This is a genomic window from Arthrobacter sp. P1_H7, from assembly GCF_056405215.1.
On sequence record NZ_JBFUCO010000011.1, the window covers coordinates 57,288 to 111,664 of the forward strand.

General features: G+C 66.8%; 62 protein-coding genes (2 of these 62 cut by a window edge). 34 read left to right on the forward strand and 28 right to left on the reverse strand.

Going from position 1 to position 54,377, the window contains the following annotated elements; all coding sequences use genetic code 11:
* Window positions 1-807, reverse strand: the 5' portion of a protein-coding gene (locus AC1DXI_RS12455; protein ID WP_476938883.1) for a phosphotriesterase family protein. 204 nt of this gene lie to the left of the window's left edge; only the first 807 of its 1,011 coding nucleotides appear in the window; the start codon lies at window positions 805-807; its stop codon lies beyond the left edge, outside the window.
* Window positions 808-1,122: 315 nt separating this feature from the next.
* On the opposite strand from AC1DXI_RS12455, the gene AC1DXI_RS12460 reads away from it, so the two are divergent.
* The 7 genes from AC1DXI_RS12460 to AC1DXI_RS12490 all read left to right on the forward strand — a co-directional run bounded on the left by AC1DXI_RS12460 (window position 1,123) and on the right by AC1DXI_RS12490 (window position 8,204).
* Window positions 1,123-2,844, forward strand: a complete 1,722-nt coding sequence (locus AC1DXI_RS12460; protein WP_476938884.1) for an MFS transporter — start codon at window positions 1,123-1,125, stop codon at window positions 2,842-2,844.
* A 54-nt stretch (window positions 2,845-2,898) separates the two neighbouring features.
* Entirely contained in the window at window positions 2,899-4,071 is a 1,173-nt protein-coding gene (locus AC1DXI_RS12465) for a cytochrome P450 (protein WP_476938885.1), read from the forward strand.
* Window positions 4,068-4,262: a ferredoxin gene (locus AC1DXI_RS12470; RefSeq protein ID WP_018772872.1), complete on the forward strand. Its 195-nt coding sequence runs from the start codon at window positions 4,068-4,070 to the stop codon at window positions 4,260-4,262. Before AC1DXI_RS12465 ends, AC1DXI_RS12470 begins: the two co-directional genes overlap by 4 nt.
* Window positions 4,259-5,503, forward strand: a complete 1,245-nt coding sequence (locus tag AC1DXI_RS12475) for an NAD(P)/FAD-dependent oxidoreductase (protein ID WP_476938886.1) — start codon at window positions 4,259-4,261, stop codon at window positions 5,501-5,503. Before AC1DXI_RS12470 ends, AC1DXI_RS12475 begins: the two co-directional genes overlap by 4 nt.
* 28 nt (window positions 5,504-5,531) lie before the next feature.
* Entirely contained in the window at window positions 5,532-6,146 is a 615-nt protein-coding gene (locus AC1DXI_RS12480; RefSeq protein WP_018772870.1) for a TetR/AcrR family transcriptional regulator, read from the forward strand.
* A gap of 36 nt (window positions 6,147-6,182) precedes the next feature.
* Window positions 6,183-6,656 carry a MarR family winged helix-turn-helix transcriptional regulator gene (locus AC1DXI_RS12485; protein ID WP_476938887.1) on the forward strand — a complete coding sequence of 158 codons (474 nt, stop codon included), beginning with the start codon at window positions 6,183-6,185 and terminating at the stop codon, window positions 6,654-6,656.
* Between the two features lie 84 nt (window positions 6,657-6,740).
* The gene (locus AC1DXI_RS12490) at window positions 6,741-8,204 is read left to right on the forward strand and encodes an MFS transporter (protein WP_476938888.1); all 1,464 of its coding nucleotides are present in this window, start codon (window positions 6,741-6,743) and stop codon (window positions 8,202-8,204) included.
* Window positions 8,205-8,446: 242 nt separating this feature from the next.
* Here AC1DXI_RS12490 and AC1DXI_RS12495 read toward each other — a convergent pair whose 3' ends face one another.
* From AC1DXI_RS12495 to AC1DXI_RS12510, 4 genes are all read right to left on the reverse strand, one after another.
* Entirely contained in the window at window positions 8,447-9,205 is a 759-nt protein-coding gene (locus AC1DXI_RS12495; RefSeq protein WP_476938889.1) for a maleylpyruvate isomerase family mycothiol-dependent enzyme, read from the reverse strand.
* On the reverse strand, window positions 9,205-10,038 hold the full coding sequence (locus AC1DXI_RS12500; RefSeq protein ID WP_476938890.1) for a fumarylacetoacetate hydrolase family protein: 834 nt from the start codon (window positions 10,036-10,038) through the stop codon (window positions 9,205-9,207). Before AC1DXI_RS12500 ends, AC1DXI_RS12495 begins: the two co-directional genes overlap by 1 nt.
* A complete protein-coding gene (locus AC1DXI_RS12505; protein WP_476938891.1) occupies window positions 10,038-11,168 on the reverse strand; it encodes a cupin domain-containing protein in 1,131 nt (376 codons plus the stop codon). Before AC1DXI_RS12505 ends, AC1DXI_RS12500 begins: the two co-directional genes overlap by 1 nt.
* Window positions 11,169-11,285: 117 nt before the next feature.
* Window positions 11,286-12,107: an IclR family transcriptional regulator gene (locus AC1DXI_RS12510; RefSeq protein ID WP_476938892.1), complete on the reverse strand. Its 822-nt coding sequence runs from the start codon at window positions 12,105-12,107 to the stop codon at window positions 11,286-11,288.
* Between the two features lie 153 nt (window positions 12,108-12,260).
* On the opposite strand from AC1DXI_RS12510, the gene AC1DXI_RS12515 reads away from it, so the two are divergent.
* On the forward strand, window positions 12,261-13,490 hold the full coding sequence (locus tag AC1DXI_RS12515; protein WP_476938893.1) for an MFS transporter: 1,230 nt from the start codon (window positions 12,261-12,263) through the stop codon (window positions 13,488-13,490).
* Window positions 13,483-14,769, forward strand: a complete 1,287-nt coding sequence (locus AC1DXI_RS12520) for an FAD-dependent oxidoreductase (protein ID WP_476938894.1) — start codon at window positions 13,483-13,485, stop codon at window positions 14,767-14,769. The genes AC1DXI_RS12515 and AC1DXI_RS12520 overlap by 8 nt, the downstream gene beginning before the upstream one ends.
* Before the next feature lie 8 nt (window positions 14,770-14,777).
* Here the strand turns inward: AC1DXI_RS12520 and AC1DXI_RS12525 are convergent, their stop codons facing one another.
* Together AC1DXI_RS12525 and AC1DXI_RS12530 are read right to left on the reverse strand one after the other, a co-directional pair.
* On the reverse strand, window positions 14,778-15,440 hold the full coding sequence (locus AC1DXI_RS12525) for a hypothetical protein (RefSeq protein WP_476938895.1): 663 nt from the start codon (window positions 15,438-15,440) through the stop codon (window positions 14,778-14,780).
* A gap of 86 nt (window positions 15,441-15,526) precedes the next feature.
* The gene (locus AC1DXI_RS12530; protein ID WP_476938896.1) at window positions 15,527-15,826 is read right to left on the reverse strand and encodes a dihydrofolate reductase family protein; all 300 of its coding nucleotides are present in this window, start codon (window positions 15,824-15,826) and stop codon (window positions 15,527-15,529) included.
* 848 nt (window positions 15,827-16,674) lie between these two features.
* On the opposite strand from AC1DXI_RS12530, the gene AC1DXI_RS12535 reads away from it, so the two are divergent.
* Window positions 16,675-16,935 carry a hypothetical protein gene (locus AC1DXI_RS12535; protein ID WP_476938897.1) on the forward strand — a complete coding sequence of 87 codons (261 nt, stop codon included), beginning with the start codon at window positions 16,675-16,677 and terminating at the stop codon, window positions 16,933-16,935.
* A gap of 105 nt (window positions 16,936-17,040) precedes the next feature.
* Window positions 17,041-17,259: a hypothetical protein gene (locus AC1DXI_RS12540; protein WP_476938898.1), complete on the forward strand. Its 219-nt coding sequence runs from the start codon at window positions 17,041-17,043 to the stop codon at window positions 17,257-17,259.
* Between the two features lie 446 nt (window positions 17,260-17,705).
* Here AC1DXI_RS12540 and AC1DXI_RS12545 read toward each other — a convergent pair whose 3' ends face one another.
* Both AC1DXI_RS12545 and AC1DXI_RS12550 read right to left on the reverse strand, forming a co-directional pair.
* Window positions 17,706-18,164 (reverse strand): T6SS immunity protein Tdi1 domain-containing protein, encoded by a 459-nt coding sequence (locus tag AC1DXI_RS12545; RefSeq protein ID WP_476938899.1) that lies wholly within the window; start codon window positions 18,162-18,164, stop codon window positions 17,706-17,708.
* A gap of 171 nt (window positions 18,165-18,335) precedes the next feature.
* Window positions 18,336-18,962, reverse strand: coding sequence for a hypothetical protein (locus AC1DXI_RS12550; RefSeq protein WP_476938900.1), 627 nt, complete (start codon window positions 18,960-18,962; stop codon window positions 18,336-18,338).
* Window positions 18,963-19,626: 664 nt separating this feature from the next.
* Between AC1DXI_RS12550 and AC1DXI_RS12555 the strand changes: the two genes are divergently transcribed.
* Both AC1DXI_RS12555 and AC1DXI_RS12560 read left to right on the forward strand, forming a co-directional pair.
* Entirely contained in the window at window positions 19,627-19,779 is a 153-nt protein-coding gene (locus AC1DXI_RS12555; protein WP_476938901.1) for a hypothetical protein, read from the forward strand.
* 99 nt (window positions 19,780-19,878) lie between these two features.
* Window positions 19,879-20,469 (forward strand): dihydrofolate reductase family protein, encoded by a 591-nt coding sequence (locus AC1DXI_RS12560; protein ID WP_476938902.1) that lies wholly within the window; start codon window positions 19,879-19,881, stop codon window positions 20,467-20,469.
* Window positions 20,470-20,584: 115 nt separating this feature from the next.
* Here AC1DXI_RS12560 and AC1DXI_RS12565 read toward each other — a convergent pair whose 3' ends face one another.
* Entirely contained in the window at window positions 20,585-20,776 is a 192-nt protein-coding gene (locus AC1DXI_RS12565; RefSeq protein WP_476938903.1) for a dihydrofolate reductase family protein, read from the reverse strand.
* A gap of 46 nt (window positions 20,777-20,822) precedes the next feature.
* Window positions 20,823-21,266, reverse strand: coding sequence for a hypothetical protein (locus AC1DXI_RS12570; protein WP_476938904.1), 444 nt, complete (start codon window positions 21,264-21,266; stop codon window positions 20,823-20,825).
* 444 nt (window positions 21,267-21,710) lie between these two features.
* Between AC1DXI_RS12570 and AC1DXI_RS12575 the strand changes: the two genes are divergently transcribed.
* The 6 genes from AC1DXI_RS12575 (at window position 21,711) to AC1DXI_RS12600 (ending at window position 26,002) form a co-directional block, all read left to right on the forward strand.
* The gene (locus AC1DXI_RS12575) at window positions 21,711-22,142 is read left to right on the forward strand and encodes a LexA family protein (protein ID WP_476938905.1); all 432 of its coding nucleotides are present in this window, start codon (window positions 21,711-21,713) and stop codon (window positions 22,140-22,142) included.
* Window positions 22,143-22,150: 8 nt separating this feature from the next.
* Window positions 22,151-23,449: a Y-family DNA polymerase gene (locus AC1DXI_RS12580; protein WP_476938906.1), complete on the forward strand. Its 1,299-nt coding sequence runs from the start codon at window positions 22,151-22,153 to the stop codon at window positions 23,447-23,449.
* A 43-nt stretch (window positions 23,450-23,492) separates the two neighbouring features.
* On the forward strand, window positions 23,493-23,813 hold the full coding sequence (locus AC1DXI_RS12585) for a hypothetical protein (RefSeq protein ID WP_476938907.1): 321 nt from the start codon (window positions 23,493-23,495) through the stop codon (window positions 23,811-23,813).
* A gap of 6 nt (window positions 23,814-23,819) precedes the next feature.
* The gene (locus tag AC1DXI_RS12590) at window positions 23,820-24,200 is read left to right on the forward strand and encodes a hypothetical protein (RefSeq protein WP_476938908.1); all 381 of its coding nucleotides are present in this window, start codon (window positions 23,820-23,822) and stop codon (window positions 24,198-24,200) included.
* A 147-nt stretch (window positions 24,201-24,347) separates the two neighbouring features.
* The gene (locus AC1DXI_RS12595; protein ID WP_476938909.1) at window positions 24,348-25,286 is read left to right on the forward strand and encodes an NmrA family NAD(P)-binding protein; all 939 of its coding nucleotides are present in this window, start codon (window positions 24,348-24,350) and stop codon (window positions 25,284-25,286) included.
* 338 nt (window positions 25,287-25,624) lie between these two features.
* Entirely contained in the window at window positions 25,625-26,002 is a 378-nt protein-coding gene (locus AC1DXI_RS12600; protein WP_476938910.1) for a hypothetical protein, read from the forward strand.
* A gap of 30 nt (window positions 26,003-26,032) precedes the next feature.
* On the opposite strand, the gene AC1DXI_RS12605 is transcribed toward AC1DXI_RS12600, so the two are convergent.
* The 14 genes from AC1DXI_RS12605 to AC1DXI_RS12670 all read right to left on the reverse strand — a co-directional run bounded on the left by AC1DXI_RS12605 (window position 26,033) and on the right by AC1DXI_RS12670 (window position 36,854).
* A complete protein-coding gene (locus AC1DXI_RS12605) occupies window positions 26,033-26,992 on the reverse strand; it encodes a methyltransferase family protein (protein ID WP_476939029.1) in 960 nt (319 codons plus the stop codon).
* Window positions 26,993-27,134: 142 nt separating this feature from the next.
* Window positions 27,135-27,971, reverse strand: coding sequence for an ABC transporter permease (locus tag AC1DXI_RS12610; RefSeq protein WP_476938911.1), 837 nt, complete (start codon window positions 27,969-27,971; stop codon window positions 27,135-27,137).
* Window positions 27,968-28,912 carry an ATP-binding cassette domain-containing protein gene (locus AC1DXI_RS12615; RefSeq protein ID WP_476938912.1) on the reverse strand — a complete coding sequence of 315 codons (945 nt, stop codon included), beginning with the start codon at window positions 28,910-28,912 and terminating at the stop codon, window positions 27,968-27,970. The genes AC1DXI_RS12610 and AC1DXI_RS12615 overlap by 4 nt, the downstream gene beginning before the upstream one ends.
* Window positions 28,913-28,944: 32 nt before the next feature.
* Window positions 28,945-29,790: a DUF4097 family beta strand repeat-containing protein gene (locus AC1DXI_RS12620; protein ID WP_476938913.1), complete on the reverse strand. Its 846-nt coding sequence runs from the start codon at window positions 29,788-29,790 to the stop codon at window positions 28,945-28,947.
* A 91-nt stretch (window positions 29,791-29,881) separates the two neighbouring features.
* Window positions 29,882-30,370, reverse strand: a complete 489-nt coding sequence (locus tag AC1DXI_RS12625; RefSeq protein ID WP_018772840.1) for a hypothetical protein — start codon at window positions 30,368-30,370, stop codon at window positions 29,882-29,884.
* A 98-nt stretch (window positions 30,371-30,468) separates the two neighbouring features.
* Window positions 30,469-31,125, reverse strand: a complete 657-nt coding sequence (locus AC1DXI_RS12630) for a DNA alkylation repair protein (protein WP_476939030.1) — start codon at window positions 31,123-31,125, stop codon at window positions 30,469-30,471.
* 152 nt (window positions 31,126-31,277) lie between these two features.
* A complete protein-coding gene (locus tag AC1DXI_RS12635) occupies window positions 31,278-31,856 on the reverse strand; it encodes a histidine phosphatase family protein (protein WP_476938914.1) in 579 nt (192 codons plus the stop codon).
* Window positions 31,857-31,968: 112 nt separating this feature from the next.
* Window positions 31,969-32,721, reverse strand: coding sequence for a lytic transglycosylase domain-containing protein (locus AC1DXI_RS12640; protein WP_476938915.1), 753 nt, complete (start codon window positions 32,719-32,721; stop codon window positions 31,969-31,971).
* 95 nt (window positions 32,722-32,816) lie between these two features.
* Window positions 32,817-33,119: a DUF4193 domain-containing protein gene (locus AC1DXI_RS12645; RefSeq protein ID WP_028276296.1), complete on the reverse strand. Its 303-nt coding sequence runs from the start codon at window positions 33,117-33,119 to the stop codon at window positions 32,817-32,819.
* Between the two features lie 221 nt (window positions 33,120-33,340).
* Window positions 33,341-34,321 carry a TIGR03086 family metal-binding protein gene (locus tag AC1DXI_RS12650; protein WP_476938916.1) on the reverse strand — a complete coding sequence of 327 codons (981 nt, stop codon included), beginning with the start codon at window positions 34,319-34,321 and terminating at the stop codon, window positions 33,341-33,343.
* Window positions 34,318-34,677: an ArsR/SmtB family transcription factor gene (locus AC1DXI_RS12655; protein ID WP_476938917.1), complete on the reverse strand. Its 360-nt coding sequence runs from the start codon at window positions 34,675-34,677 to the stop codon at window positions 34,318-34,320. Before AC1DXI_RS12655 ends, AC1DXI_RS12650 begins: the two co-directional genes overlap by 4 nt.
* Window positions 34,678-34,884: 207 nt before the next feature.
* Window positions 34,885-35,502 (reverse strand): TetR/AcrR family transcriptional regulator, encoded by a 618-nt coding sequence (locus AC1DXI_RS12660; protein WP_476938918.1) that lies wholly within the window; start codon window positions 35,500-35,502, stop codon window positions 34,885-34,887.
* 157 nt (window positions 35,503-35,659) lie between these two features.
* Window positions 35,660-36,337, reverse strand: a complete 678-nt coding sequence (locus AC1DXI_RS12665) for a PAS and ANTAR domain-containing protein (RefSeq protein ID WP_476938919.1) — start codon at window positions 36,335-36,337, stop codon at window positions 35,660-35,662.
* Between the two features lie 52 nt (window positions 36,338-36,389).
* Window positions 36,390-36,854 carry a YegP family protein gene (locus tag AC1DXI_RS12670; protein WP_476938920.1) on the reverse strand — a complete coding sequence of 155 codons (465 nt, stop codon included), beginning with the start codon at window positions 36,852-36,854 and terminating at the stop codon, window positions 36,390-36,392.
* Window positions 36,855-37,204: 350 nt separating this feature from the next.
* Here AC1DXI_RS12670 and AC1DXI_RS12675 point away from each other — a divergent pair, with 350 nt between their 5' ends.
* The 5 genes from AC1DXI_RS12675 (at window position 37,205) to AC1DXI_RS12695 (ending at window position 41,769) form a co-directional block, all read left to right on the forward strand.
* Window positions 37,205-37,567 (forward strand): ArsR/SmtB family transcription factor, encoded by a 363-nt coding sequence (locus tag AC1DXI_RS12675; protein ID WP_476938921.1) that lies wholly within the window; start codon window positions 37,205-37,207, stop codon window positions 37,565-37,567.
* A gap of 256 nt (window positions 37,568-37,823) precedes the next feature.
* Window positions 37,824-38,591: an SDR family NAD(P)-dependent oxidoreductase gene (locus AC1DXI_RS12680; protein ID WP_476938922.1), complete on the forward strand. Its 768-nt coding sequence runs from the start codon at window positions 37,824-37,826 to the stop codon at window positions 38,589-38,591.
* Window positions 38,592-38,802: 211 nt separating this feature from the next.
* The gene (ppk2, locus tag AC1DXI_RS12685; RefSeq protein ID WP_018772827.1) at window positions 38,803-39,738 is read left to right on the forward strand and encodes a polyphosphate kinase 2; all 936 of its coding nucleotides are present in this window, start codon (window positions 38,803-38,805) and stop codon (window positions 39,736-39,738) included.
* 230 nt (window positions 39,739-39,968) lie between these two features.
* Complete coding sequence (locus tag AC1DXI_RS12690; protein WP_476938923.1) at window positions 39,969-40,496, forward strand: DUF427 domain-containing protein; 528 nt, start codon at window positions 39,969-39,971, stop codon at window positions 40,494-40,496.
* 259 nt (window positions 40,497-40,755) lie between these two features.
* A complete protein-coding gene (locus tag AC1DXI_RS12695; RefSeq protein ID WP_476938924.1) occupies window positions 40,756-41,769 on the forward strand; it encodes a patatin-like phospholipase family protein in 1,014 nt (337 codons plus the stop codon).
* A 27-nt stretch (window positions 41,770-41,796) separates the two neighbouring features.
* Here AC1DXI_RS12695 and AC1DXI_RS12700 read toward each other — a convergent pair whose 3' ends face one another.
* A complete protein-coding gene (locus AC1DXI_RS12700; RefSeq protein WP_476938925.1) occupies window positions 41,797-42,795 on the reverse strand; it encodes a hypothetical protein in 999 nt (332 codons plus the stop codon).
* A gap of 162 nt (window positions 42,796-42,957) precedes the next feature.
* Between AC1DXI_RS12700 and AC1DXI_RS12705 the strand changes: the two genes are divergently transcribed.
* Both AC1DXI_RS12705 and AC1DXI_RS12710 read left to right on the forward strand, forming a co-directional pair.
* Window positions 42,958-43,776: an alpha/beta fold hydrolase gene (locus AC1DXI_RS12705; RefSeq protein ID WP_476938926.1), complete on the forward strand. Its 819-nt coding sequence runs from the start codon at window positions 42,958-42,960 to the stop codon at window positions 43,774-43,776.
* Window positions 43,777-43,951: 175 nt separating this feature from the next.
* A complete protein-coding gene (locus AC1DXI_RS12710; RefSeq protein ID WP_026536665.1) occupies window positions 43,952-44,587 on the forward strand; it encodes a LysE family translocator in 636 nt (211 codons plus the stop codon).
* 368 nt (window positions 44,588-44,955) lie between these two features.
* On the opposite strand, the gene AC1DXI_RS12715 is transcribed toward AC1DXI_RS12710, so the two are convergent.
* Together AC1DXI_RS12715 and AC1DXI_RS12720 are read right to left on the reverse strand one after the other, a co-directional pair.
* Window positions 44,956-45,273, reverse strand: a complete 318-nt coding sequence (locus AC1DXI_RS12715; protein WP_018772821.1) for a DUF6457 domain-containing protein — start codon at window positions 45,271-45,273, stop codon at window positions 44,956-44,958.
* 124 nt (window positions 45,274-45,397) lie between these two features.
* Window positions 45,398-46,387, reverse strand: a complete 990-nt coding sequence (locus AC1DXI_RS12720) for a LysR family transcriptional regulator (protein WP_476939031.1) — start codon at window positions 46,385-46,387, stop codon at window positions 45,398-45,400.
* A gap of 131 nt (window positions 46,388-46,518) precedes the next feature.
* Between AC1DXI_RS12720 and AC1DXI_RS12725 the strand changes: the two genes are divergently transcribed.
* The 8 genes in view from AC1DXI_RS12725 to AC1DXI_RS12760 are tightly spaced (at most 5 nt apart) and all read left to right on the forward strand, a layout consistent with a single transcriptional unit that may run on beyond the window.
* Window positions 46,519-47,397 (forward strand): FAD binding domain-containing protein, encoded by an 879-nt coding sequence (locus AC1DXI_RS12725; RefSeq protein WP_476938927.1) that lies wholly within the window; start codon window positions 46,519-46,521, stop codon window positions 47,395-47,397.
* A 5-nt stretch (window positions 47,398-47,402) separates the two neighbouring features.
* Window positions 47,403-47,969, forward strand: coding sequence for a (2Fe-2S)-binding protein (locus AC1DXI_RS12730; protein WP_476938928.1), 567 nt, complete (start codon window positions 47,403-47,405; stop codon window positions 47,967-47,969).
* On the forward strand, window positions 47,966-50,359 hold the full coding sequence (locus AC1DXI_RS12735) for an aerobic carbon-monoxide dehydrogenase large subunit (protein WP_476938929.1): 2,394 nt from the start codon (window positions 47,966-47,968) through the stop codon (window positions 50,357-50,359). Before AC1DXI_RS12730 ends, AC1DXI_RS12735 begins: the two co-directional genes overlap by 4 nt.
* Entirely contained in the window at window positions 50,359-51,300 is a 942-nt protein-coding gene (locus AC1DXI_RS12740) for an XdhC family protein (protein ID WP_476938930.1), read from the forward strand. Before AC1DXI_RS12735 ends, AC1DXI_RS12740 begins: the two co-directional genes overlap by 1 nt.
* Complete coding sequence (locus tag AC1DXI_RS12745) at window positions 51,284-51,934, forward strand: nucleotidyltransferase family protein (RefSeq protein WP_476938931.1); 651 nt, start codon at window positions 51,284-51,286, stop codon at window positions 51,932-51,934. Before AC1DXI_RS12740 ends, AC1DXI_RS12745 begins: the two co-directional genes overlap by 17 nt.
* The gene (locus AC1DXI_RS12750) at window positions 51,931-52,854 is read left to right on the forward strand and encodes an AAA family ATPase (protein ID WP_018772814.1); all 924 of its coding nucleotides are present in this window, start codon (window positions 51,931-51,933) and stop codon (window positions 52,852-52,854) included. Before AC1DXI_RS12745 ends, AC1DXI_RS12750 begins: the two co-directional genes overlap by 4 nt.
* A complete protein-coding gene (locus AC1DXI_RS12755) occupies window positions 52,847-54,130 on the forward strand; it encodes a vWA domain-containing protein (protein ID WP_476938932.1) in 1,284 nt (427 codons plus the stop codon). Before AC1DXI_RS12750 ends, AC1DXI_RS12755 begins: the two co-directional genes overlap by 8 nt.
* A protein-coding gene (locus AC1DXI_RS12760; protein WP_476938933.1) for an SRPBCC family protein crosses the window boundary here: on the forward strand, window positions 54,120-54,377 show its 5' end (the start). Its footprint extends 513 nt past the window's final position; 258 of the gene's 771 nt are visible here — the first part of the coding sequence; the start codon lies at window positions 54,120-54,122; its stop codon lies off the right edge, out of view. Before AC1DXI_RS12755 ends, AC1DXI_RS12760 begins: the two co-directional genes overlap by 11 nt.

Sequence of the window (54,377 nt, forward strand, 5' to 3'; positions counted from 1 at the left end):
GAGCACCAGTTCGGCGCGATCGTGGTCGGTGAGGTAGTCCGGGTGGTCGTTCAGGCCCACGTGGTCGATGCCGACGAAGGCTCCCCGGCCGGCCACCGCGATGGCGGAGCCGGCGGCGTCCTTGCGGTCAAGGTCGCCGACGATCACCCGGTCGGCTCCGATCTGCTCGTCCAGGACGATGTCCAGATCGTGCAGGGCATCGGCGCCGAAGCGGATGGAGACCGGGACGCCGGTGTTCCTGGCGGCGCGGGCGGAGCCGCGGAACAAGCTTTCCTCAGTCGGGGTCATGCCGGCACGGTCGGCAACGGTCGCAACGATGCCGGCGGCGGCGCGGCGCTCGACCCGGGGAACCACCATCCCCTCAGTAACCTCCCTGCCGAAGAGATCGCCGAACTTTTCGGCCGGCCACGGGGTGGGCGGGTTGGTCTGCGGCGTCAGGAAGTATCCGCCGAGTTCTTCCTCCGGGCCCAGGCCCGTGGAGGCGACGATGTGGACGCCGGTGGAGCGGGACAACGCCTCGTAGAGCTTGAGGTCGCGGCCGTGGAACATGCCGGTGCTGTCGACGATCGTCTGGCCGCCGTGCGCGCGGAAGTCCCTGAGCTTGGCCGCCAGGGCCTCGAAGATCTCCGCCCGGTCCATGGAGATGTCCGGTGCGTACTGGGCGCCCGGGACCACCGACAGCAAGGCCTCATGGAGCGCGACAACGCCCAGTTCCGAGGCGGGGACGGGACCCAATACCGTATTGACGGTTTGCCCGGCGGAGGCGTGGAACGCGCCACCGCTATCGACGGGTGTGGTGTGACTCACTTGGCTTCTCCCTTGAAGATCGGGTGCTGAATGCAGGGGCGCCGCGGTGTCTGACCGTGCCGTAGCCCCGTTGCGGTGTAGTCAGCATCACATCATTCTTTACATCGTGTCAAGAAACTAGTCGAGGCGTAAGCACGGCAAGATTCGGAGTGTTCATGAAACCAACGTTTAGTAAATGTTCTTGACATCCTGTAAACCTTGACACCAAACTGTGGGGAGCGCCACATCCACCTCCGCCTGCCGGCTCTTGCTCCGGTAGGGCACTAGCCCTGGCGCTTCACCGGAGAATCGACCGGAAACAAAGGAGTTTCATCGATGAGTCAGACAATTTCGGTACCGAGCCGCAGCTCGGTTCGAGCCACCTTCATAGCCGCTTACAGCGCCGTCACGCTGGCCCAAATCACCAATGCACTGCCGGGCGCCCTCAACGGCACCTTTGCCGTGGAATTCCACACCTCGGGTGCGGGCCTGACCTGGATCGCAGGCATGTTCATGATGGGCATCGTGGTGTTTGAGCTCAGCTGGGGGCTCCTGGGCGACCTGTTCGGACGCAAGAAGCTGCTCTACGCGGGCGCTGTGGTCAGCGTCGTCGGCTCCGTGCTGGCAGCGCTGGCGTCCACCACCGAGATGATGATCGCGGCGCAGGCGGTGGGCGGCATCGGGGCGGGCATACTCTTCCCCATTTCGCTGTCCATGATCGCGGCCATCACCCCGGACCATCGCGCCCGGGCGAAGGTTATCGCCACCTGGGCGGGGTTTCTGTCCCTTGGTGCAGTGATCTCACCAATGCTGGCAGGCCTGACCGCACAAGCCTTCACCGTGGCGGGTCCCGCGGCGGGCGCGCCCAACGCCTTCAGTGGGTGGCGCGTTGCCTATTACATTGCCGCCGCGATCGCCGTCGCCGTCCTCATCGTCGCTGTCCGGGCGCAGGACTCCGCAGCAGCCGACGGACGCAAGTTGGACATCCCGGGCCAGATCACGCTCGCGCTTGGCCTGATCGCTGTCCTCTTCGCCACCGTGCAGGCGGTCGACGCCGGCTTCGGCAGCACCGAGGTGATCGCAAGCTACATCGCGGGCGGCATCCTCCTGGTCGCCTTCGTCATCATCGAAACACGCACCCGGCAGCCACTCATTCACCTGTCGCTGTTCAAGAACAGCGCCTACTCGATCACGGGTGTTGTTGCCGTCACCGGCATGTTCGCTTTCCTCGCGGTCTGCTACAGCACCAGCGTCGCCGTCGGCGGACTTGCCCTCGCCGAAGCCTGGAAGGTCGGCGTGCTGTTCGTCTTCATCCAGGGCCCGGCCTTCGCCTTCATCCCGGTGGTGGGCTGGCTCATCCACCATGTGGCCCCGCGCTGGGTGCTTACCGCGGGCTTCGCATTCATGGCCGTCTCCGCCTACTGGCTCACGACGTTCTCCCTGGGCACGCCGGAAGCCTTCGGCGGAACTCCCTGGACGGCCTTCATTCCGCCGCTCCTGCTGTTGGGCATCGGGTTCGCGCTCACGGTCGGCTCCATCACTGCCGTGGCCATCAACACCGTGCAGCCGCAGCACATCGGCATGGCCTCTGCCACGACCAACCTCCTGCGCGACCTCGGGTTCGCCCTGGGCCCTGTCATCGGCTCAGCCATCGCGTTCGGAGTCGGCGCCACCGTCTTCGCGGGACCCCTCGCAGGGATCCTCGGCGGGGCAGGGCTGCCGGCCGACGCCGTCGCAGGACTCTCGAACGTGCCGCCATTGGGTTACCTCTCAGGCTGGGATGGCGTCATTGCGCAGTTCTCCGGCCAGGCAACGGCCAGCGGCGCACCGGCCCAGGCCGTCGAAGGCATGGTCAAGGCCCTGACTTCCGCGCAGCAGCAGATCCAGGGCGTGGCCGGGACCTCCCTTGGCCAGGGCTTCCAGGCCGTGTACCTCGCCGCGGGCATCGCGGCGACCCTCTCCGCCATTCTTACCCTCTTCATCTCCGCACGTTCCTCGGCACCTACGCCGGACGCCATCGCGGAAACCACTGAAGCCAATGCCGAAGCGATCGTCTAAGCCAGACGGCCTCCGGCCCCGGGCCGACCATCTACCATCCACAAGGAGAACACCGTGACTGCACCCACCGAATCCGGCATCGACATCTGGGACGACGACGTCCTGGTCGACCCCTACCCCACCTACGCCGCGCTCCGCGAGCAGGCCGCAGTGGTCCACCTCCCCAAGAACGACCTCGACGTCCTGACACGCTACGACGTCATCCGCGACGCGCTCGGCGATCCGGAGACCTTCTCGTCCACCAGCATCGGCTTCAACCCCATGGTGAACGAGGCCCTGCAGGGCACCTCCCTCGCCTCCGACCCGCCCATTCACACGCAGCTCCGCGCCACGCTGTCACAGAACCTCACCCCCCGGGCGCTCCGCGGCCTGAAAGTAGTCATCGACGAAAAGGCGGACAAGCTCGTCGCCGAGCTCGCCGCCAGCGGCAGCTTCGAGGCCATCGATTCCCTGGCCCGGGCCTTCCCGATCGAAATCGTTGCCGACCTCATTGGCTTCAGCGGCCACGTCAAGGACAACATGCTGCGCTGGGGCCAGGCCGCGATGCAGGTCATCGGCCCGCTGAACCAGCGCACCCAGGAGAGCTTCCCGATCGCCGGCGAGCTCTACGGCTGGTGCTCGTCGGTCACCGCAGAAGACCTCACACCCGGCTCAATCGGCCGAGGTATTTTCGATGCCGAGACACGCGGCGACATTCCCCAGGGCTCTGCGGGGCACATCATCCACCAATACCTGGGAGCGGGCGTTGATACGACAATCGCGTCAATCGGGAACATCATTGCGCTGTTCGGCCGCCACCCGGAGCAGTTCGAACTGGTCCGGAAGAACCCGGAACTGGTCCCCGCAGCGTTCGCCGAAGTGCTGCGCTACTGGGCCCCGGTCCACATCTGGGGCCGCAAGGCAATGCGCGACGTGGAGATCGAGGGCGTCACGATTCCCGCGGGTGCCCAGGTGGGCATCCTCTTTGGCGCCGGCAACCGCGACCCGCGGCACTACGAGGATCCCGACACCTTCGACGTGATGCGGAACCCGGTGGACCACCTGTCCTTCGGCTACGGACCGCACGGCTGCGCCGGCCAGGGCCTGGCGAAACTGGAAGCGCATGCGATCATTGAGGCGCTTGCCCGCAGGGTGAAAACGCTGACGATCTCCGACGAGGTCCGGGAGCCGAGCAACATCACGCGAAGCCTCGAATCGCTCCAGGTCGCCAAGGTGGTGGCAGCATGAGGATCCACCTCGACCGGCCGCGCTGCGAGGGGCACGGCCTCTGCGAAGAAGCCGCGCCCCGGCTGATGCACCTCGACGATGACGGCGAGCTGGTACTCGACGTCCCGGACGTGGAAGGGGCTGACCTGGACGCCGCGAAGGCGGCGGTAAGGGTCTGCCCGGTTGCCGCACTGCGACTGGCCGCGGCATGACGATGCGAAAAATCGTGGTGGTCGGCAACGGCATCGCCGGACTCACGGCCTGCGACTCGCTGCGCTCGGCCGGCTTCGACGGTGAGCTCACTGTTGTGGGCGCGGAGCGCCACCAGCCCTACAGCCGGCCGGCCCTCTCCAAGGCGCTGCTGCACGCTGTCGAGGAGAACAGCGCCGACGGGAACGGTGACGGCGGACTCCAAGCGCATGTGCTCCCCGAGCCGACCCACGAAGCAACGGAGCTGCTCGGAGTCAGCGCCACGGGCCTGGACGTCGAGGCCCGGATTGTGCGCCTGGACGGGGGAGGGGAGCTGGCGTATGACGGCCTCGTCATCGCTTCGGGTTCCCGGGCAAAGCGACTCGATGCGGGTGCGCGAAAGACGCAAAAGAAGGGATCAGCGCCACCGCAACAGGACGGCCACCTCCGGGAACTCACCCTGCGCACCATCGAGGATGCGATCCTTCTTAAGGAACGCGTCGCGTCGCGCCCCTCGGTTATCGTGATCGGCGGCGGAGCACTGGGCATGGAGGTAGCGTCCGGTTGCGTGCACGTGGGCTGCGAGGTCACCCTCGTCGCCGACGTCAAGCCCCTGGCGCGTCAGCTCGGCGACCATCTGGCGGACATCTTCACCTCGGCCGCCATCCGGCGCGGACTGCGGGTGGTTGGCGGCGGGAAGGCCAGACTTGTCGAACACGGTGCCGGGGTGAAGGTGGTCCTGGCCAACGGCACCGAGCTGGAGGCTGATCTGGTGGTCACCGCCATCGGCGATGAGCCGAACACCGGCTGGCTCGCTGGCTCGAACCTCCTCATCGACGGACAGCTGCGGGTCGATTCGCGCGGCAGGCTCCGGCCGGACATCGTCGCCGCCGGCGACGTGGCGTCCTTCCCGACCCGCCGCGGGGTGGAACGGGTGCCCCTGTGGACCAGCGCCGTCGACCAGGCCAAGATCGCCGGCGTCGGTCTGCTCAGGGGTGACGCGGCGCCCGAGTTCGATTTCCAGCCGTACTTCTGGACGGAGGCATTCGGCCTCTCGCTCAAGTCGGTGGGCTTCGCGCCGGCCCTCGGGGCTCCCGACTACCGCGAGCCCGGCGGGGGTGCGGACTCGATGCTGCTTCGCTGGGACAACGCGGACGGTTCCGGCACCGCCGCGGCGATCAACTACCGGATCCCCGTCCCCAAGCTGCGCCGGTTGGCCGACGCCGGTCCGGCCGCGCTGCGTGCGGCGCACGCTCGCGCCTGACGCCGCGCAACACCGTTAGGATTGATCCATGTCGTCGTTGCGAGAAGCCCAGAAGCAGCTGACCCGCGACGTGATCGTCGAACGGGCGCTGGAACTCTTCACCGAGAAGGGCTACGCCGCTACGACGATCGATGAGATCGCCGCTGCGGCCGGTACCACCCGGGTGACTTTTTACGCCTACTACCCCACGCGCAGCGACCTGATGCGGGACTTCATGGCGCGCGTCAATGCCGTGCTGGACCGCGCGGACGGCCCCGACCGGGGATCGACGGCGGCCGACCTCGTCGACGTCGTCCGCGCAGGCGAGCTGCCGGGCATCCTGGCCTGGCTGGAGTCGCGGGCGGCGCTCTGGCCGGTTTTCCGCCCATACCTCGACGTGCTCGAGGAGGCCGCCGCCGTCGATCGCGAGGTGCGCGCCTTGGTCGAGGGATGGCATGAGGAGGTCATCTCCGACCTCGTGCGCGGAATGGAGCTGGCAGGGCGCTTCTCGGAGGAGACGCACCACATTCGCGGCACCCTTGCCTTCACCTCGCTCGACTACGTGGCCACGCTCTGGACACGACGGAAGTTTGAACCAAACCGCGAACACGCCCTCGAGGTGCTCGCCGACAACTGGTACCACCTGCTCTGCGACGAAGGCTAAGCCCGCCGTCGCAGAACGGACGCCTATGCTTATGGAATGGAAAGTATTGGCGCAGGCGAAGGGCTGGCGAAAGCCGTCGACCACCGGGCCCTGGCCGTCGCGGTGATTGACATTTCCTCCGACGTCCGGCGGAAATCGCACAATGACACCGGCGTCCGGCCGCTGTCCAACGGCGTGCTGGAAATCCTCCGGGTCATCGAAGGCCACCCCGGCATCACCGTCGCGGAAGTCGCCTCCCGTCTGGGCCGGCAGTTCAGCAACGTCAGCGTCCAGCTGCGTGAGCTGGTCGCGGCGGGGCTAGTCACCAGGATCCGCGACGCCGCCGACAAGCGCTTCGTCGCCCTCCATCCCACGGCGGAATCCCAGCGGATCAAGGCGCTCCTCGAGGGCGCGTGGGCGGAGGCGCTGGAGTCGGCCAGTTACCGGCTGCTGCCTGAAGAGCGCGAGCAAATTGCCGCGAGCCTGCCCGCCCTGCAGCGCCTCGCCTCGCTTCTCTCCGAACCCGAGTAGCGCACATCCCCCCTCGCAACGGTCCTGGCTTGCCGTCCTCGATAGTTATACTTTTATAAGTATTACTACTTTGGAGGATGGGACATGGGTATGGCAACACAGTTGGAAGAGGCAGTCGTCAGGCGGGGGAGCAGGCCAAGGAACCGCTGGTGGGCGCTGGTGTTCCTTGCCCTCGCGCAGTTCATGGTGGTGCTGGACGGCACGATCGTCAACCTGGCACTGCCGCGTCTCCAGCTCGAGATGGGCATCAGCGACTCGACGCGGTCCTGGGTGGTCACCGCCTACGCGCTGTCCTTCGGTGCCTTCCTGCTGCTCGGTGGCCGCATTGCAGACTTCTGGGGCCGCAAGCGCACGTTCATCGTGGCCGCCGTCGGCTTCGCCGTCGCGTCCCTGATCGGCGGCATCGCGCAGCAGCCCTGGGAACTGATCGGCGCCCGCGCGCTGCAGGGCGTGTTCGCTGCCCTGCTGGCCCCTGCTGCCTTGGCGCTCCTGACCGTCGCCTTTCCGGGAGGAAAAGACCGCGGCACGGCGTTTGCGATCTTCGGCTCCATCACCGGCGTCGGTGCCGCCGCCGGTGTCCTGCTGGGCGGGTTCCTGACCGAACACGTGAGCTGGCGCTGGTGCTTCTTCGTGAATGTGCCGATCGCCGCCATCGCCCTCTTCGGTGTGTGGTCACTGGTCAGTGAAAGCAAGGCCCAGGGCTCCACCAAGTACGACTGGCCCGGGGTCATTCTGGCAGCCCTCGGCCTGGGATCCCTTGTCTACGGCTTCACCAACGCGGAGCATGGCTGGGATGCACCCGAAGCCTGGGGCTTCATTGCCGCCGGCGTAGTTCTCATGGCACTCTTCGTCCTGGTCGAGACCAAAGTCAGGCACCCGCTCCTGCCGCTGCGCGTGGCCACCGAACGAAACCGCGCGGCCGCCTTCCTGGCGTCGTTCCTTTCCGGCGCTGTCCTCATTGGCGGCATCCTGTTCATCAACTTCTACATCCAGATCGTGCTGGGCTTCGCTCCGTTCCTCGCCGGGCTGGCTTCGCTGCCGATGACGGTCGCGGTCATCATCACGGCAGCGCTCGTCGCGAAGAACCTGCCGAAACTGGGGGCCAAGATCCCGACGGCCGTGGGGCCGGTCTTCATGGCGGCTGCGATGCTGTGGCTCACCCAGGTCAGCGCCGCGGGCAGCTACTTCGTCAACATGCTGCCCGCCGTGCTTCTCCTCGGCCTCGGGCTGGGCATGGTGTTCGTGCCCATGCAGAACCTTGCCCTGTTCGGCGTGGACAAGGATGACTCCGGCGTGGCCAGCGCGTTGGTCAACGCCTCACAGCAGATCGGCGGCGCCCTCGGCATCGCCCTGTTCAGCACCATCGCCGCAGCAGCCTCGGCCGGCGGCGTGACGCTGGCGGCCCTCTCTGCAGGCTATGCCATGGTGTTCCTCTGGGCCGCAGGCGTCGCGATCTTGATTGCCCCGGTTGCCCTGCTGCTCATCACCATCGACCGCAGGAAGTTCACCGGCACCGACGGCGACGCCCCAGTCGTCCACCTGGGCTGAGGCTGCCTTTGGCCTCGGCCCTGGCCGCAGGCCCGGACCGCGGACCGCGGTCCGGGGGCAGGGCTGCGGTCCGGGGGCAGGGCTGCGGTCCGGGGCCACTTTGGCGCGGACACGCCGTCAACCAGGGCTCCGGCGTCGAACATTGCCCGCAAAGGGCCCCCCGGGCGCAGGAAACCACATACGAAAGCGGAAGGCCCCCTCGCCGAGGGGGCCTTCCGCTCTTACGACCGTTTAGCTAGTGCTCAAATCCACTTCGGGGCGGCTGGGACCTTTCCGTCCAGGTCTGCGGTGCCGGGCCCGGTGGCGGTGACGCCGCTGTTGCCGCGGCCGGCGGCCCATTCGACGACGGCGGCCAGGGGGCCGGAGACCACGGTCGGGGTCGCCGACGCCGTGTCCCCGAACTTCAGGCCGCGGTCCGTGACCTTGACCACGAGGTCCTTGTCGGTGCCGCGGGTGTGCCAGACGCCCGTGATGTCCGTCAGCAGCCGTTCCAGCACGGGTGCCGGGATGTCGGCGAAGCTGGCGCCGTTGTCCAGGTCGACGGCGTGGATCCAGACTTCGCGGCTGCGCATCCAGACGGTTTCGGTGGCGGGCACTTCGCGGCCCTGGATGGTGCGGACCGTGTGGTGCCAGGCGTCCTGGGGCAGGTCCCGCCATTCGACGTTCAGGTGCACGGCGGAGTGGTCGAAGAGGTGCCGCAGCGCGATCGGGCTCAGCGTGGCGCCGAAGTCGATCTCGTGGTCCCGGACCGCGGTGGAGGCATACATCGGGGTCTCCACCCCGGTGGCGGCCCACTCGATGAGCCGGGCGATGGCCCGGGCGTTGTAGCCGATGTGCGCGGTGATGTGGCGGCGGGTCCAGCCCGGCAGCAGCGAGTCGCCGTCGAGCTCCGCGTCACTGAGCTCGTTGAGCTTGCGGGCGAAGAGCGCGGTGCCGCGCCGGGCCTGCAGCAGCGCCGCAAGCAGTTCCGGGTCCGTCGCCTGGTCGTGGCGGGCAACCATCAGGCTTCCTTGACCACGCGGTTCTTCAGCTGTCCGAGGCCCTCGATGGTGGTGACCAGGAGCTGGCCCTCCTGCAGGTAGCGCTTCGGGTCCTGCGCGTGGCCCACGCCGCCGGGGGTGCCGGTGGCAATGACGTCGCCCGGGTTCAGCGTGATGATGGTCGAGATGTAGGAGACCAGGAACTCGGGCGTGAAGACGACGTCGTTCGTGGGCGTCTGCTGCTGGATGTCGCCGTCGACCGCGGTGGTCATGAGGCCGCCGCTGAACTCGTCCTTGGTGACCAGGGCCGGGCCGAACGGGGTGGACTTCTCCCAGGTCTTGCCCTGCAGCCACTGGATGGTGCGGAACTGGTAGTCGCGCATGGACACGTCGTTGAGCACGGCGTACCCGGCGATGTGGTCGGCGGCGTCGGCCTCGCTGATCCGGCGGCCCTTCTTGCCGATCACGACGGCGAGTTCGGACTCCCAGTCGACCGTGTCGGATTCCTGCGGCAGGGCCAGGTCATCGTTCGGGCCGATCAGGGATTCCTGGTACTTGGCGAACAGGGTGGGGAACTCGGGGACTTCCCGGCCCATTTCCTTGATGTGGTTGCGGTAGTTGTGGCCCACGCAGATGATCTTGCCGGGGGAGGGGACCACCGGGGCGAGGTCCGCGCCGTCGGCCGGGTGCGTCGCGCCGTTCGCCGCCTTCGCCGTCGCCTCCCAGCCTTCTGAACGGAGGAGTTCTCCGACGTCGGCGAAGCCGTCGATCTCGGTCAGGGTGGTCCCGTCCTGGCGGACCGCCTTGGTGACTGTGTTCTCGCCGGCGGCGAGGCGGAGGGTGAGGAGTCTCATTACTTGTTGCGTCCTTCGCTGTAGGTGCGGTTGAAGTTCAGCTGTTCAAAAATGGGGGCGTCACTGAAGCGGAAGAGGTCAAACCCGGTTTCCGCCTGCAGGGACCACTGGGCCCAGGACGGGACGACGAACAGGTCGCCCTTCTCCAGGGTCCTGGTTTCGCCGTTGAGGACCACGGAGCCGGATCCTTCGAAGACCTGCCAGACGCTGGAGCCGACCTCGCGGAGGACTTGCGTGGTGGCGCCGGCGCGGAGGCGGTGGAATTCGGCCCGGATGGTCGGCATCACGTCCCCGCCCGTCGTCGGGTTGGTGTACCGGACCGCGGCGTGGCCCTGGGATACGGTGGCCGGGTGGCCCTCGTCCTCGAGCAGCAGTTGCTCGGCCAGCGCTCGGTCGGTGTACTCCCAGCGGTAGGCCGCGATCGGGGAGCTCGTCGTGTCATCCAGGCCCGAGAGCGGGCGCAGGCCCGGGTGGGCCCAGAGCCGTTCGGAGCGGGAGATGTCCGGGGTGGCCTCGTCCGTCACGCGTTCGGTGCCGAACTCGAAGAATCCGGCGTCGGCATAGTGCACGAACGGGATGTCCAACCCGTCGATCCAGGCCATCGGCTGATCAGTGTCGTTGTGGTGGCCGTGGAAGTTCCAGCCCGGGGTCAGCAGGAAATCGCCGCGGGACATCCGGACCGGGTCCCCGTTCACCACCGTCCAGACCCCTTCGCCCTCGACGACGAAGCGGAACGCGTTCTGCGAGTGCCGGTGCTCCGGCGCGGTCTCCCGGGCACCGAGGTACTGGATCGCCGCCCACAGCGTGGGCGTCGCATACGGGGTTCCTGCCAGGCCCGGGTTGGCCAGCGCAATCGCCCGGCGTTCCCCGCCCCGGCCCACGGGAACCAGATCCCCGGCACGGGCCGCCAGCGGATACAGGTCACTCCACCGCCAGACATGGGGGACCGCCTTCGGCGAGGGGACCATCGGCATCAGGTCCGCGATCTCGGTCCACAGCGGGATCAGGTTCTCCCGGTCAAAATCCCGGTACAGCTCCTTGAGCTGGGCAGCCTCTTCGGGCGTCGGCTCCGGCAACGCGTGGCTGGCAGCAACGGATTCATGAGTCGTGTTCTCGGCGCTGATGGACACGTGGGCCTCCTCGGTAGGTCAGAACTCTATTGGCGTAGTTCGACTCTACGGATGCCGGCGTGTGATCCCGAGCATATTCTGCTCAACAGAATTCCTCGCGCAGGGCGCCGGGTGCACTCAGTCCGGCTCGGCCGGGTTTGCGGCGATGTCGATCTCCAGCTGCCGACAGGTTTCCCGCAGGGCGGGGACGAGTCCGGCGTCGAACACCCGGCGGAAGCGGGTCGCGGGAGTGGCGACGGTGATCGCGCCGACGACGTGCCCGTGCCGGTTATGCAAGGCCATTCCGAGGGCGCTCACCCCCTCCTCCGTGCCCTCGAAATTGGCCGCGAAGCCGTTGCTGCGGATGGACTCAAGCTCGCGCAGGAATGCCGGGTACTCCGCTGCTGGAATGGTGTCCCCGCCAATTTCGGCATTGTTGCTGCGAAAGAGCTGGTCGATCATGTGCGATTCCAGTTCGGCAAGCATGGCCTTGCCGCCGGACGTCTTATTGGCAGGCATCACCGTTCCCTGCCGGTCACCAACACGCAACACGTTGTTCCCTTCCACAGTGGCCAGGAAGCGCACTTTCGTGCCCACCCGCACCATAAGGTTGACCGTCTCGTTGAGTTGCGCCGAGAGCAGTTCCATGTGCGGCTGCGCGAGGGTGCGGAGCATCCGGGTCCAGCTCAGCCCGGCGGGCCCGACGCCCATGGCCGGGCCGGGGACGTAGCGGCGGGTTTCGTCCTGGACAGCGAAGCCCCGGTAGACCAGCATCGCCAACAGGCGGTGGGCGGTGGAGGGGGCCACGCCCAGCTCGACGGCGGCGTCCTTAAGCCGGAGCGCGCCGCCGTCGCGGAGCAGCTGCAGGAGCTGCAACGCGTTGTCGACCGCCTCGATGGAATAGGTCGGCCGCTTCTGAACGGGCTTGCGGGCGGACTTTGCTGACGGGTTGTTCTGCACATCAGAATTGTATTGTGGTTCACCTGCGGCGGCTAGGACAGTGGTGGCATGAATCACACACCTTCCGCTGCAGCGCCGGAGCGGCCAACCCCGAGTCTTGACGGCTCGACCACCGCTGATGGGCCTGCATCGCGGTTCTCCAAAGGCTCGGCAATGGCCGTCCTCGTCTGCTGGCTCTTGGTGGTCTTCGATGGTTACGACCTGATCGTCTACGGCACGGTCCAGTCGTCCCTGATCTCTGAGACCGGCTGGGGCCTGAACAAGGCCACCGCCGGAACGATCGGCTCAATGGCCTTCGTCGGCATGATGATCGGGGCGATCTTCGCCGGTCGGATGGCTGACTCCTGGGGCCGCCGTCGCACCATCCTGGGGTGTGCCATCGTCTTTTCGATCTTCACGATCCTGTGCGCGTTCGCCCCCAGCGCCCCCGTCTTCGGTGCTCTGCGGCTCCTCGCCGGCATCGGGCTCGGCGGCCTGGTGCCCTCGGCCAATGCGCTCGTGGCTGAACTCGTCATGGCCAAGTGGCGGTCCACCGTCGCCACCCTGATGATGTCCGGCGTCCCGATCGGCGGATCCATCGCCGCCCTCGTCGGCATCCAGCTGATCCCCGCCTTCGGCTGGCAATCCATGTTCCTCGTGGCCGTGCTCGCACTGCTGATCGTGGTGCCACTCGGACTCAAATACCTCCCGGAAACCCTGGCACCTGTCAGCGCCACAGCCATGGCAGCCGGAAAGGACCATGCGGTCACGGAGCCGTCCGGTTTCAAATCCCTGCTCCGCGCCCCGTACCTGGGCGTCAGCGTGCTGTTCGCCCTGGCGACGATAGCCACCCTGTTTGCCTGGTACGGGCTGGGAACCTGGCTGCCTAACCTCATGCAGCTGGCCGGCTACAACCTCGGGTCCGCCCTGACCTTCGCCCTGGCCCTGAACCTGGGCGCGGTGGCCGGCTCAGTCATCACGGCCTGGGCCGGAACCCGCTTCGGTCCGATTCCGACGGCGATCGCCGCGGCCGCCGTCGCCGCCGGCGCGCTCGTGGTGCTGGTTACGGGACCGCCGGTCACCGTCGTCTATCTCATGCTGGTCCTCGCCGGCGTCGGCACCCACGGCACGCAGTGCCTCATCATCGCCGCCGTCGCGAGCCACTATCCCGGCCACCTGCGCGGTACCGCGCTGGGCTGGGCGCTGGGGACGGGCCGCATCGGCGCCGTGGCCGCCCCGCAGGTGGGCGGCCTCCTGCTGGCCGCCGGGCTGGGCGTCAATTCCAATTTCCTCGCCTTCGCCGGTGCAGCCGCCATCGCGGCGGTCCTTCTGGCCGCCGTCGGCCTCAAACTCAAGTCCAAAACCTCAATCCCTCACTCACTTACAGGAGCAAGCAATGTCTGAGCACGCCCCGTCCACCAGTTTCCTGTCCACCGACGGCCCGTCCACCGATGTCCTCGTCATCGGAGGGGGAATGGCCGGACTGGCCGGAGCCCTCGCGCTGCGGGAAAACGGCGCCAACGTCACCCTCGTGGAACGGGCCCCCGAATTCGGCGAGGTCGGCGCGGGGCTGCAGATGGCCCCCAACGCCTCCCGGGTCCTGAAGCGGTGGGGCCTGCTGGAGAAGGCCCTGGAGATTGGCGTCCAGCCCAAGCACCTGGTGTTCCGCGACGCCGTCACCGGCGAGGAGCTCACGCGCCAGAGCCTCGGCGGGGAATTCGAGGAACGCTACGGTGCGCCCTACGTGGTGATCCACCGCAGCGACCTGCACCGGGTCCTGCTCGAAGGCTGTGAAGCGGCGGGCGTGAAACTCGTCAACGATGTCATGGTCGAGAGCGTGGAGACCGTGAACGGCAGGGGAGTGGCCCGCACGGCCGCCGGTGTGGACTACGAGGCCGACGTCGTGATCGGGGCCGACGGGCTCAAGTCCACCCTGCGTCCGCTCGTGGCCGGCGACGAGCCGGTTCCCTCGGCCTACGTCGCCTACCGCGGCACCGTGCCGATCACCGAACACACACCCAAGGCAGACCTCGAGGACGTCATTGTCTACCTCGGACCGGACTGCCACCTCGTGCAGTACCCGCTGCGCAAGGGCGAGCTGCTGAACACCGTAGCCGTTTTCAAGTCCGCATCCTTCGAACGTGGCGAGGAGCAATACGGCGGAGTGGACGAGCTTGAGGCCGCGTACAAGGATTGCGTCCCCGCCGTCCAGGCTGCGCTGAAAAACCTGGGCACCAGCATGCGCTGGCCCATGTACGACCGCGATCCGATCGAAAACTGGGTGGCCGGCCGGATGGTGCTGATGGGCGACGCCGCGCACCCGATGCTGCAGTACCTGGCCCAGGGCGCCTGCCAGGCCCTCGAGGACGCAGCCGTGCTGCAGGACGTCAGCAACGGCACCGTGTTCACCGCAGACGGCGTCAACCCCGGCGCCTGGGACGGCGCGATCAAGGAGTTCAACAACCTCCGTGCCGGCCGCACCGCCAAGGTCCAGCGCACCGCCCGCGTCTGGGGCGAATCCTGGCACGTCTCCGGGCTGGCCCGGACGCTGCGCAACCTGCTCTTCAAGAGCCGGATGGACAACGACTTCCGCTACAACGACTGGCTGTACGGCCAGGACGGCGACGGCGTGCCGGCGGCCCGCGCGGCCCACTCGGGCGTGGCGGACAAGATTTCCGCCTGATCCGGGCGCTAGCGCTGTCCGGGCTCTCCCGGCGCCGGCGGATACGGCGGGTACGGCTGCTGTGCCGTCGGCGCGTGGGGCGGGTACTGACTCTGCGGGGGATACTGCCCCTGCTGGGGCGGGTAGGGCTGTCCCTGGGCGTAGGGGGACGGAGCCGGCCACTGGGGCTGCTGTACCGGGGCGAATTGCGGCTGCATGGGCGTCCGGGCGTAGGCGGCCTCCGCCCGTGACTTTGCCCGGGCCTCGACGGCCCGGGCTGAGAAGAACCGCTGATGCCCGAGATAGACGACCACGAAGAGGCCGACGGCGACGGAGAAGAACGCGACTGCGGTCACCCCGGAGGTCAGGCCCCGCATGAGGCCGTAGATGAGCGTCAGCAGGCCGCCGATTAGGAACCCTCCGGCGAACAGTGGCTTCCTCGATTCAGTCCAGATGCTGGCCCCCAGGATCACGAGAGCCGAGACGAGCGCCGCAATGGTGACGTTGCGGTTGTAGTCGTGCACCGCCGACTGATGGGCGTCGATGGCTGCCTGCCTGGCCGCGGCGTCGAGACCCACCAGCGACGACAGTTCAGGGGCTGGATAGAAGGTGGCGATGCCGAGGCCTACGAAGAGCACGATGATGATGCCCAGGCCGATCGAGTAGAGGACGCGCAAGGATTTTTCGGTCATACCCCTATCATGCGTAGGCAGTCAGGCCGGGGCGGGGAGGCGCGCCTCCCGGCGACAAACGGCGTCGTCCAGGGCGGGCTTTCCGCTTATTTCTTGATCTCGTAGCGCAGCAGTACCACGCCGTTTTCGAACGGCGTGGCCTCGACCAGCACCAGGTCCTGCCGATCCTCGAAAATGCGCGTTCCCTTGCCGCGTGACACCGGGCAGACCCGCATTTGGACTTCGTCGACAACGCCGGCATCCAGCAGGAAGTGCATGAGTTTCATGCTTCCCCACAGCCAGAGGTCCTTGCCCTCTTGCTCCTTGCTGGTCGAGGAGCTCCGCTGAACGACGCTCGGGGCATCGGCATCCCGATGTGAAGGTCCCCTGAATCGGTCGCATGGCACTTAATGGTGATGGGGGAGTAGCCGAGCGTCTCCGCGGTAGTGGCTACGAGCGCGGGTTAGGTGTTCGCGTGGACGGTTCCGAGCCGTGCAGCCCCCGTGTTGAAGACCCTGCCAAGGCGTTGCGTGGGGAACCGTTGGTGATTGTGTCGTCCGGGGAGACACCGGGGAAGTCGGGGATGGTCAGAACGGACCGCCGTTCGGGTCCTAAACCAGTGAATGCCGCCAAGGCGCGGAACAGCCGTAGCGGGAGCTTGCCGCCGGCAGCGTACTCGCCGTCGATGAGACAGTCGATGTGGTCGAAAGCTGCTGCAGCTCTGCCTCAGTGAAAGCGCGGCGCTGGATCGGCAAAGCATTGTCGGTCGGGCGCTCGGCAGTTTTCCACTCGAAGCTGATCTGACTCGGAATGTCCCTGAACGCACGTTCGGAAAACTGACTCAGCAATAGCCAGGATGCTTCAGCCAGGCAAAGAGCATCGTCCCAGCATTGCTGTGGGAACGCCGCGTCGTGATGCTGATCTGCCTTTCACCGGACCGCAATCCGACAGGAATTTCGTCGATGTCCACCGGACGTCATTGCCACAGAGAGTCATCTCATGCGGGAGTTTGGCAGCCACTCCACCTCCGGCTATTCAAGCGCCGATAATCAACATTATGTCAAGTAGAAGTAATTCAAGCGCAGAATCTGCAGATTAGGGCCCGGTGATCCACACTCCCCGGCTTCGACTGCCTGGACGCTGAAGTCCGCGCCGTTACAGGGATCTGATCCTGTTCTGCGGTTCGTCGGGCATCAGGCCGGGCTTGTAAACGGCCGGCACGATCCGGGGACGTGAAAGCCTGGTTCGCCGGTTCGTGGACCACACCGGGCATTTTCCGTGGGACTGGACCGTCGGCGATGCCGAAGAGTTCTTCGCCCACGAGCGCTCGATCCTGAATCTGGCGTTCGCCACCATCCGCGCCTACCAGACCCATCTGAAGGTGTTCTGCGACTTCCTGACCGGTCCGGACTATGACTGGGACCGGGTCTGCCTCCAGGGGTTCGGCCGCTCCCCCGCCCAGATCATCACCGAATTCAACCGAGCCCTGCTTCGATCTGGCCGACCTCGAAGTTGAACGGGTCCTGGCCGCGGGACGTAAGGCAATCGATCGCCGGAACCGGGAGCAGAGTTCGACGAATCTGATTCTCCGCCTGGGGGCGGCCTATCTGCCCCTGCCTATTTGGTCTTCGGGGTCTTCTGGGTCCAGGGGAAGACCTGCCGCGATACGCCGCCGGTCCTCCGGGTGGCCGCCACGCTCCTGCTGCTCTACGCTCAGCCCGTCGTGAACATCGCCGCGATGAAAACCACCGATGTGATCATCACCCCGACGGCCTGCACCTGTTACTCGGAGAAGGCGACCCCGCACCCGTCGCGGAGCCCTTCGCGTCGTTGCTCCTAGAACACGCGGCCTCACGTCCCAATATGCGCACCGGGACCCGGAACACTATTCGGTCTGGTGGTGATGGGAGCTGGAATTTTTATCTTCGCCATTTCACGGACCCTCAATGATCGCGCAGCGAGAATCCGGGCGGAGTGGTTTCAGCCAAGTCTGGACAGGCCGGCATTCAAACGGCGGAACGTCCGAATGGTGCGGCTCATGGCGGGATCGTGGGTCGCGCTCGGCATCGTCTGTGCCGTCGTTGGTCTAGTGTCAGGCCGCTGACCGCGGCGGCACATTGCCTAACTGCTAACCCACTCGACAGAATCGCCCTGCCCTTAGAGCGCCGAAGCGGACTCCGTGGCCGGGCGCAGATTAATTCGCAAACGAATATGCACTGTTACCAGTTAGGCGGTGATTGAAGCATCCGTTGCAATATCACCACCTCCTGAGCCTCCCCCTTCATTTTAGGCCAGGGATATTCCGCCGATCGGTGTTCCGGGCGGAAGAGTTCGGACCTGATTGTGAATCTGGCCAGCAATGTTCAGGGTCACGACGAAATCGCCTAACTCGACGTTGCTAAGTTCGGTCGGACCTCCGAGAACTGGTGGTATGCGAAAACCGTAGATCTCGGCCTCGCCCGGTTGGAGGCCCGCGTTCTCTGCCTGGTGGGCCAAACCGATCATGAGGTAGTCGTCTTGCCCCTCGCGCGAGTTCACTACCGCCCTCAGGTCACCCTCGCTCGACCACAGACGAGTAAGTTCGCCGGCAATGACGTCGAGGAACCAGAATCCGCTCTCCGTCTGAAAGAACACGTCACCGAACGGCGAAGTGAAAAGCGCACGCTTGTCGGCAAGATCGAGGAACGTCCAGGACTCGAGAGCATCGGCATAGAGAGCCGGCGGGAATCGACGAAGAGGTTGCATAACGTGACATTAGCGGAGACACTCGCTGCCCACGTGCGACATTCCCGGAAGTTGGGCGCTATTCGATATCAAATACGCCCGAACTTGATCGCAGTAGTGCCAGTGGGTGCTATTTAAGGACAAGTTAGATTGATGGCAAGTTTGTGAGCCACAAGGGGAAATCCGCTCGATTTAGAGCGCCAACAAGCCCTCCGCGAGTGACTTCCTGACTCGTGCCCGCCCTCCCCCGGCCGTTTCTGCGGGGAAGCCTCCGCTCTCGAACACCAGGTTGAGATACGACACAAAGGGCATTTCGGCCTCCGTGACGAAGACGCCGTCGATGCCACCGTCAGGGAGCCTGAACCCATACGAATCGGCGCCGCTCACGTTTGCCTTGTGTAACCGATCTGGCGCGGCAGGAAGCACGAATGAACCGACCTGCGGGTCATCTGATGCCTCTTCTTCCCACGCCTCGTACTCCGCGGCAAAGAACCCAGCCATGGATTCTTGAGGAAATCTCGTTCCCTCCAACTCGATGACCAACGGGTCCGCGTACGACGACTCGCTCCACTCCGGGTGGGTGCCAACCAGCCACACGTCACCGACGAGGCGGATCCAGGACGAAAGGGCAAGAGGGATAGGGCCGAACTCCGCTTCCAGCCAGGAAACCAGTCGCGGCGCCGCAGGTGTCGCCGGACGGAACGGAACGACCGGGACACGCAGCCCATCGTTGGAATGAAACCTAAATCCCTGCGACGTGAGGCGTTCGACGAGCACCTCAATGTTGGACCGCGCCCTAAGGGCCATCTGATCGCACACAGCCTGCGCCTCATCCCGCACAGCAGGATCACCGACGGCGGGTCCTAGACGTCGCAGTTCGGACCAGACACGCTCCCGGTCGCCTCTTCGGTATCGCTCGACCCAGTTTTCAGACCCCATGAAGAACGATTGTCCACCAACCCCCAACGCTTGCCGCGCATTCGGCAGCAAGACAATACGCCGACCACGAATACGCCGACGCAGCGCTAGAAATGGTCCGAACGCAGAATTTGCAGAATGGGGCTCGATAATATGCCCCGGTTTCGTCACCGAAGCCGGCACCGACGAAAACGTCGCCGCCCCTGTCTACATCGCCGGGTTCGGACCCGACAGGGGCGAACCGGTCAACACCCTGATCGCGGATCCGCCACCCGGCGCGCCGGTCCCCCCGATCCTTCCGCCCCAGGACGGGTTCCTCTTCCTGGACCGCGAGAAATCCGCCGCTTCTTTCGCGGCGGGCGTGCCGCCCGGGCAGGCGGCCTTCATGGCTGACTCGCCGGTCCCTGGGGCGTCGACCCCCTCCAGGGGGCAGTCACCCAGCCATTCTGGCGGGACCTGCCCAGCTGGCACCTGCTCACCATGGAAGACCGGATGATCCCGCCGGCCGCGCAACAAGCGATGTCGACCCGGGACGGTTGATCGGTCACCGAGGCCGCCACAAGCCGTGGCATCACTGATCAAGGACCCGAGTCAGGGCGGCTTCCCGTGGAAACTTGGGCTGGTCGGCGACATCGGTCAGTACGAGCACATCTGGCGCACGGCCTATGGGCGCGGTCCGGAGGGGATCATCGTGTCCTTGGCCGAGCGGATCGGCTGACCTGCCGTCACCCGCGCAAACCGGAGTCTTCCAGACCGGCTAGCATGCCTGCCGCATAGGTCTTGTCGGTGCCCCGCCGAGTGGTGACATGATGGGCGCATGAGCCGAGTCACGTGCGATCTGACCATCTCCCTCGACGGATTCCTCGCCGGTCCGAACCAAAGCATGACGGAACCCCTGGGTGAAGGCGGGGAGCTCCTGCACAGGTGGATGTTCGAGGAAGCCGAGTCCAACGCGGCCGAGCTGGAAGGCATCCTCGCGGCCGGCGCCTACATCATGGGCCGGAACATGTACGCCGGTCCCGGGGCATGGGATGAGCAATGGCGGGGATGGTGGGGAGAGGAACCGCCCTATCACGCACCTGTGTTCGTTCTCACCCATCACCCCCGCGAGCCCCTGGAGATGGAGGGCGGCACAACGTTCAACTTCGTGGCCGATGGGATCGAATCGGCGCTGGCCCAGGCGAGGAAGGCCGCTGGCAGCAAGGACGTGGCCATAGCCGGCGGAGCGCAGACCGCCCGACAATTCCTTTCGGCGGGGCTGATCGACGAGCTGCGGCTCCACATTGCGCCCATAGTCCTGGGCGCGGGCGAACGGCTGCTGGACGGCGTGACGGACCTGAAGCTTGAGCCGACGGACGTGAGCGGTTCCAGCCTCGTCACCCACGTGCGCTATCGGGTAATCCGCTGACAGACTGACCCTGAGTCCTCGGACGTTCACTCGGCGGACGCTGCGGCGCCGTCGCACGGGTAGTGGAGCAAAACGACGCCGTTGCCGAACGACCGCGTCCCCTTCAGCCTAAGGCTCATCCGGACATCCGCGGCCTCGAACAGCGGCCGGCCCTGCCCAGGACCACGGGATGGACGAGGATTGGCAATTCGTCGATCAGGCCGTGCCGCATGAAAGTGGAGGCCAAGTTCGTGCCGCTAAGGGCGATGTCGCCCCCGGGCTGCGCCTTCAGTTCCGCGTTTTGTTCAGGCACGACGTCGGAAATCACCGTCGTATTCCAGCCTGCCTGCGGGAGGGTCCCTCCGGCGATGGCCCTATTTGGAGTTGAGAGCGTAGCCGAAGTCTTTAAGGGTGTAAATTTTCCCGTCTAGATCAACACGCATGTAGCTCGGATGTGGAGCTTTCAGCCCGTTATAGGCCCACCCAAAAACCAGAAGAGCTTCTGTGGCGACTTCCTTCCAGCACCGCTTTTCGACTTCATCATCGAAGGTACGGTTAACCAAATGTTTCGTATTTCTGTGTGCCTTCGGTGCGCTGCCAAACGTTAGGAATCTATAAACGAAGTAGGGCAGCGCGGATTCGGCGTCAATGCCCTCCTCACGCGCCGTGGTGAAGGGGATGCTTCCCCCGGCGTGCACGAGACTGAAAACTTCGGTGAAGTAAGGCCCCCCAGCGACCAGCCACTTTAGGTAGACGTTGGCGTCCCTGTCGATGACACGGTGATCGCGGCCGTCTTTAGTTGCCTCGACTACAAACATGTCTGAATCTCCCCCCAGCTAGCAAATTGCCAGCATTTGAACCCCCGGCCAGAAACGGAGCCACGCTTATCACTGCTAGATATTCTTTCTGCCAGTACTCTAATCGGCAATTCTTGTCCATTCTTGTCCCCCGCAACTCACCCTTCTGGGGCTGAACCATTCCGTGCGCCTTTGTGGTCATAGGAACAACCCTGCCCTCACTCAGTTTCCGCTTCTTCCCTGACGCCTGCATGCTCCTTGCAGGGCGAGGCCCAGGGCAGCAGTCCGCGCCGCTGGGGGCTGACGCCAATCGCTGCGTCGCTTCGAGAGAGTGCCCGGGCGCCGGTTGGACGCCAGGGGCCCGTGTAGGTCCACTGAGTGTCTGCAATTGGGTAGAGTCCATCTTTTGTCGGCCCATCCGGCTACACTGAATGTATCGAACATATATTCGAATAAGGGTGTGTTGTGGGCGTTGTTGTCGGTCCCCGCGTGATAGACGCGGGCATGTCGTTGCTGTCGGTGCTGATCTCGCCGGTCCCCGTTGCGGCCGGGTACCCCTCGCCGGCGCAGGACTACTTTGATGGGCGGATCGATCTGAACGAGCACCTGATCAAGGACATCACCAGCACCTACGTCGTGCGGGTCTCCGGAGACTCGATGGAACGCGCCGGCATCAGCGATGGCGATGAACTGATCGTGAACAGGGCCCTGGAGCCCAAGGACGGGTCCGTAGTCATCGCCGTCCTGGACGGGGAATTGACCATCAAGCGGCTCCGGATCACGGTAGCCGGCGTCGTGCTGCAGGCGGAGAATCCGGCGTACCCGGACATCCGGGTGCCATCCTTGTCGGATCTGGTCATCTGGGGCGTCGCGACCCGCTGCCTGCACCATGTTTGAGGCACACGATGTCTAAGCCCGCCCCGATGCGGCGGATGCCGCAGATCGCGCACGTGGATGTGAACTGCTTCTACGCCTCGGCCGAGCGGGCATTCGACCCGTCCCTCGAAGGCCGGCCCGTCGTCGTCCTGTCCAACAACGACGGCTGCGCCGTCACCCGGTCCCCCGAAGCCAAGGCCCTCGGCATCGCCCTGGGTGAGCCCTGGTTCAAACTCGCCCCGCGGGCCAGGGAGTGGGGACTCGTCGCGCTGTCCAGCAACTACGAGCTCTATGGGGACATCAGCGCCCGGGTGATGGAACTGCTCGGCCGCTACAGCGCCTGGCTGGAGGTCTACAGCATCGACGAGGCCTTCCTCGGCGTCAAAGGCACCCCGACGGACCTGCTGACCCTGGGCCAGACCATGAAGGCAGCCGTGCGGCGCAACGTCGGGGTTCCGGTCTGCGTCGGGATCGCCGGGACCAAGACCCTGGCGAAACTGGCCAACAAATGGGCCAAGCACAACCCCGCCTTCGACGGGGTCTGCCACTGGGACTCCGTTCCCGCCGCCGCCCGGGAGGCGCTGATGCGCCGGCTGTCCGTGATCGAAATCTGGGGCGTCGCGACGCGGCTGACCAAACGCCTCAACGCCTTAGGGCTCCATTCCATCCTTGACCTGTCCCGGGCCGACCCGGTGATGATCCGGGACCGCTTCTCCGTGGTCATGATGCGCACCGTCCTGGAACTGCAGGGCACCCCATGCATCCCGATGGAGGAAGAACGGATCGGCCGGGACCAGCTCATCTTCTCGCGCTCCTTCGCCACCCCCATCACCACCGCCGCCGGCATGCGGCAGGTCATGAGCGTCTACGGCCAGCAGGCCTCGGCACGGCTGGCCAAACACGGCCTCCAGGCCAAGATCCTCACCGCCTTCGCCGGCACCTCGCACTTCAACCCGAACGACACTTCCTACCCGTCGGTGTGCGTGCCGCTGCCGATGCCCACCGCCGATCCCGTCCTGCTCACCAGGGCCGCCCACGCACTCCTCCCCCACATCCAGGAAGGCATCAAGTACGCCCGGGCAGGCATCATGGTCACCGACCTGCGGCCCACCGGCAACCAGGCACCGCTGGCCCTGTTCGAAAACCCGCACGAGGAACACCGCATCGGAACCCTCCTGGAAGACGTGACCCGCCGGTACGGGCGCGGCTCCATCGGACTCGGCCACGCCGGCATACGGGGCGGGCCGGACTGGACCATGAAACGGGACATGCTCTCCCCTCGCTACACCACCCACTGGGACGAACTCCCCCTCGTCAAAGCCGCCTAAGACCAACACACCCCCGCATCACCGCACCACGAAAGACCACCCCATGACCCTCAGCACCGAAACCCCCACACGAACCCTTGACCTTCAGGTCCGGCTCGACCCGGCAGGCAAGCCCCTCGCCATCCGGCACGAGGGTCGGATCTGGATTGTCGATCCCGCCACCGAGTCCCGGCACTGGATCGGCGACGACCCCCGGCAGGGCACCCGATGCACGGCCGCCGATGGCGGCGCCAGCCCGGCCGGCAGAGAATACTGGCGCGTCGAGGCCCGGCTGGGGTCGAATTCGGCGCTGCGCACCTTCACGCTGCGCCGGAATCCTCGCTCCGTCCAGTGGCTCCTGGCCGACATCAGCGACGGCGGCTAGGCAACGGTGGCACTGAACCGTCAGCCGATCAACGACCAGACCTGGGCAGGGATCAGAACAGAATTCACGCTGCCCTCCCTGGAACAGGTCCGCCGCCGGCTCGACCAACTGATGGACGACCCCGAGCCCGTAATGCAGCAGCTCGTCCGCGTCTTCATCGACGACGGCACGTTCTGCCCGGGATTCCAATTCATCGCCGGCGGCCACCTCCACCCGACCGTCGTCGACCTTTTCCAGCGCGCGCTCGAACTGAAGGTTCCGCACAACTACTTCACGGCCTGGATGGTCACCCCCTCGCGGGAACTCGGCGGGTCCCGCCCCGTTGACCTTCTGAAAGGCGACCCCGCTCCCCTGCTTCGCGCGCTGGAATCCCACCGCTGGAGTTAGGGCCGGCTCGCAATTGACGGGCAACGGTTCCGCTGATCATTCAGGCTCGGGGATGTCGTCGAGTCACAACGGGAATCGCAGTTGCCCTGCCGTTGGTAGTCTTTAGCCCACTATCCCTCTCCGCCCGACGTCACTTGAGGTGCCAACATGATTCCGTCGACTCCCACTCCGGGCACCGTCCTTCTTGCCGGCGCCACCGGCGATCTCGGCGGGCGTATCCTGCGGAATTTGGTCGCCCTGGGGGCCACCGTTCGGGTCCTCACACGGCCAGGGACCAGTACGGAGCGGATCGCGCAGCTCCGCGCCCCGGGCGTCGAGGTGATCCAGGCGGGCTACGACGATCCGGCGGGCCTCCGAAGGGCCTGCGCGGATGTTGACTGCGTAGTCTCCGCGATCAACGGTCTGGACAGCGCAATTTTCGACGCCCAATCGCGCTTGCTGGAGGCGGCGGCCGCGGTGGGCGTACCGCGCTTCATCCCTTCCGACTACTCCATCGACTACCGTGGAATCCGCCCCCGAAGCAACCGGAACTTGCAGTTCCGCCGAGACTTCGCACAGCGACTGGACGCCACCGAAATCCGGGCCACGTCCATCCTCAACGGCGCCTTCACCGACATGCTCTCCGGGCAAGCACCCATGATCCTGTTCTCCCGGCGCCGTGTGCTCTACTGGTCCGACCCCGACCAGGTGCTCGACTTCACCACGAAGGACGACACGGCCGCCTACACCGCCGCCGCAGCCCTCGACGAGCGGGCGCCCCGCGTCCTCCAGATCGCCGGAGACCGGGTCACGGCAAGGACCCTGGCAGCCACCATGTCCGAGCTGACCGGAACGCAATTCCGGCTCCTCTACGCGGGCAGCGTCGGTTCCTTGACTGCAATGAGCCGGGCAGTCAAAGCCCTCATGCCGGCCTCCGACGAGCCGTTCCCGCCGTGGCAGGGCATGCAGTACTTCGCCAGCATGTTCAGCGGCGACGCGACCCTGAACTACGTCAGCAACGACCGGTACGGCAGCCGGACGTGGACCACCGCCCGGGACGTCCTGGACCAGCACCAGCAGCAGAGCTCATCGGCCCCGGTCGCCTAGCCGGAGCCGGGGGCTTGTTGCACGGACAGCCCCGAACCCCTAGTGTTCGGATCATGGCCGCGCCCGGGGGACCCGCCCGTAATGGAATACGCACGACGCCGACACTGCTGTCCCTGGTGTGCCTCGCCGTCGTCGCGCTAACCGCGGCCTGCGCGTCTACTCCCCCACTTAGCACGTCGGCCGGCGAACAAACGGTCACCAAGCCGCCCGCCGCCACAGCCGCACCGTCGACGGCCGCCGGACTGTCGCCCGGCATGACCCTCGCCCCGGTTCCGCCAATTCCGCCAGCCCCCGGGCAGGGTATAGATGAATGTCTGCCACAGCGTGCCGATAACGCCGTGGCCAACGGAGCGCTGGAGTGCCAGTACTTCACATCGGGTTCCATGCTGCCCGCTTCTGTGCCCAGTGGTCCGGGCTTGAGCTCTGGCGATTACGCGATACGGTTCGGCAGCGTTGGCGGGGGCACGTTGATGACCGTGCGCATCCCCTGTGCTTCGTATGCGGTCAGGGTCAGCATTGCCGGCGAAACGATCACGCCGGAGCCGGGGACACTGGAAAGCTTTCTGGGCACCTGCAACTTCCCGTGGGACCAGGAACAGGCCCGGATGAAACGATACCTTCAGGCTCCGTTTCAGTTCGCACAGCGGGAGAATGGAATCGTGCTGCACAACCCGGAATGGGGAATCACCCTCTTCCGGACCCCCTACGAGACCTAAGGGAGCGGGGATGACGGACCGGAACCCACATCATCCCGAAGAGCGCTGCACCGTCGACACTTGAGGGATCCAGCAGCGCACCGTGTCGCGGTATTGCTGGAATTCTTCGCCGAACCGTCCCTGGAGGTCAGCCTCCTCGAGCGGCCTGACGGCGTAGTTCCACACCAGCGAGCCCACAACCGCGTAGGCAACGACGAGCCATGACTGCAGGATGAGGCCGATCGCGGCGCCCTGCACAATGCCCGCGACCGCCATCGGATTCCGAATCCAACGGTACGGACCGGCGATGACCAGGCGGTTGGGCATCGCCGACGGCAGCGGCGTGCCATCCCCCAGTGTCGACATCACTACCGCCGACCAGACGCCGAGTGAGCTGGCCAGCCCCAGAAGCGTGACACCGACAGGACCTGCAGCCGGTGGAAACGGGAACCCCACCGCCCAGCGCCGTTCGAGAACCACTATGACCCACGGAACCACCGCCAGGAAGAACCCCCAGAAGAGGACGATTTGGCCGAAGGTTGACGCCACGTGGATTGCAGCGGTCGGGCGGTTGCTGGCGGGGCGGAACGCGAACGGACCGCAGATGATCCACGCCGTCGGTACACGCCCCAGCAATACGAGGCAAAGGGCGATCAGCGAACCTGCGGTGGCTGCGCCCATGATTAGCACGCCCCAGCCGGCTTCCGAATTGATCGTGGCGTATACCGCCAGCGCGACGGTGACGACGCCGGTCCAGCCGGTACTCACCAGCGCGGCAGCCTTGACCCCGAATGCCGCCACGGCTGAGGCCAAGACAAACAGCGGAATGTCCAAGACCGCCACCGCGGCCGGGTCGAGGTTACCGAGGGTCGCCTCGCGCACACCAGGCGACACGAATACAGCGGCCCACCAGAAGAGACCGGCTACCGACTGCACGGCAAAGTGGGCGCGACCCCACCGAACCCAGGGCGTCACCGATTCAACCCAAACATCAGCAGTCCCTGTTGGCATCTCGATGGAAGTCTTCGACACCTACCAGTTCCAGGACTGGAGGCGCAGGTGTCGAAGACAATGTGGGCCTCAGCCTACCGGCACAGGGCGGGCGGCCGCGATGCGCTCGCGACCGCCCGCACGGGCCGGGTGTAGCCTGGGCTCAGCGCACCGACTTGCGTTCGTAGATCGCCATCGACCAGGCGTACCCGGCGACCACGATCACGACACACCACCCGATTGCCAGCACCGGGCTCCAGCCGAGCGGGTTGCCGAGCAGCAGCCCGCGGATGGCCTCGATGAACGGTGTGAACGGCTGGTACTGCGCAAACCACTGCAACCATTCCGGCATCGACTCGGTCGGCACAAAGCCGCTGCTGAGGAAGGGCAGGAAGGTCAGCACGAGGGGCAGGTTGCTGGCGGTCTCGGCAGACTTCGCCTGCATGCCCATGGCCACCCCGAGCCAGCTGATCGCGTACGCGATGAGCACGATCAGACCGGCGGCGGAGATCCATTCGACAAACCCGGCGGTCGGGCGGAAGCCGATCAGGAGGCCGACGCCGAGCACGAGCACGACGGCGATGATCGCCTGGATGGTATTGCCGAGCACGTGCCCGGCAAGCACCGCGGCCCGCGAGATCGCCATCGTCCGGAACCGCGCGGTGATGCCCTCGGTCATGTCCATGGACACGGTCGTCGCGATGCCGCCGGCGCTGCCGGCGATGGTCAACAACAAAATGCCCGGCATGATGTAGGCGACATACGCCTCCCGCCCGCCGGCCGGATCCGCGCCGGGCAGGCCGGCCCCGAGCGTGCCGCCGAACACGAACACGAAAAACAGCAGCAGGACTACCGGCCCCACGATGGTGAAGACCGACAGGCCCGGGTAGCGCAGCATGTGCAGCAGGTTGCGGCGCAGCATCGTGACCGAGTCGGCAAGGACGTGTGATTGCTGGCGTGTGCCCGGGGCCGTCTGGCGCTTGGCGGTGATGGTAGTCATGATTCGGTTCCCTTCGTCTCGACCCGGCCGGTCAGCGCGAAGAACACGTCATCGAGGTCCGGGGTGTGGATGCTGAGGCCGTCGACCTCCAGGTTGGCCGTGTCGAGGCGGTCCAGCACGGTGCGCAGCGCGCCGACACCGCCGTCGCTCGGCACGGTGAGCGAGAGCCCGGCATCGTCGCGGGCGGACTCGCCGAGCAGCCGGGAGGCGGCGTCGAGCCGCGCGGCATCGGCAAACCGGAGCCGGATGTGTCCGCCGGGCACCAGACGCTTGAGCTCGTCTGGCGTCCCCTCGGCGACGAGTCGGCCGCCGTCGAGCACCGCAATGCGGTCCGCGAGTTCGTCCGCCTCGTCCAGGTACTGGGTGGTGAGCAGCACGGTGGTGCCGTCCGCCACCAGGCTGCGGACGATGTCCCACATGGTGTGGCGACTGCGCGGGTCCAGGCCCGTGGTGGGCTCGTCGAGGAAGATGACGCTGGGCGCCGAGACGAGGGTCATGGCGAGGTCGAGGCGGCGCTGCATCCCACCCGAGTAGGTGGCGAGCGGCTTGCGGGCGGCCTCGACGAGGTCGAACTGCTCGAGCAGCTCGGCCACCCGGGTCTTGGAGCGTTTCGCCCCGAGATGGCGCAGCCGGGCCATCAACAGGAGGTTCTCCTCGCCGGTGAGCAGCTTATCGACGGCGGAGAACTGGCCGGTCAGGCCGATCTCGGCGCGGACGCCGTCGGGGTCGCGCACGACGTCGCGCCCGTTCACGAGTGCCGTGCCGCCGTCGGGCCGCACCAGGGTGGACAGGATGTGCACGGTCGTCGTCTTGCCGGCGCCGTTCGGGCCGAGCAGTGCGGTGACGGTGCCCGCGCCCACGGTGAGGTCGACGTCGTCGAGCACGGCCTTTGCGTCGTAGGACTTCCGCAGCCCGCGGACTTCGATTGCTGGCGTGTTCATGTGCTTCGTTCCCTTCTGTTGGTGGCCCGGAGTCAGTGGGCGCGCTGGATGCTGATGTCACCGTGCTGGGTGCGGGCACGCACTGCGACGGTCTGTTCGGACGCGCCGGGAGCACGGTCGCTGTCGAGCTGGTTGCGGACGTGCCCCTCCTTTGAGGACAGGTCGAGCCAGGCGGGAACGCCGGGCCGCACGCCGATGGTGACCTGGCCGAAGCCGCTCTCGACCTGGATGGAACCACTCGAAACCTCTGCGAGCTGGATGCTGCCGTAGGCGGTCTTCGCCGCGACGGAGCCGAGTGCCTTCGTGATCTCGAGGTCGCCGTAGGAGAGCTTCGCTTCAAGGTCGCCGCCGGACTCGCCGATCAGGATGGTGCCGTGCGAGGCCTTGAGGATCGCGTCGCCGGTGACCTTGCCGATCCGGATCTGACCGTGGTCGGCCGTGATCTCGATCCCGCCCTCGGCGGTGCCCAGGGTGGCGTTGCCGTGCGAGGCGCGCAGCCACAGGTCGCCGGTGGAGTCGAGATCCACGCGGCCCATCGAACTCTTGATCCGGGTTGCGCCGAGGCGTCCGACGGTGCGCACGCCGCCGACCCCGATTTCGGCGGTGAGCCGCGACCCGGCCGGCAGCTCGACCTTCACATCGACCGACTCGGTTGGTCCGATCCAGCTGATGCGGGGCCGTGGGCCGGTGATGATGAGCCGCTGGCCGTCGACGTCGACCCTGGTCTCTTCCGCGCCCCGGCGGTCGACCGCCTTCGCGGGGTTGGTCGGCGAGACGGTCACGACCGTGTCGTCGCGGTCAGTGGCGATGATTTCGATCGCGCCGACCTGCAGTTTGATGGCGAGGTCGATGGGGGTGGGGGTGTCGTAGGTGGGCATGCTGGCGCCTTCCTTTTGGGTGTGTTTGATCGACCCCGCGGGTCCGCGTGGTTGGTGGGTGGTGGGGTGAGCGGGCTAGCGGGCTATCTGGCTAGCGGGCCCAGCCGGCGAAGTTGTCGCCGGTGCGCAGCGTGCGCTGCGCGGATCGTCGTTGCTTGGGCTGCAGGGCGGCTGCAACTGCACGGACCAGCCAGGTGTTGACGGACAGGCCGTCAGCAGCCGCGGCCTCGTCCACCCGCGTCTTGAGGGCATCCGGCAGGCGGAGCGTCGTGCGGGAGGTGCTCGCGTCGTCGAGGTCGAGCGGTGCGGCGGGCCGCTCGTCGCTGTCAGATTCCGTGTTCGGCTGGGTCACCACGAACTCGACGTCGCGTCCGCGCAGCCGCATGTCAACCGATCCGGGTGCGAGGTCGCGGGTGATCTCGCCGACTGCGGCCGACAGAACGTCGAGGAGCACGAGCCGGGTCGCGGCGTCCAGACCGGCGGCGAGCCGCTCGGCGACGGCGCGGGTGTCCTCCGTGCCGTTCTCCGCGGCATCGACTAACTGCCGCTGTAGATCGTTGACGTATTGTCCGAGTTCCATGCCACCATAGTGACACCACGGTGGTGTCACGTCAAGCGTTTATGGTGTCACCGATGACGCGCAGGTTTATGTGGCGGCTGAATTCGGGTCAACAGCCCTTACTCTGCCGCCGCTGTGGCGTCCTGTCGTTTCACCATCTCGGTGATCCAGATCGGCGCGAACGGCGAGGTGCAGTTCGGGGGCGTCGGGTAATCCTTGAGCACCTCCAGGCGCTCGCCGATGCCGATGGCGCGGGCGCGGTGTGCGGGGTGCTCAATCCCGATCTGGGCCAGGCAGTGGTTCATCGCCCACTGCAAGCGGTCCGGGGCGTACTTCATCTGCGCCTCGATGGTGTCGAGCAGTCCTGGCAGGCAGAGGCCCTCCGGCTTCTTCGCCACGCGGTCGGTGGTCAGCGCCCACCCGGCACTTGCGACCACCGGGTCCGGATCGGCGAACCAGGCCACGCGCAGCTCCTCGGCATGCGGGGTTTTCTTCACCACATAGTTGACGAGCCAGTCCTGCACCTTGGGAGTGTCCGCCTGGCGCAACATGACGTCCAACTCATCACGATCAAACGCCTTCGGGCGGCAGATCAGGAGCGCCAGAAGCCGCGCCGCGGTATCACCGGTCCCCCACAGCTCACGCGCCAGCTCCTGCTGGGTCTTCAGCCGCTTGGCAAACGCCCGCAGCTTGCCAAGGTTCACCCCGTGGTCGTCGCCATGCTTGACGTTTACCTCGCGGATCCTCGGGTCCTCGAGGTCGGCCAGGCCGGCCATCACCTCGGCCACCGTCGTCCCGGTTTCCGTCGTCCCGGTTTCCGTCGTCTGGGCCACCTCAGCCTCCTGTCCGTTGCTTGTGCGATTCAGCATACGACGGCGGTTCGACCGCGCGCGGCACTGACCACACGCTGCAGCCTAAAGCCGCAGCCCTAAACGGCAGCCATGACCCGCTCGCCGTTGAAGTACTCGAGCTGCCAGCCGTCGACGGCATGGTGGTGGGCCAGGTTGAGCACGGCGTTGTCGATGCTTTCCAGGGTGCGGCCGACGGCGCGGCTGAGACTCACGCGCAGGAGCGTGCCGTGGGCGACGGCCAGGACGCGGCGGCCGCGGAACTCCTCGGCCAGTGCCTCCAGCGCGGCCAGCCCGCGGCCGGCGGCCTCGTCCTCGCTTTCTGCGCCGCGGAACCCATTGGGGATGCGCAGAGCTTCCAGTTCAGGACCGGCCTGGAGGCCCTCCGCGGGTCCGAAGTTGCGCTCGGTGAGTTCCGGCACGCGCCGGGCCACGCTGAGCCCAAGCCCTGCGGCGATGAGGTCGGCGGTTTCCGCGGCACGGCTCAGCGGTGAGGACACGATCGCGTCCCATTCATAGCCGGACAGGACGGCGACGGCGTCGCGCGCCTGACCGCGGCCGACGTCGTTCAGTGGAATATCGGTGGCTCCCTGCAGCCGGCGCTGCGCATTCCAGTCCGTCTGGCCATGGCGGACGAGGGCAAACGTCGTAGAGGTCATGCCCTCCATTCTGCCCTGACCGCTGTCATTCCAGAGATTCGGCGTCGTGATCGAGCACGACGGCGGAGCGTCCGGAGTTCCCCCGCAGCCGACGGCGGAAGTCGACGTGGGCTTAGCCTGTGGCGCCCGACTGTGCGGCGTAGGCAGTGGCCCGGTCGCGGACATGGTCCACGTACGGATCAGACTGGTTGTAGGAGTAGATGGCGTCGGCCCAGCCCGCGGCGGTGGTGAGGTCACCGCCGTGGGCGCAGAGGTACGAGGCGGCACTTAGCGCGGCGTCGTCGATGTTGAACGGGTCGGCTGTCCCGTCGCCGTTCCCGTCCCGCCCTGCGAGTTGCCAGGTAGAGGGAATGAACTGCATGGGTCCGACGGCGTGGTCCCAGCTGGCGTCGCCGTCCAGGGCGCCGGCGTCTGTATCAGGGATCGCGGCGAAGCCGTCGCCGTTGAGGCTCGGGCCGACAATTGGCCCGCTCACCTGACCTGTGGCGGTCAGGCTGCCGCCGCCGTAGGTTCCGTGGCCGGATTCGACGAAGCCCACCGCCGCCACCGTATTCCAACCGATTCCGCACGTCGGAGCGACTTCGTTGGCCGCACCGGCCGCAGCGACGTACGCCTGGAGGGCCCGGGCAGGGATGCCGGTCTGCGCGGAGGCGTGGCTGAGCCACTCGGCGTCCGTGCTCCTGGTGATGTTGATGGCGGAGGTGATGCCGGCGGACAGAGATTCGAGTTTCGCCTCCGCCCGCGGTGGCGCGGGCAGGGCCACACGGGTCTCCGCGCCGGAGAATCGGAAGGCCCAAAACAAGAACCCGGTGATGACGCAAAATATGAACAGGCCAAGCACGGCAAGGCGTTTCAGACGGAGCATGGACTAAGCGGGCCGGCCGTGGACCATGCGAACCCCCCTATCCGGCGCCGGCACGGGAAACCGCGCCGGCGCCGGTCACGCGGGAGGCCATGGCCCTAGCCAACACACTCGACGCAGTAAGCGTGGCCGTTCTTTTCGCGTGCAACCTGGGACCGGTGCCGGACCAGGAAGCAGGAGTAGCAGGTGAATTCGTCCTGCGCCTGCGGGATGACCTGCACGACGAGTTCCTCGGCGACAATTTCCCCGCCGGGGCTGATCGCATCGTCAAAAGCGTCAGCTTCATCCAGCTCACGGACAACGCTGCGGGCATCCGGGGCGTTGGCGGACTGCAGCGCCTGCAGCGAATTATCCTGCGACTCCTTGACGTCGGATCGGACTTCGTCGTAATCGGTTGCCACGGGGGTGACTCTCATTCCTGTGTTTAGTTCTGACGGGAAGCCAACGTACACCATTGCGCGCGTCAGTGCCTCATGTGAACCAAGTCCTTCAGGCCGAGCGGAGTCGCGGGACCGCTTCGACGCAGCGGACGGGGAAGCTCTTGCCGTCCGGGCGGACCGGTCTGTCCGGGCGGAACAGCAGGTCGAACAAAGGCGTGTCCGCCGCTGCCGTAAAGCAACTGTCAGACGGTGACGGTCCGGCCGGTGAACGCGATCAGGCGCTCCAGGCTGCTCGCGGTCTCCGCGACCGGCTGGGCAGCGGCGAAGCTGCCGCTGGCGCGGACCTGATCCGAGATGGTCACCAGGGCCAGGGCCTCAACGTGATCCGTGACGACGTCGGAGACGACGAGTTCCTGGCCGGTGGCCTTCGCGAAGTCCCACGCGTGGACGAGCAGCTCGAGGTTGATGATCCCGGCGACGACGGTCGCGGGCAGCTCGGCGAAGCCCATGTCGATGGTGCCTTCGACGCCGCGGCGGCCGAACGCCTCCAGGGTGGCCTGCGCGAGTCCGGCGATGCGAACTTCCGGGCCTGCCCCGGCGTCGTCGCTCACGTCCGCGCCCAGCGCTCCGCCGACATGCTTCAGCGAACCGGCCAGGTGCTCCAGCAATTCGTGGGCGGTGAAATTTTCGCACGGAGTGGCTTTCTCACGGTCCTCCGGGGTGAGCTTGCGCAGCACGCCCAGGAGCACGGCGAGCGATGCCTCAGCCGAGCTGATGTGATCGATCGAGTCCGGGGCCGCCGACCATTCGTCCGGACCGGCGCCGGCCGGGGAGGAGGTCTCGGCGATCAGGCGGTCCAGATAGTGGTTCCAGCCTTCGGCATGTGCCGCGGCCTGTTCGGCGTTGAGGCCGGCATGGACCAGGCGGAGTGTGGTGCCCTCGGCGTTGGGCTCCAGCGTGATCGTCACTGTGGACGCGCCCGGCGCCAGGTCCATTCCGGACTCCCAGCCCCAGGTGAAGACGATGCGCTTGCCGGGCTCGATCTCTTGGAACGTGCCGGCGGCGTGGTGGCCGGGAGTGACGGTCCATCGGTATTCGCCGCCAATGCGAAGGTCGACGCGGGCCGCCACCGTTTGCCAGCGGCGCAGACGTTCCGGCTCGGTGATGAGCGCAAAGGCCTCGTCGGCGCCGACGGGCAGGTGAATGGTTTTCTCGAACGTCATGAGAATGGTCCTTTGTTTTGAGGCGAACTATCTGAATTGGGCGTGTGATGTTGCGGAGGCCCGTGACGCTGGGCGGCAAGTGCGGCCGCATCCGATGCCAGCAGATCCAGTTCGTCGGTCCAGAACTGTTCGACAAGTTCACGCAGCCGGCCCATGCCCGCTGGGTCGAGTCGGTAGTACCTGTTCCGGCCCTCTTTGCGGGCTGATACCAGGCCGGCCTGTTCCAGCAACAGCAGGTGCTGGGACACCGCGGAGCGGCTGACCGTGAAATGGGCGGCCAGCTCCCCGACCGCCTGTTCGCGGCTGGCGAGAAGATGCAGCAGGCGTCGACGGTTCGGCTCCGCAGCGATCTCCAAGGCATCCAACACAAATAATACGTTAGTGGCCGCTAACGCATGCCGCAAGTGCTCAGCGGACGAAGGGGTCAGTGATCGCAAATCGCCGCTCCTGGGGGCCGCGGCCTGGGAATGGCGCAGCTGTTTTCGGAGCGGCTTCTCAGGACGCTAGGGCGCGAGCCGGGTCAGACGCCGTCAACGAAGGCGGGGAATCCCAGGGTGCAGCGGCTAGAGGCCCCGGTGGTGCTCAATGAGCCATCGCGCCATCTGCTGGGCGCGCTTAGAGGCCAGCGCGTCCCCCTCGGTGGCGGAAATGATGGAGCCCTTCATCAGGATGTGCCAGGACCGGGCAAATTCCTCGGGGCGGTCCAGCCCGGCCTCCTCGGCCAGGGCCTGGATATGCCCGCGGATACGGCTGAGGTAATCGATACTCGCCTTGCCCAGCGGGTGCCCGGCGCCCATCTCCAGCAGCACGTTGATAAACGAGCACGCCTCGAAATCCTCGCGCTGGAACCAGTCCCCGAACACGTCAAAGACGGCGAGCAGCCTCTCCTCGGGGGTGTTGCCCCGCCGGCTGGCCTCGGCCACGATCAGGTCAACGGTCCACACCTGGTCGCGGAGTTCCAGGAAGGCCAGCACCAGGGCGTCCTTGGACGGAAAGTGCCGGTAGAAGGTTGCCTTGGAGACCCCTGAACTGCTGATCAGCTCATTGACCCCTACTCCGCGGATGCCGCGGCGGGAGAACAACTCGTAGGCGGTGGCGAGAATACGGTCCACCGGCTCGTCGCGTCCGGCCATGGCTGTGGCGGGCAGCAGCGTAGGACCCTCGGCGTCGTTGACAGTCATGATAAAAAAATTTTACACCGGACCGAGGCGTACAGACCGGTCTGCCTCGGAGTGTGCTATCAGTCTCCGCCGGATTCCCCCCGGCGTTTCCGGCCCGTACGACGCCGGCACGACGCCCGCGGACCGGCGCATGGACCCGCCGGCGCCCCAATTCCCCCTAAGGATGGAGAACCCGGTCGCTGTCGCGGCGTTGCGAGAAACGACCGTCCAATGCTTGGACGAAGCTGCGGAGGGTCGCGGCTTCGTGCGTGCTGTTAGCCAGCCGGACGATCGCCGACGCCGTGTGGGCCAACTTGATGTTGTGGTGCTGGCTGTATGCGGAAAGCCGTTCGAAGGCGTCATCGGAACCGATATGGAGTATTCCCATCAGGATGCCCTTGGCCTGTTCGATAAGGCCTCGGGTGCCGATGGCTCCGGCGACAGCCTCGCGGGCGGACCGGTCCGTTTCAAGTTGAACTGTCCTGGTGAGGTCCAGGATGAACCCGTCGACGAACAAGACCTTCCCGTCACTGTCCGGCACTCCCTCCCCCGCGGTCAGGACGCGGCGTTCGCGCCGGCGTGCGTCGAAGAGACGATGGTAGCTGGCAAAAAACCCTCCGCCACGGCACACATCCTCAAAAATTTCCCTGCACTGCTTCCGGTCTTCAGGATGCACGTGCTGCATCAGGACGCCCACCGTGGGCACCACCTCGCCCCGGTGGTAGCCGTGGATCTGGAAAATCTGCTCGGACCACTGCAGCTCCCCCGAGACCACGTCGTAGCGAAAGGTCCCGGCGAGGCAGTCCTCGGCAACCAGCGCGCTGGAGTAAGCCTGCAACGCTTTCAACTCCGTCATGGCCAGGCCCGCCTGCCCGGCCCGTCGGCGGGCGCCCGGCCCCGGGTTACGGTCAGCACGAGCCGAGCCCAACCTGTGTGGTCCGCGTCTCCAGTGCCTGCCGCCACCGCACGATCAGCTGCTGGTTCCGGGTCACAGCACGACTGCCCAAGAAGCGCGCTGCGGACGGGATGCGGAGGCGCGGCGGCCCTTCAAGGGATCTCGGCGCCCCGTCCCGGGCCGGCCTCGCCCGGGCGCGCGGGCTCTTTACGTGCGCCTCGTGGACTCCGCGCCTCTGCGCGCCGGGCTGCACGGGAATGCCTGGGGCCGCGGACTGGAGCTGCGCGTCATCTCGCGGTGCGGGAATTTCCGCGACCAGCCCCATGCCGGCATACTCCCGAACTGCCGCGATCCCGGCCACCGCCGATGGCAGGTCGGGAAAGGGCTTGGAGAGGGCCATGACGGTCCCGTCCGGGGCAGTAAGTCGAAATCGGTAGGAAGTGTCGGAATCGGTGAACAGTTCGAACATGCCTGTCATAGAACCCTCCTGGGCAGCCGGGACCCGATTGCTCCCGGCGACGCCGTTGTCACCGGGAACAGCCTGAATCCACCCGAACGATGAACGATGCCAGTCACACGGACCGGCCGGATCGAATTGATGAATTCATGAAAGTCTGAACTATGCATGTCGCCTGCGCAAGAGGTACCACCCTGTCTGGCGGCGGCGACGACACGGCATTGGTCCGGCGCTACGATATGTAAGCGGACTGACCAAATCAGGAGTGTGCGAGACAGACTTTTCTGTCTTGCACGTGCTAGTTTTCCTGTCGGCGGAGTCCGCACAGACGCGCGGTTCAGAATATTTGAAAGTGAAGGAGGGAAGTCCCGATGCCGGATGATCTTCCCGCAAGTCCGGTCCTGACGGATGTGAAGGCAGAACTGTTCAAGGCCATGGGTCACCCTGCCCGGATCCAGTTGCTGGAAATGCTCGCCGACGGACCAGTTGCCGTAAGCAGACTGCGCGACAACACGGGCCTTGAGCCATCGAACCTCTCCCAACATTTGAGCCTGCTCCGCCGCCAGCGCCTGATTGTGCCCTCGCGCCGGGAGGGCAGGTTGTTCTATGAACTGGCCAGCCCGGAGGTCAATGTCCTGCTCGCGGCCGCCCGATCCCTGCTCGGCTCCCTCCTCGTCACCACCCGTTTGAATCTGAGCCCCGTGGCTGAAGAGCCGGAAGAGGCAGTCCGCTAGTTGCCGGCGCAGGCCGTACTGTATGCACAACATCGATCGACCGGTCTGGAAGCATCCGGACTAAAACCAGTAGGGGTATGAATGGCTCACGCCGAGGACGAGACGACGAAGGCGACCTGCGCCGGTCCGTCGACCGGCCGGTTCGACGTCGGGATCTGACGACGACGGCGCCCGTCACCTCGCGAGGTGAGCGGCGCCGTCGTTCGTATCCCCCGCCAGCCTGTCGGCTTCCCGAACCACCTAAAGGACCATCCCCATGGCGCGCATTTTCATCACCGGCTCGACCGACGGACTCGGCCTCGCCACCGCCCGGACGCTCCTGAACGGCGGCGACGAGGTCCTGCTGCACGCCCGCTCCAGGGAGCGCGCCGCCGCCGTCGACGAACTCGCACGGCAAGGCATCGGCATCGTGATCGGTGACCTCAGCAGGGCTTCCGAAACCCGGGAGCTGGCCGCTCAGGTGAACGCTCACGGGCGGATGGACGCCGTCATCCATAACGCCGGCGTCTACCTCTCGCCGGGGCGCGTCGCGACCCCGGAGGGACACTCCCGCACCCTGGCCGTCAACGTTCTAGCCCCTTACATTTTGACCGCCCTGATCGAGCGGCCCCACCGCCTGATCTACCTCAGCAGCGGGATGCACCACGCGGCCAGCGCAAACCTCCAGGACATCGATTGGACCCGACGGAGCTGGAACGCCAGCGCGGCCTACTCCGAGAGCAAGCTCTACGTATCCGCGCTCTCCGCTTCCGTCGCCCGGCACTGGACCAACGTGCTCAGCAACTCCGTTGACCCCGGTTGGGTGCCCACCAAGATGGGAGGCGCCGGCGCCCCCGACGACCTCGCCATGGGCCAGGACACACAGGGCTGGCTCGCCGTCAGCGGTGACCCCGCCGCTCAGGTCTCCGGAATGTACTGGCACCACCGCCGGCCACGGAAGCCGGCCCCGGAGGTCAGCGACTCCGATTTCCAGGACAAGCTCACCAACAAACTCGCCGAACTCACCGGCATCACGCTCTTCTGAAGCGAGGCATCGACCCGAACCACCGGCATGCCTGGACAGGTAGTCCCTGCCGGCCGGACTGGTGGCGCGAAGTGTCCCCCAGCCCGTCCCTATCGTGAGCTCCACCTGTCGGCTTAGGCTGGTCGCATTCTATGTACGCAGTTGAGCATCGAACGTTGCCGGCAGCTGGAAGGCCGGCAGTTGGTTCGAGGGGGCCGGAAGGAGGCCGGGGATGACGCCGGCGGACAGGACATGGACACCCGAGGATCAGGGCTGGCTCCGGGAAAACCTGCGTGAGGCCATCGACCATCTAGTGGAGATGGGGTACACGGTGCGCGGGGGGCAAGGCGAGGATCCGGAACTCATCCACCCCGGCGGTTCGGCCGTGCAGACGTGGCGGGAAGACTACCCCTACGAGGAACGGATGTCCCGCGAGGAGTACGAGCTGGAGAAATACCGGTTGCAGGTTGAACTGCTGAAGTTCCAGTACTGGGGCCAGGACCAGGAGCTCAGGCACGTGATCGTCTTCGAGGGCCGGGATGCGGCCGGCAAGGGCGGAACAATCAAGCGCTTCACCGAGCACCTGAATCCCCGATCGGCCCGGGCAGTGGCCTTGAGTAAACCCTCTGACCGTGAACTGGGCCAGTGGTATTTCCAGCGCTACATCCAGCACCTGCCCACGGCTGGGGAGATCGTGATGTTCGACCGCTCCTGGTACAACCGGGCAAATGTGGAGCGGGTCATGGGCTTCTGCACGGAGCAGGAGTTCGACACCTTCATGGTTCAGGCCCCGCTCTTCGAGAGAATGCTGGTGGACTCCGGGATCCACCTGACCAAGTTCTGGTTCTCGGTGACACGCCACGAGCAGCGCACCCGCTTTGCGATCCGGCAGATAGACCCGGTGCGGCGCTGGAAGCTGTCACCCATCGATCTGGCTTCCCTGGACCGGTGGGAGGAGTACACGGCCGCCAAGGAGGAAACGTTCCTCCGGACCGACACGGACCATGCGCCGTGGATCACCATCAAGTTCAACGACAAGAAGCGGGGACGGATCAACGCCATGCGCTACTTCCTCAACCAGTTCGACTACGAGGACAAGGACACGTCAGTGGTCCACAGCCCCGACCGGCTGATCGTGCGCCGCGGCCGCGAAGCCGCCGGCGACTAACGCCACGCCAAGGCGGCTACTCGGTGCTGGAGCTGCCCTCGTACGATGCGGCCTTGGAGTGGGCCGCGAAGATCGCGGCCGCCTGCCGTTGCGCGCATTCCAATACGACCCCGCTAGCTAGGTCTCGGCTGGATAATCCTCTTCGCTAGGCTCGCGGTCGACATCTTGGCGATCGCCCGGATGTGTCGCGTTCACGGTGGCATCCCAGCAGAAGATGACAACATGGGGACATGACTCCTGCTCACGGTTTCTCCGACTTCTTCCGGCGTCCCCAGCCCATCAAACCCCAGGCCGGCCAAGAATCGGTGTGGGACTATCCGCGACCGCCAAGGGTCGAGCCACGATCCGAACGGGTAATCGTGCGGCTTGGCGGGCAGGTGATTGCCGATACCACCGATGCGGTGCGCGTCCTGGAGACGAGTCATCCGCCTGTCTACTACTTGCCATTGGACTCATTCCCTGCCGGTGCACTCGTCCCGGTCGAGGGCACCACCTTCTGCGAGTTCAAGGGAGAAGCGCACTACTTCGACGTCGTTGCCGGCGGCGTCGTCGTTCCCCGTGCCGGGTGGACCTACCCCGAACCCACGCGGGGGTTCGAGGCGCTCACTACCCGAGTAGCCCTCTACCCGGGTCGCATGGACTCCTGCCAAGTCAACGGCGAGCAGGTGACCTTCCAAGAAGGCGACTTTTACGGTGGTTGGATCACCACGCAGATCGTTGGTCCTTTCAAGGGCGGGCCGGGCACGGCCGGGTGGTGAGCACAGCGCCCATGCCCCGGAAGACTTGCACCTGACTGTGCGTGTGGCGACTCAACCGGTGCCCGCGCTGGCGGCTTGAGGCCCGTTGTGCCCTGCCTCGCCAGCGTGGTAGCTTTCCGGTGATCGTGATCAATCTTCAGGAGGTGAGACCCATGAACGCAGTATCCGTAATGGGCGCTCCCCCGAAGTCCACGGTCGCGCGGCTGAAGTAGTCGTTTCCGGGAGTGCCCCACAGGCAAATTCGCGAAAGGCGACTCCCATGAACACAACACCGTCTTCAACTCCGCGCATCGGCTCGACGACAACTTCCCATGCCATCGCAGTGACGCGGACACCACAGCCCGGAAATTGGCCCACTCCCGGCCAACAGGCCGACGCCGCACCCCAGATAGGCATCTCAAACAAGCGAGCCTTAGTTCTTGCTGGCGGCGGAGCGGCAGGCAATGCATGGGAGCTCGGTCTCATCGCCGGCCTGTCCGATGCCGGGGTGGATGTAACCGGGGCCGATCTCATCATCGGGACGTCGGCAGGATCGACAGTGGCTGCCCAGATCACCAGCGGGACACGGCCGGCCGAACTGTATGCCGCCATCCTCGCCGAGGTGCCTCAACCACAAGCCGGCCACTCCCGACAGGACAGGGGGCGCGCTCCAAATTTCTCGGGGCAGACCTACCTGGAGTGGTCGAACGGCATTATCGGTTCTGCTGAGGATGCGTCCGACATGCGTCGCAGGATGGGCGCCGCGGCCCTCGAAAAGGATGCTTCGGACGGTACTAGCCAGACGCGCTGGCGCAACATCGTCGCGGCCCGGCTTCCCAGCCAGCACTGGCCGCAACAGCCCGTGCTGATCACGGCTGTCGATGCGGATACCGGGGAACCGGTCGTGTTCGACCGCCGCAGCGGAATCGATCTGGTGGACGCCGTCGCCGCCAGCACCAGCAACGGCTACCGCATCGGCGGGAACCGGTACATCAACGGCGGCTATCGACGCAGTGAGAACGCCGACCTGGCGGCTGGATGCGGGCGGGTGCTCGTGTTGTCACCGTTTGGCGGCAGGTCGCGGATGCCGCTGGAGTGGGGCATGGACCTCGCGACCCAGGTCGGGGAATTGCGCGCAGGGGGCAGCAGGGTGGAAACGATCTTCCCGGATAGCACCTCCGAGCACATGTTCGGCGCCAACGCGATGGATCTGTCGCTGCGTCCCCCCGCGGCTCGAGCTGGTTACAGCCAAGGCAGAGCCCTCGCGGACCTGCTCGCCGCCATCTGGCGGTGACGCCCGAAACCAGTCGATATTCGACTGTTACGGCGCGCGAGTCCAGGGGTCGCCGTGCGAGGCGCGGTGCCATGCCTGCCGCGGGCCATCCGATTCGTGCGCGACATCTGTGAGCCAGATCGTGCTGTCCGGGGCCCATCCGGCGATGACCGTCGCCGTTTCGGCGTCGAGCCTTAGTGGGCGCGTCGCGCCGTTGAGGTAACCCAGGACGGAGAGGTGCGCGGCGTCCCACTCGCCTGCCACTTGCTCCCAATCCGGGATGACCCATCGGCCATGGCGTCCGGTCACGCGGAACCAGTCGTGTCGCCGGGATGCAGTGACCTCAAATGGGAACCTGCGGCACAGCGATATCCAGTCATCCGCTGTGCCGATCTCAAGAGTCCGGCCCGCTCCCCGAACCGGAATCGTGGTCGACTGCTCCCACCCCAGGGAATCTTCCACGAGGCTGAGTGCGGCCGGAACCTGCCCAACGGTGCGGAGCAGCCCCTGCGGGACCGACCACCAATTTCCTGACCAGTTGGCGCGAGGGTCACCGGGGCGTTCGCGCACGGCCCGCAGTTCCCCGGCACGTTCGTCTCGGCCCCACTCGGTCAGTATTTGGCGCGGATTCTTCGTCAGCGGTGCCGGGGCGTTTGACGATCGCCAGTCGATGGCCCATTGCTCCACCCGGCGAGGCTGCCAGAACCACTGGATGTCCGGCAGCGCCATGACCTGTTCCGCGACGGGCGACAAGGCCACCGTCACGCTCGGGAGATCCGCGAGCACATCCTCTCCATCGGGCGCCTGCCAGTACCGTGCAGCGTCCACTGACCGCTCGAGGGCCGCCTGCACCAGCTCACCGTCAAGATCGATGAAGTCCAGGGCAGCGAGTCTGGCAGCCAGCTGTTCTGGAGACACGGCAAAGGCCGGAGTCGCGGTCTCCCCGGAGGCAGCAGCGTTCAGCAGGACCCGCGAGGTCCCCGGTCCACCATCAAGTTCGTAACCCAGCCAGAAGGCCGCAGTTTTGACCTCCGGATCCAGCTGCATCGCCAGCTCGAGACACAAACGGCGACCCCGGGGTCCCCGCAGAAATACGTCCACACTTGGCGTCATCAGATCATCCTCCCACCAGAGCGCACCTTATCTGGGGCGGTTGGGGGTGCCGTCGATGACGGCGGGGTTTGTCGCGACGAGCTTTACCATAGCGAGATGGAGTCCACCGTTAGCGGAGTGCCGGTGCATTACGCCGAGTACGGCAGCGGCACGCCTGTTCTCGCACTCCACGGGGCCGGTGTGGATCATCGCGAGATCGCCGGTGCCCTTGAACCGATATTCGCCAGCATGCCTGGCTATCGGCGCCTGTATCCGGACCTGCCCGGGATGGGCCGGACCCCGGCGCCCGAGGCGATCGCGAGCAATGACGACGTCGTGGACCTTCTGCTCGGCCTTATCGCCAGCACCATTGGTGATGAACCGTTTCTTGTCATGGGTCAGTCCTACGGTGGCTACCTGGCCCGTGCGATTGCCAATCTGCGACCTGATCAGGCCGTCGGGCTGGCGCTGATCTGCCCGGTTGGTGCGCAGACGCGCGACGTCCCTCAGCACGAAGTCCTTGTTGCGTCGGCAGATCTGACCGGCGAACTCGACTCGGATCTCGGGGCCACATATCGCAGCTACTTCGTGGTGCAGACCCCTGAAACGCTGCGCCGGTTCCAGGAGTACGTGGCTCCCGCAACATCACTCGTTGACGAGTCGAGCCTGATGCGGATCTTTTCGCACTGGGAGTTGCGGGATCGGCCGGAAGCCGCGAAGGCCTATCCTCATCCGGTATTGGTCCTGGCCGGGCGACAGGATGCCACCGCGGGGCACACCGGCCCCTCCGAGTTGATCGGGCACTACCCTCGCGCCACGTTGGCCGTCCTCGACCGCGCCGGCCACGCCTTGATCCATGAGCAACCCAGCCTCGTGCAGACCCTCGTCGCCGAATGGCTCACCCGCGTGCGTGAAGCACTGGACGACAAAACCTAGCGGGCCGTGGCGCTCGCATGCCGGGCGGAATCCCTATTTCTCGGCTCCACCGAACAAGGGCAAGGTGATCCGCCCGCGCCCCCCCGGGTCCAACTGGCGTCATGTACGGCACGGTCAGCAGCGAACCATCGCCACGGATTGCAGTCGGGCGGCCAGCGACCGGAGAATGGTGCGCATGACCGCCGTAACCCTCCTGGCCTTTGCCGGGCTGTGCCTCCTGCTTTCCGTCACCCCCGGCCCGGATACGTTCCTGGTGCTGCGGATCTCGCTGCAGAGTGCCGGGGCCGGCCTGGCGGCGGCGCTGGGCTCGGCATTGGCATCCCTGATCTGGGCTGCGCTGGTGGGAGTGGGGCTCGCCGCAGTGCTGGAGGATTCTGCGGAAGTGTTCCGCTGGCTAAAGATCGCAGGCGGGTTGTACCTGCTGTATCTGGGAATCTCGTCCCTGATCCGGGCGCGCCGCACATCAGCCTCCCCGGCGGCCGGGTACGCTCCCCGCCGGAGCTACAGCCGAAGGACCGGATTCGGAGCCGGCGCCTTCTCCACACTGCTCAACCCCAAGGTCGGCCTGTTCTACCTCGCCGTCGTGCCGCAGTTCATTCCGCACGGCGGCAACACGCTGGACACCGCCATGGTGCTTGGTGCCATCGAAAGCGCTATTGGTTTCCTCTACCTGGCGGCCGTGGCGGTCGCGGCAGCGAAGGCAATGGCCTGGCTGCAGCGCCCCCGGGTGAGCAGTTGGCTCGAACGCGGCAGCAGCGGCATCATCGCCGCGCTCGGCCTGGGCGTGCTGGCATCCAGCACCAGCTCGTAGCGGCGTTTCGTCGATCCTCGACGGACAGGTGGAGTTCCTTATCCTGCAGAAGTGCCGACCCACTCAAGAGCGGAGCTCGCTATCCGTCTCCCTCCGCTGCGCCTTCAGCAGCCGCAGTCCGCTGGCCAACACGCCCACGTGGCTGAACACCTGGGGAAAATTCCCGAGGAATTCCCCGGGCATCCACCTGGCACCAAACCACGCCCGCACCGGACATGCCCCGCCCCGGCCCCGGCGAGTGGACATAAGACCAACATGCCCATCCCCGCGCCCCACGGCGGAGCATGTCCAGTGGCTGCGGACCGCGTGCATGGCGTGATTCCTGTGCATCAGGTCCGGCGTGCTTCCAGGGTGGTCGCGGCGCGGCGCTACTGGGCCCTCTTGGCCCAGCCTTTCTCGTCAGGACCGCCCGACTCGCCATGTTCGCAGAGCTCGATGACTTTGTTCGACGCGGCGTGCACGGCCTCCTGCGTGCCCTTGCGGCCCTTGGTGGACGCCGTACCCGCAGCGTAGCCCACGATGAACGCACTGATGGCGTCCGCATGCGGCCCGACGGCTTTGACCGATTCGTCTGCCACCTGGACGATCTTTTCGTGGTCGACTTCCAGGTCGAGGATCTGCAGCGCCTGGATCAGCCGGCTGCTCCAATGCCGCAGCGAGCTGTCTTCGTCTCGGGACAACGTCATTGCTACTCCTTCTCGCAGGGTGAATGGATCGTCTAACCCTCAAGGGGTAGCACCCGCCCCCGGCGTTGCGCAACGCGACACAGCGGCAGGCAGCACAGCAGCAGCCGGCACAGCGGCAGGCGCCTCAGCTCCAGAGCGCCACATGGAACTTGGATCCCCGCCGCTCCAGCCCGCGTGAACCGCCGGGAGCCACCATGGCCGCGGTGGCGTCGGCGGTGCCGGCAAACCGTTGGAGGGTCCGCGCCATGGTGGTGGCCCGGCCGCGGTCCAGGGTACTGGCCCACCAGAGTCCGGAGATCGGCGTTCCGGCTACCGGCACACGGACCAGGGAGCCACTGCGGATCTCGGCCCGGACAATATGCCCCAGCGCCAGCATGGTTCCCTCGCCGGCCCTGACGGCGGCCAGGGCCTCCGTTTCGCTGCTCAGCCGGACGATCTCCGGCGCCACCGACTGGGCAGCCAGCCAGCGGCCCTCCTCGCTGGCCGCCTGGATGCCGGCGGGCCCGGCAAACCAGGGTCTGCGCACCAGTTCGGCCAGCGCTACCGGCCCATGGAGGGCGGCGATCGGATGTCCGGCGGCCGCCACGACGATCCGCTGGTACCGCAGGAACGGGACGGAGTCGATGCCGACGTCCCCAGTCCCGCTGGGAAGGGAGCCGTTGCGGACGGCGGGCCTGGCCCCCAAAGCGATGTCATAGACGCGTTCCCGCATCAGCGAGTGAATGTCCTCGGCCGCCTCCACGACCACATCGACGGAGGCCCCGGGAACCCGGCGGGTGAAAAGGTCCAGCAGGCGTCCGGCCGCGTGCTCGGCAAACGGCGCCGTCGCCACGATTTTCAGCCGCCCGGTCTCGGTCTGGGCATGTGCCACCTCCCACCGCGCCCGGTCCGCCAGTCCCACGATGTCCTGGGCATGTTCGGCGAGGGCCCGGCCACCGGGAGTCAGCGCAATCCCGCCGTGGGCTCGCACGAAGAGCGGGTCGCCCAGATCCTGCCTGAGTGCGGCGAGCGCCGTCGATACTGCCGGTTCGCTGACTCCGAGCTGGACGGCGGCCGCGTGGAGGGAACCCAGCTTGGCCACCAGGGCGAACGTCCGCAACTGTCCCAATGTCATCGCCACGGCTTCATAACCTTTCGCTTATGACGATATTGACAGCCCAGTCAGGCCGGGGCAAGACTGACCTCAATCCGGCGCTAGGCAGCCGCTACTCCACGCCGCCGGCCTTTCGGAGTGAGGTAGGGACTATGCAGATTCCGGCTCCATTTGACTACGTGCGCGCCACTACGGTGGAGAACGCCCTGGAACTCCTTGCCCGGTACGGACCCGAATCACGGGTGGTGGCCGGCGGCCATAGTCTCCTGCCGATGATGAAGCTCCGCCTCTCCCGGCCCGAATGGCTGATCGACATCAATGACCTCTACGAGCTCGATTTCATCCTCCGTGACGGCAACAAGCTAAGGGTCGGCGCCCTGACGCGCCACACCACCCTGCTCGAGTCGAGCGAGGTCGCCGGGCTGTTCCCCATCGTGCGGGACGCCGAGCGCGTGATCGCCGACCCCGTGGTCCGCAACCGCGGCACCATTGGCGGCTCGCTCTGCCAAGCAGACCCGGCCGAGGACCTCTCCACGGTGTGTGATGTCCTGGGCGCCGAAGCTGTGATCCGCGGACCAGGCGGCCAGCGCATCCTGTCCATGTCCGAGTTCCACCGCGGCCCCTATGAAACCGCGGTCGGGCAGGATGAACTGCTCTGCGAAGTCAGGTTCGGCATCCGCCCCCGCTCGGGCAGCGCCTATGAAAAGGTCGAACGCCGGGTCGGAGACTGGGCAGTCGGTGCCGCCGGTGCCGCCGTCACCCTGACCGCGGACGGCACTGTCGACGACGCCGCCGTCGGGCTCACCGCCTTGGGCCTTGACCACCCCCTGGCCGGGCCTGCCGCGGTGCTCCGCGGCAGGCATCCGGACGAGGAGCTGTTCGCGGAGGCGGGCAGGCTGGCAGCGGAGGCCTGCAATCCGGTGGCTGACCAGCGCGGCCCCGTCGATTACAAGCGGCATCTCGCCGATGAGCTCACCCAACGGGTGCTGCGGCGGGCCTGTGCCCGCGCCGCCCAGATGCAGGAAGGCTGAAGCCGATGCAGATCAGCATGACCGTGAATGGCAGCGACGTCACGAGCGAGATAGAGCCCCGGGTGCTCCTGGTCCACTACATCCGCGAGGTCCTGGGCCTCACCGGTACGCACTGGGGATGCGACACAAGCAACTGCGGGACGTGCGTGGTCCTGATGGACGGGCAGCCCGTGAAGTCCTGCACCGTCCTGGCCGCCATGGCCGCGGGCCACGACATCCGCACCGTCGAGGGACTGGCCACCGGCGGCACGCTCGACCCCGTCCAGCAGGGCTTCATGGAGGAGCACGGGCTGCAGTGCGGCTTCTGCACCCCGGGCATGATGCTCACGGCCCGAGCGCTCCTTGATAAAAATCCGCACCCGGACGACACCGAGATCCGGCAGGCCATTTCCGGGCAGATCTGCCGGTGCACCGGCTACGCCACGATCGTCCGCTCGGTGCAGTGGGCAGCCGCCCACCCTGCCGGTCCCGGCCTGGACGACGCACCCGCTACCGACGAAGTGCTCGACGGCACGGACACCGCCGTCCCGGATGTCGCGGCGGAGATAGAAGACACGGAGGTGAAGGCATGACCGTCATCCATGACCGGCAGTCAAACCCGGCCGCCGGCGACGAGGACCGCCCGATCGGCTACGGCCGTATCCAGCGGAAGGAAGACCCGCGCTTCGTGCGCGGCAAAGGCCACTACGTGGATGACATCGTGCTGCCGGGGATGCTGCACGGCGCCATCCTGCGGGCTCCGGTGGCGCACGCCAGGCTGGTGTCCATCGATACCACTAACGCCCTCGCGCATCCGAAGGTGGTCGCAGTCATCACCGGCAAGGACCTGCTGGGCCTGAAGCTCGCGTGGGCGCCGACGCTGTCGGCAGATGTCCAGGCCGTGCTGGTGACCGACAAGGTCCGGTTCCAGGGGCAGGAGGTCGCGTTTGTCGTGGCCGAGGACCGTTATGCCGCACGGGACGCCCTGGAGCTGATCGACGTCGAATACGATGTGCTTCCCCCGCTGGTTGACGCCCGCAAGGCGCTCGACCCGGACGCCCCGGTGATCCGTGATGAGATCGAGGGCCGGACGGACAACCGGATCTTCGATTGGGAGATGGGCGACAAGGCGGAAACCGATGCGGTGTTCGCCACCGCGGATGTTGTGGTCAGCCAGGAGGTCGTGTATCCGCGGGTCCATCCCGCACCGATGGAGACGTGCGGCGCCGTCGCCGATTTCGACGCCGTCAACGGAAAGCTGACGCTCTACGAGACCACCCAGGCCCCGCACGCGCACAGGACCCTGTTCGCGATCGTCGCCGGTATCCCCGAGCACAAGATCCGGATCGTCTCCCCCGATATCGGCGGCGGTTTCGGCAACAAGGTCGGGATCTATCCCGGCTACATCCTCGCCGTCGTCGGTTCGATCGTCTCCGGCCGGCCGGTCAAATGGGTGGAGGACCGCTCCGAGAACCTGATGTCGACCTCGTTCGCCCGGGATTACATCATGCAGGGCGAAATCGCAGCGACCAGGGACGGCAAGATCCTCGCCCTGCGCACCCATGTGCTGGCCGACCACGGCGCGTTCAACGCCACCGCCCAGCCCACCAAGAACCCGGCCGGATTCTTCTCCATCTTCACCGGCAGCTATGACCTGAAGGCCGCCCACTGCTCCGTCACCGGCGTCTATACCAACAAGGCGCCCGGCGGGGTCGCGTATGCCTGCTCCTTCCGCGTCACCGAGGCCGTCTACCTCGTGGAGCGGATGGTCGACATCCTGGCCCGCAAGCTGGACATGGACCCCGCGGAGCTGCGGCTCAAGAACTTCATCAAGCCGGAGCAGTTCCCCTATGCCAACAAGACCGGCTGGGTCTACGACTCGGGCAACTACGAGGCCGCCATGCGCCTCTCGATGCAGCTCGCCGGCTACGAGGACCTCCGCCGCGAGCAGGCCGAAAAACGCGAACGCGGGGAACTCATGGGCATCGGGGTCTCCTTCTTCACGGAGGTCGTCGGAGCCGGGCCCAGGAAGCACTTCGACATCGTGGGCCTCGGCATGGCCGACGGCGCCGAACTGCGCGTGCACCCCACGGGCAAGGCCGTGGTGCGCATCTCGGTGCAGAGCCAGGGCCAGGGCCACGAGACCACATTCGCGCAGATCGTCGCGGAGGAACTCGGCATCCCGCCGGAGGACATCGAGGTGGTGCACGGCGACACCGACCAGACCCCGTTCGGGTTGGGCACGTACGGCAGCCGTTCGACGCCGGTCAGCGGCGGCGCCGTCGCCCTTGTTGCACGGAAGGTGCGCGAGAAGGCCAAACTGATCGCCGGGGCGATGCTGGAGACCCGCCCCGAGGACCTCGAGTGGGAAAAGGGACGGTGGTTCGTCAAGGGCGACCCCAGCGCCGGTAAAACCATCGCTGAGATCGCCATGGCTGCCCACGGCACCATGACGCTGCCAGAGGGCGTGGACGGCAACCTCGACGCCGAGGTCACCTACGACCCGCCGAACCTGACCTTCCCGTTCGGCGCCTACATCTGCGTCGTCGACATCGATCCCGGCACGGGGCAGGTCAAGGTGCGGCGCTTCATCGCGGTGGATGACTGCGGCACCCGGATCAACCCGATGATCATCGAGGGCCAGGTGCACGGCGGGCTGACCGACGGCGTCGGGATGGCCCTGATGGAGATCATCGAGTTCGACGCCGACGGCAACTGCCTGGGCGGTTCCTTCATGGACTACCTGATCCCCACCGCAATGGAAGTGCCTGACTGGGAGACCGGCTTCACTGTCACCCCGTCCCCGCACCACCCCATCGGCGCGAAGGGCATCGGCGAGTCCGCCACCGTCGGCTCACCGCCGGCGATCGTCAACGCCGTTGTCGATGCCCTGGCGCCGTTCGGCGTCACACATATGGACATGCCCTGCACACCGGCCCGTGTCTGGGCTGCCATGCAGGGCCGGGCCCGGCCGCCGATCTGATGGCCGCCACCGCAGGGTCCCTGGCTGCCAGGGCCGATGAACTCGCCAGCCGCCGCGAGCCGTTCGTCCATGCCACGGTCGTCCGCGCCCAGCATCCGACGAGCGCCCACGCCGGGGACACCGCCCTGGTGCTGCCCAGCGGAGAGATCCACGGCTTTGTAGGTGGAAACTGCGTGGAGGAGTCGGTGCGCGAGTACAGCCGGCAGGTTCTGGCCACCCAGGAACCCCTCCTGTTACGGGTGCTGCCCGGAGAACCGTCCCGCACCGCGGAGGAAGGCGCCGTCGAGGTCACCAACCCGTGCCTGAGCGGCGGGGCGATCGAGATCTTCCTCCAGCCGCGGATTCCGGCGCCCCGGGTCGTGGTGGTGGGCACGACGCCGGTGGCACAGGCCCTGGAAACGCTCGGCTCCGGCGTCGGCCTCGAAGTCGAACTCACGGACGGCGAATCTGCCGATCCCCGCGGCGATGACGCGGCCTTGATTGTCGCCTCGCACGGAAAAGCGGAAGAGGGTGCGCTGGAAGCGGCCCTGCGGGCGGGTGTCCCCTACGTTGCCCTCGTGGCCAGCGCAACCCGCGGCGCCGCCGTCCTGGAATCCCTCGACGTCGACGACGCCCTGCGGCGGCGGGTGTTCACACCGGCCGGGCTGCAGCTCGGCGCCCGGACGCCCGGGGAGATCGCGCTGTCCATCCTGGCCCAGCTGGTCGGGGAACGGTCCAGGGCGCGCCGCGCCGGCCCGCCCCTTGCGGCGTCAGCGCCGGCCGAGCCGGGGCCACCGGAGCCAGGGCCGGCGAGCGCGGTCGACCCGGTGTGCGGCATGTCCGTCCCGGCCCTCGAATCGTCCCTGCATCTGGTTCACGAAGGGGTCACCGTCTACTTCTGCTCGCCCGGCTGCCGGACCGCCTTCCGCAAAGATCCGGAACGCTATGCCGTTACGATCTGACCCGTTCCGGGCGGCAGGAAGCCCCGGACCCCGGACCGCCGGCATCATCCTGGCCGCGGGCGGTTCCCGGCGCCTGGGCCGGCCCAAACAGCTGCTGCCCTACGGCGCGGGAGTGCTGCTCGATGCCGTCCTGGCGGCTGCCCGGGACTGCGCCTTCGGCCAGACGGTGCTTGCCCTGGGTGGCGCTGCGGCCGAGGTGGAGCGCACCGTCGACACCGGCGGCTGCGATGTGGTGCTCAACCCGGACTTCGGCGAAGGGTGCGCGTCTTCGATCGCCACGGCGCTCGCTGCCCTCCATCCGGAGACCGACGCCGTCGTCCTGTTGCTCGGGGACCAGCCCGGTGTCCGGGCCGCGAGCGTCCGGGCAGTGCTTGGCGCCCTCCGGCACACTCCCGCAGGCGCTGCCGGCATCGCGGTGTGCCGCTACGACGACGGCGTGGGCCACCCCATGGCGTTTGCCCGGCGCCTGCTGCCGGAGCTGGCCGCCCTGCACGGGGACAAGGCCGTCTGGAAGCTCCTGGAACAGCGGGCGGACGACGTCGTCGAGGTCCGTACGCCCGGCCCCGTACCCCAGGACGTGGACACCGAGGAAGACTACCGGCGCCTCCTCGCCGGGCTGCAGGGGGCCGTATGACGACGGCGGCGCGGGCCGGTGCGGAAGAGGACGTGCGGCGCCGGGTCCCGGATGTCGGATCGCTGATGGCCGCGCTGGACCGGACCAACTATCTGGCCGACGTCGGCTTGGCAACGGCCCTGTTCCTGGCCGTCCGCCTGCCGCAGCCCATCCTGCTCGAGGGTGAGGCGGGGGTCGGGAAAACGGAGGCCGCGAAGGCGCTGGCCGAGCTCCTCGACACCCCGCTGTACCGGCTGCAGTGCTACGAGGGAATCGACGCCGGTGAGGCCCTCTACGAATGGAACCACCAGCGCCAGCTGCTCGGCATCCGGCTGGCCGAAGTCCGCGACACCGAGGTCACGGAAACTGACCTGTTTGCCTCCCAGTACCTGCTGCGGCGCCCGCTCCTGCAGGCGCTGGAGCATCCCGGCCCGCGGCCTGCCGTGCTGCTCCTGGACGAGATCGACCGCGCCGACGCCGAATTCGAGGCCTTCACCTTTGAACTGCTGGCCGAATCCGCCGTCACCATCCCGGAACTGGGCACGATCCGGGCCACCCATCCGCCCATCGTGATTCTGACCTCCAACCGGACCCGGGACCTTCACGACGCCTTGACCCGCCGCTGCCTGTACCACTGGATCGACTACCCGGGACCCGCCCGGATCGCCGAGATCGTGCGCCGCCGGGTTCCTGCCAGCAGCGGCCCGCTGGCCCTCCAGGCCGCGGCCGTGATAACCCGGCTGCGCACCCTGGACCTCGCCAAGCCGCCCGGGATCTCCGAGGCAATCGACTGGGTCTCGGCCCTGGCCGTGCTGGGGGTGGAGCGGATCGACGCCGGCACCACCGAGCAGACGTGGGGCTCCATCGTCAAGAACCGCGATGACCTCGAACTCGTCGGCTCCCGCGGCGCGGCCTGGCTCGTGGACGGCACCGATGGCTGAAAACACCAGCGCGGCGCCCGCAGTGCCGCCACGGGTCGAGGCGGCCGCCTTGTCCGCCGCGTTCGTCACGGCAATCCGGCGGGCCGGCCTGGCAACCTCGCCGGACCGGGCCGCGCGGCTGGCCGAGGCGCTCCACCTGATCCCCCCGGCACGGCTTGAACAGCTCTACTGGACCTGCCGCGTGGTGCTCGTGTCCGCGCGCGAACAGGTGCCGGTGTTTGATGCCGTTTTCGCAGCCGTGTTCGGTGGGAACGCCGCCCCCGCCCACCCGGGCAGCGTGCCCGGCCCGGCAGCGGCGCCGCCCGCACCGGCCCCGCGGACCAGGCCCGCAGCGCCAGACAGCCGGACGCCCGGCACGGGCCCCGGCACGCAGCAGCGGCCGCGCGTGGCCTCCCCGGGCCGGGACGGCTCCGCGGAGGACGGCCGCACTGACCGGGAGGCCGTCCTTGCCATGGTTTCCGCGGACGAACACCTGCAGGAGACATCGTTCGCCGAGCTTTCCGCCGATGAAGTAGCGGAGGTACGGCGGCTGGCAGCGGCGCTGCAGCTCGCGACGCCGCTGCGCCTGAGCCGCCGCACGCGCACGTCGGCCCACAGCACGGCGAGCCTGGACGTCCGGGCGACGGTGCGCGCAGCCCGGCGGTCCGGCACCGACGCCCCACTGCTGCTGTATGCCCGACGGCGCGGACAGCGCCGCAAACTGGTGCTGCTCTGCGATGTCTCGGGATCGATGGAGCCCTACTCCCGAGTCTTCGTATCCCTCCTGCAGGGCGCTGTGACCGGGGCCGGGGCCGAAGCCTTCGTCTTCTCCACCAGACTGACCAGGCTCACTCGGCAACTGGCCCTGCGCGATCCGGACCGGGCCCTGGCCCGCGCCGCTGTCTCCGCGCCGGACTGGGCCGGCGGAACCCGGATCGCCGACTGCCTCCGGCGCTTCGTCGACGAGCACGGCCGCCGCGGACTGGCGCGCGGCGCCGTCGTGGTGGTGTTTTCCGACGGCTGGGCCTACGAGGATCCGGAACAGGTCGCGGCGCAGATGGCCCGCCTGCGCCGGCTCGCCTACCGGATCATCTGGGTAAATCCGCGCAAGGCAGCCCCGCAGTACCAGCCCCTCGTGGGCGGCATGGCAGCGGCCCTGCCCTACTGCGACGCCTTTGTCAGCGGCCACAGCTACCGGGCCTTGGCGCAGATGGCGGCCGCCATTCGCGGTGGCGGCCCGCCATCACAGGACACGCACGAACGAGCGAGAGGCAAGGAACCAGCCCATGCACATTGACAGCACGTTCTCGGTGGTCGCACCGATAAACCAGGTGTGGGACACGCTGATGGACTTTGAAAGGGTGGCCGGCTGCCTTCCGGGGGCCAGGATCCTGAACAAGCTCTCCAATGACGCCTACCAAGTGGGCATGACCGTAAAGCTCGGCCCGGTCACGATGCAATACAAGGGCCTGCTGAACGTCATCGAACGAAACGCCCCGGAACACCGTGCGGTCCTTGGCGGCAAGGCCCAGGAGACCCGCGGA

Excerpts from the sequence above, each read along its gene's own strand:
- AC1DXI_RS12610 (WP_476938911.1), bottom strand. The coding sequence starts at position 27,971 with ATGACTACCATCACCGCCAAGCGCCAGACGGCCCCGGGCACACGCCAG.
- AC1DXI_RS12665 (WP_476938919.1), bottom strand. The coding sequence starts at position 36,337 with ATGACGGAGTTGAAAGCGTTGCAGGCTTACTCCAGCGCGCTGGTTGCC.
- AC1DXI_RS12720 (WP_476939031.1), bottom strand. The coding sequence starts at position 46,387 with ATGACATTGGGACAGTTGCGGACGTTCGCCCTGGTGGCCAAGCTGGGT.
- AC1DXI_RS12495 (WP_476938889.1), bottom strand. The coding sequence starts at position 9,205 with ATGGTTGCCCGCCACGACCAGGCGACGGACCCGGAACTGCTTGCGGCG.
- AC1DXI_RS12595 (WP_476938909.1), top strand. The coding sequence starts at position 24,348 with ATGATTCCGTCGACTCCCACTCCGGGCACCGTCCTTCTTGCCGGCGCC.
- AC1DXI_RS12755 (WP_476938932.1), top strand. The coding sequence starts at position 52,847 with ATGGCTGAAAACACCAGCGCGGCGCCCGCAGTGCCGCCACGGGTCGAG.
- AC1DXI_RS12750 (WP_018772814.1), top strand. The coding sequence starts at position 51,931 with ATGACGACGGCGGCGCGGGCCGGTGCGGAAGAGGACGTGCGGCGCCGG.
- AC1DXI_RS12710 (WP_026536665.1), top strand. The coding sequence starts at position 43,952 with ATGACCGCCGTAACCCTCCTGGCCTTTGCCGGGCTGTGCCTCCTGCTT.
- AC1DXI_RS12730 (WP_476938928.1), top strand. The coding sequence starts at position 47,403 with ATGCAGATCAGCATGACCGTGAATGGCAGCGACGTCACGAGCGAGATA.
- AC1DXI_RS12560 (WP_476938902.1), top strand. The coding sequence starts at position 19,879 with ATGAGCCGAGTCACGTGCGATCTGACCATCTCCCTCGACGGATTCCTC.
- AC1DXI_RS12715 (WP_018772821.1), bottom strand. The coding sequence starts at position 45,273 with ATGACGTTGTCCCGAGACGAAGACAGCTCGCTGCGGCATTGGAGCAGC.
- AC1DXI_RS12745 (WP_476938931.1), top strand. The coding sequence starts at position 51,284 with ATGCCGTTACGATCTGACCCGTTCCGGGCGGCAGGAAGCCCCGGACCC.
- AC1DXI_RS12460 (WP_476938884.1), top strand. The coding sequence starts at position 1,123 with ATGAGTCAGACAATTTCGGTACCGAGCCGCAGCTCGGTTCGAGCCACC.
- AC1DXI_RS12615 (WP_476938912.1), bottom strand. The coding sequence starts at position 28,912 with ATGAACACGCCAGCAATCGAAGTCCGCGGGCTGCGGAAGTCCTACGAC.
- AC1DXI_RS12635 (WP_476938914.1), bottom strand. The coding sequence starts at position 31,856 with ATGACCTCTACGACGTTTGCCCTCGTCCGCCATGGCCAGACGGACTGG.
- AC1DXI_RS12625 (WP_018772840.1), bottom strand. The coding sequence starts at position 30,370 with ATGGAACTCGGACAATACGTCAACGATCTACAGCGGCAGTTAGTCGAT.
- AC1DXI_RS12475 (WP_476938886.1), top strand. The coding sequence starts at position 4,259 with ATGACGATGCGAAAAATCGTGGTGGTCGGCAACGGCATCGCCGGACTC.
- AC1DXI_RS12705 (WP_476938926.1), top strand. The coding sequence starts at position 42,958 with ATGGAGTCCACCGTTAGCGGAGTGCCGGTGCATTACGCCGAGTACGGC.
- AC1DXI_RS12640 (WP_476938915.1), bottom strand. The coding sequence starts at position 32,721 with ATGCTCCGTCTGAAACGCCTTGCCGTGCTTGGCCTGTTCATATTTTGC.
- AC1DXI_RS12735 (WP_476938929.1), top strand. The coding sequence starts at position 47,966 with ATGACCGTCATCCATGACCGGCAGTCAAACCCGGCCGCCGGCGACGAG.
- AC1DXI_RS12675 (WP_476938921.1), top strand. The coding sequence starts at position 37,205 with ATGCCGGATGATCTTCCCGCAAGTCCGGTCCTGACGGATGTGAAGGCA.
- ppk2 (WP_018772827.1), top strand. The coding sequence starts at position 38,803 with ATGACGCCGGCGGACAGGACATGGACACCCGAGGATCAGGGCTGGCTC.
- AC1DXI_RS12515 (WP_476938893.1), top strand. The coding sequence starts at position 12,261 with ATGGCCGTCCTCGTCTGCTGGCTCTTGGTGGTCTTCGATGGTTACGAC.
- AC1DXI_RS12485 (WP_476938887.1), top strand. The coding sequence starts at position 6,183 with ATGGAAAGTATTGGCGCAGGCGAAGGGCTGGCGAAAGCCGTCGACCAC.
- AC1DXI_RS12740 (WP_476938930.1), top strand. The coding sequence starts at position 50,359 with ATGGCCGCCACCGCAGGGTCCCTGGCTGCCAGGGCCGATGAACTCGCC.
- AC1DXI_RS12700 (WP_476938925.1), bottom strand. The coding sequence starts at position 42,795 with ATGCAGCTGGATCCGGAGGTCAAAACTGCGGCCTTCTGGCTGGGTTAC.
- AC1DXI_RS12620 (WP_476938913.1), bottom strand. The coding sequence starts at position 29,790 with ATGCCCACCTACGACACCCCCACCCCCATCGACCTCGCCATCAAACTG.
- AC1DXI_RS12470 (WP_018772872.1), top strand. The coding sequence starts at position 4,068 with ATGAGGATCCACCTCGACCGGCCGCGCTGCGAGGGGCACGGCCTCTGC.
- AC1DXI_RS12695 (WP_476938924.1), top strand. The coding sequence starts at position 40,756 with ATGAACACAACACCGTCTTCAACTCCGCGCATCGGCTCGACGACAACT.
- AC1DXI_RS12605 (WP_476939029.1), bottom strand. The coding sequence starts at position 26,992 with ATGCCAACAGGGACTGCTGATGTTTGGGTTGAATCGGTGACGCCCTGG.
- AC1DXI_RS12500 (WP_476938890.1), bottom strand. The coding sequence starts at position 10,038 with ATGAGACTCCTCACCCTCCGCCTCGCCGCCGGCGAGAACACAGTCACC.
- AC1DXI_RS12570 (WP_476938904.1), bottom strand. The coding sequence starts at position 21,266 with ATGTTTGTAGTCGAGGCAACTAAAGACGGCCGCGATCACCGTGTCATC.
- AC1DXI_RS12670 (WP_476938920.1), bottom strand. The coding sequence starts at position 36,854 with ATGACAGGCATGTTCGAACTGTTCACCGATTCCGACACTTCCTACCGA.
- AC1DXI_RS12545 (WP_476938899.1), bottom strand. The coding sequence starts at position 18,164 with ATGCAACCTCTTCGTCGATTCCCGCCGGCTCTCTATGCCGATGCTCTC.
- AC1DXI_RS12630 (WP_476939030.1), bottom strand. The coding sequence starts at position 31,125 with ATGGCCGGCCTGGCCGACCTCGAGGACCCGAGGATCCGCGAGGTAAAC.
- AC1DXI_RS12690 (WP_476938923.1), top strand. The coding sequence starts at position 39,969 with ATGACTCCTGCTCACGGTTTCTCCGACTTCTTCCGGCGTCCCCAGCCC.
- AC1DXI_RS12725 (WP_476938927.1), top strand. The coding sequence starts at position 46,519 with ATGCAGATTCCGGCTCCATTTGACTACGTGCGCGCCACTACGGTGGAG.
- AC1DXI_RS12650 (WP_476938916.1), bottom strand. The coding sequence starts at position 34,321 with ATGACGTTCGAGAAAACCATTCACCTGCCCGTCGGCGCCGACGAGGCC.
- AC1DXI_RS12525 (WP_476938895.1), bottom strand. The coding sequence starts at position 15,440 with ATGACCGAAAAATCCTTGCGCGTCCTCTACTCGATCGGCCTGGGCATC.
- AC1DXI_RS12660 (WP_476938918.1), bottom strand. The coding sequence starts at position 35,502 with ATGACTGTCAACGACGCCGAGGGTCCTACGCTGCTGCCCGCCACAGCC.
- AC1DXI_RS12585 (WP_476938907.1), top strand. The coding sequence starts at position 23,493 with ATGACCCTCAGCACCGAAACCCCCACACGAACCCTTGACCTTCAGGTC.
- AC1DXI_RS12490 (WP_476938888.1), top strand. The coding sequence starts at position 6,741 with ATGGGTATGGCAACACAGTTGGAAGAGGCAGTCGTCAGGCGGGGGAGC.
- AC1DXI_RS12480 (WP_018772870.1), top strand. The coding sequence starts at position 5,532 with ATGTCGTCGTTGCGAGAAGCCCAGAAGCAGCTGACCCGCGACGTGATC.
- AC1DXI_RS12520 (WP_476938894.1), top strand. The coding sequence starts at position 13,483 with ATGTCTGAGCACGCCCCGTCCACCAGTTTCCTGTCCACCGACGGCCCG.
- AC1DXI_RS12580 (WP_476938906.1), top strand. The coding sequence starts at position 22,151 with ATGTCTAAGCCCGCCCCGATGCGGCGGATGCCGCAGATCGCGCACGTG.
- AC1DXI_RS12680 (WP_476938922.1), top strand. The coding sequence starts at position 37,824 with ATGGCGCGCATTTTCATCACCGGCTCGACCGACGGACTCGGCCTCGCC.